This window comes from Herbaspirillum huttiense (assembly GCF_047300815.1).
Classification (GTDB): Bacteria; Pseudomonadota; Gammaproteobacteria; order Burkholderiales; family Burkholderiaceae_D; genus Herbaspirillum; species Herbaspirillum huttiense_A.
This window is the reverse complement of the sequence record NZ_CP178608.1, coordinates 3,355,964-3,413,634: the sequence shown is the minus strand read 5'-3', so window position 1 is coordinate 3,413,634 and position 57,671 is coordinate 3,355,964. Positions and strand designations below refer to the sequence as shown.

42 protein-coding genes, 4 tRNA genes and 1 pseudogene (2 of these 47 running past the window's edge) are annotated in these 57,671 nt (G+C 62.6%); 26 read left to right on the top strand and 21 right to left on the bottom strand.

Annotated elements, in window-relative coordinates:
- From hflK to ACLRDN_RS15635, 5 genes are all read left to right on the top strand, one after another.
- Positions 1–1,345: the 3' portion of an FtsH protease activity modulator HflK gene (gene hflK / locus ACLRDN_RS15655; RefSeq protein ID WP_134222768.1), read on the top strand. 14 nt of this gene lie to the left of the window's left edge; the window shows 1,345 of its 1,359 coding nt (coding positions 15–1,359); its start codon lies off the left edge, out of view; its stop codon occupies positions 1,343–1,345.
- A complete protein-coding gene (gene hflC / locus ACLRDN_RS15650; protein WP_413457039.1) occupies positions 1,345–2,238 on the top strand; it encodes a protease modulator HflC in 894 nt (297 codons plus the stop codon). Before hflK ends, hflC begins: the two co-directional genes overlap by 1 nt.
- 274 nt (positions 2,239–2,512) lie before the next feature.
- Complete coding sequence (locus tag ACLRDN_RS15645) at positions 2,513–3,673, top strand: ATP phosphoribosyltransferase regulatory subunit (RefSeq protein WP_310835763.1); 1,161 nt, start codon at positions 2,513–2,515, stop codon at positions 3,671–3,673.
- Positions 3,674–3,676: 3 nt separating this feature from the next.
- Positions 3,677–4,990, top strand: a complete 1,314-nt coding sequence (locus ACLRDN_RS15640; protein WP_088753376.1) for an adenylosuccinate synthase — start codon at positions 3,677–3,679, stop codon at positions 4,988–4,990.
- Between the two features lie 53 nt (positions 4,991–5,043).
- On the top strand, positions 5,044–5,574 hold the full coding sequence (locus ACLRDN_RS15635) for a phosphoribosyltransferase (protein WP_034332511.1): 531 nt from the start codon (positions 5,044–5,046) through the stop codon (positions 5,572–5,574).
- 96 nt (positions 5,575–5,670) lie between these two features.
- On the opposite strand, the gene ACLRDN_RS15630 is transcribed toward ACLRDN_RS15635, so the two are convergent.
- Both ACLRDN_RS15630 and ACLRDN_RS15625 read right to left on the bottom strand, forming a co-directional pair.
- Positions 5,671–6,768, bottom strand: a complete 1,098-nt coding sequence (locus tag ACLRDN_RS15630) for an SDR family oxidoreductase (RefSeq protein ID WP_413457038.1) — start codon at positions 6,766–6,768, stop codon at positions 5,671–5,673.
- A gap of 15 nt (positions 6,769–6,783) precedes the next feature.
- On the bottom strand, positions 6,784–7,965 hold the full coding sequence (locus tag ACLRDN_RS15625) for an MFS transporter (protein WP_034332515.1): 1,182 nt from the start codon (positions 7,963–7,965) through the stop codon (positions 6,784–6,786).
- Between the two features lie 134 nt (positions 7,966–8,099).
- Between ACLRDN_RS15625 and ACLRDN_RS15620 the strand changes: the two genes are divergently transcribed.
- The 3 genes from ACLRDN_RS15620 to pbpC all read left to right on the top strand — a co-directional run bounded on the left by ACLRDN_RS15620 (position 8,100) and on the right by pbpC (position 17,265).
- Positions 8,100–8,981 carry a LysR substrate-binding domain-containing protein gene (locus ACLRDN_RS15620; protein ID WP_413457037.1) on the top strand — a complete coding sequence of 294 codons (882 nt, stop codon included), beginning with the start codon at positions 8,100–8,102 and terminating at the stop codon, positions 8,979–8,981.
- Positions 8,982–9,085: 104 nt separating this feature from the next.
- A complete protein-coding gene (locus tag ACLRDN_RS15615; RefSeq protein ID WP_413457036.1) occupies positions 9,086–14,977 on the top strand; it encodes an alpha-2-macroglobulin family protein in 5,892 nt (1,963 codons plus the stop codon).
- Positions 14,977–17,265, top strand: a complete 2,289-nt coding sequence (pbpC, locus tag ACLRDN_RS15610) for a penicillin-binding protein 1C (RefSeq protein WP_413457035.1) — start codon at positions 14,977–14,979, stop codon at positions 17,263–17,265. The genes ACLRDN_RS15615 and pbpC overlap by 1 nt, the downstream gene beginning before the upstream one ends.
- Positions 17,266–17,307: 42 nt before the next feature.
- Here the strand turns inward: pbpC and ACLRDN_RS15605 are convergent, their stop codons facing one another.
- On the bottom strand, positions 17,308–18,204 hold the full coding sequence (locus tag ACLRDN_RS15605) for a LysR family transcriptional regulator (protein WP_252695147.1): 897 nt from the start codon (positions 18,202–18,204) through the stop codon (positions 17,308–17,310).
- 166 nt (positions 18,205–18,370) lie between these two features.
- On the opposite strand from ACLRDN_RS15605, the gene speB reads away from it, so the two are divergent.
- The 9 genes from speB (at position 18,371) to ACLRDN_RS15560 (ending at position 26,828) form a co-directional block, all read left to right on the top strand.
- Positions 18,371–19,321: an agmatinase gene (gene speB / locus ACLRDN_RS15600; RefSeq protein WP_209535471.1), complete on the top strand. Its 951-nt coding sequence runs from the start codon at positions 18,371–18,373 to the stop codon at positions 19,319–19,321.
- Between the two features lie 8 nt (positions 19,322–19,329).
- Positions 19,330–20,223, top strand: coding sequence for a sugar phosphate isomerase/epimerase family protein (locus ACLRDN_RS15595; protein ID WP_413457034.1), 894 nt, complete (start codon positions 19,330–19,332; stop codon positions 20,221–20,223).
- A gap of 2 nt (positions 20,224–20,225) precedes the next feature.
- Complete coding sequence (locus ACLRDN_RS15590; RefSeq protein ID WP_413457033.1) at positions 20,226–21,290, top strand: isopenicillin N synthase family dioxygenase; 1,065 nt, start codon at positions 20,226–20,228, stop codon at positions 21,288–21,290.
- A gap of 61 nt (positions 21,291–21,351) precedes the next feature.
- A complete protein-coding gene (locus tag ACLRDN_RS15585) occupies positions 21,352–22,164 on the top strand; it encodes an ABC transporter substrate-binding protein (protein WP_413457032.1) in 813 nt (270 codons plus the stop codon).
- A 30-nt stretch (positions 22,165–22,194) separates the two neighbouring features.
- Complete coding sequence (locus tag ACLRDN_RS15580; protein WP_413457031.1) at positions 22,195–23,724, top strand: amino acid ABC transporter permease/ATP-binding protein; 1,530 nt, start codon at positions 22,195–22,197, stop codon at positions 23,722–23,724.
- 1 nt (position 23,725) lies between these two features.
- On the top strand, positions 23,726–24,481 hold the full coding sequence (locus ACLRDN_RS15575) for a class II aldolase/adducin family protein (RefSeq protein ID WP_413457030.1): 756 nt from the start codon (positions 23,726–23,728) through the stop codon (positions 24,479–24,481).
- Positions 24,482–24,491: 10 nt separating this feature from the next.
- Complete coding sequence (locus ACLRDN_RS15570) at positions 24,492–25,436, top strand: 2-hydroxyacid dehydrogenase (protein WP_413457029.1); 945 nt, start codon at positions 24,492–24,494, stop codon at positions 25,434–25,436.
- Positions 25,437–25,580: 144 nt separating this feature from the next.
- Positions 25,581–26,267 (top strand): hypothetical protein, encoded by a 687-nt coding sequence (locus ACLRDN_RS15565; RefSeq protein WP_413457028.1) that lies wholly within the window; start codon positions 25,581–25,583, stop codon positions 26,265–26,267.
- Between the two features lie 210 nt (positions 26,268–26,477).
- Positions 26,478–26,828 (top strand): hypothetical protein, encoded by a 351-nt coding sequence (locus tag ACLRDN_RS15560; protein ID WP_413457027.1) that lies wholly within the window; start codon positions 26,478–26,480, stop codon positions 26,826–26,828.
- 324 nt (positions 26,829–27,152) lie between these two features.
- Here ACLRDN_RS15560 and ACLRDN_RS15555 read toward each other — a convergent pair.
- From ACLRDN_RS15555 to argH, 8 genes are all read right to left on the bottom strand, one after another.
- Positions 27,153–27,237: transfer RNA gene (locus ACLRDN_RS15555), tRNA-Leu, on the bottom strand.
- A 259-nt stretch (positions 27,238–27,496) separates the two neighbouring features.
- A tRNA-Leu gene (locus ACLRDN_RS15550) sits at positions 27,497–27,581 on the bottom strand.
- Positions 27,582–27,704: 123 nt separating this feature from the next.
- A complete protein-coding gene (locus ACLRDN_RS15545; RefSeq protein ID WP_039785417.1) occupies positions 27,705–28,436 on the bottom strand; it encodes an ABC transporter ATP-binding protein in 732 nt (243 codons plus the stop codon).
- Positions 28,433–29,194 carry an ABC transporter ATP-binding protein gene (locus tag ACLRDN_RS15540; RefSeq protein ID WP_413457026.1) on the bottom strand — a complete coding sequence of 254 codons (762 nt, stop codon included), beginning with the start codon at positions 29,192–29,194 and terminating at the stop codon, positions 28,433–28,435. The genes ACLRDN_RS15545 and ACLRDN_RS15540 overlap by 4 nt, the downstream gene beginning before the upstream one ends.
- Complete coding sequence (locus ACLRDN_RS15535; protein WP_413457025.1) at positions 29,194–30,069, bottom strand: branched-chain amino acid ABC transporter permease; 876 nt, start codon at positions 30,067–30,069, stop codon at positions 29,194–29,196. Before ACLRDN_RS15535 ends, ACLRDN_RS15540 begins: the two co-directional genes overlap by 1 nt.
- Position 30,070: 1 nt before the next feature.
- The gene (locus tag ACLRDN_RS15530) at positions 30,071–30,952 is read right to left on the bottom strand and encodes a branched-chain amino acid ABC transporter permease (protein WP_145603564.1); all 882 of its coding nucleotides are present in this window, start codon (positions 30,950–30,952) and stop codon (positions 30,071–30,073) included.
- A 109-nt stretch (positions 30,953–31,061) separates the two neighbouring features.
- Positions 31,062–32,219, bottom strand: coding sequence for an ABC transporter substrate-binding protein (locus ACLRDN_RS15525; RefSeq protein WP_034335504.1), 1,158 nt, complete (start codon positions 32,217–32,219; stop codon positions 31,062–31,064).
- 312 nt (positions 32,220–32,531) lie between these two features.
- A complete protein-coding gene (argH, locus tag ACLRDN_RS15520) occupies positions 32,532–33,926 on the bottom strand; it encodes an argininosuccinate lyase (RefSeq protein ID WP_088753398.1) in 1,395 nt (464 codons plus the stop codon).
- A 473-nt stretch (positions 33,927–34,399) separates the two neighbouring features.
- On the opposite strand from argH, the gene ACLRDN_RS15515 reads away from it, so the two are divergent.
- Positions 34,400–35,230, top strand: coding sequence for an HDOD domain-containing protein (locus ACLRDN_RS15515; protein WP_413457024.1), 831 nt, complete (start codon positions 34,400–34,402; stop codon positions 35,228–35,230).
- Positions 35,231–35,398: 168 nt separating this feature from the next.
- Here ACLRDN_RS15515 and ACLRDN_RS15510 read toward each other — a convergent pair whose 3' ends face one another.
- Together ACLRDN_RS15510 and ppc are read right to left on the bottom strand one after the other, a co-directional pair.
- Complete coding sequence (locus ACLRDN_RS15510) at positions 35,399–36,337, bottom strand: dienelactone hydrolase family protein (RefSeq protein ID WP_413457023.1); 939 nt, start codon at positions 36,335–36,337, stop codon at positions 35,399–35,401.
- Positions 36,338–36,722: 385 nt separating this feature from the next.
- Positions 36,723–39,638, bottom strand: a complete 2,916-nt coding sequence (ppc, locus tag ACLRDN_RS15505) for a phosphoenolpyruvate carboxylase (protein WP_413457022.1) — start codon at positions 39,636–39,638, stop codon at positions 36,723–36,725.
- Between the two features lie 257 nt (positions 39,639–39,895).
- Here ppc and hemC point away from each other — a divergent pair, with 257 nt between their 5' ends.
- The 5 genes from hemC (at position 39,896) to ppa (ending at position 44,909) form a co-directional block, all read left to right on the top strand.
- Complete coding sequence (hemC, locus tag ACLRDN_RS15500) at positions 39,896–40,852, top strand: hydroxymethylbilane synthase (protein ID WP_413457021.1); 957 nt, start codon at positions 39,896–39,898, stop codon at positions 40,850–40,852.
- Complete coding sequence (locus tag ACLRDN_RS15495) at positions 40,836–41,633, top strand: uroporphyrinogen-III synthase (RefSeq protein ID WP_413457020.1); 798 nt, start codon at positions 40,836–40,838, stop codon at positions 41,631–41,633. The genes hemC and ACLRDN_RS15495 overlap by 17 nt, the downstream gene beginning before the upstream one ends.
- 35 nt (positions 41,634–41,668) lie before the next feature.
- Complete coding sequence (locus ACLRDN_RS15490) at positions 41,669–42,877, top strand: uroporphyrinogen-III C-methyltransferase (RefSeq protein WP_413457019.1); 1,209 nt, start codon at positions 41,669–41,671, stop codon at positions 42,875–42,877.
- Positions 42,878–42,897: 20 nt separating this feature from the next.
- Positions 42,898–44,097, top strand: coding sequence for a heme biosynthesis protein HemY (locus ACLRDN_RS15485; protein ID WP_413457018.1), 1,200 nt, complete (start codon positions 42,898–42,900; stop codon positions 44,095–44,097).
- 278 nt (positions 44,098–44,375) lie between these two features.
- The gene (ppa, locus tag ACLRDN_RS15480) at positions 44,376–44,909 is read left to right on the top strand and encodes an inorganic diphosphatase (protein WP_006463345.1); all 534 of its coding nucleotides are present in this window, start codon (positions 44,376–44,378) and stop codon (positions 44,907–44,909) included.
- A gap of 102 nt (positions 44,910–45,011) precedes the next feature.
- Here the strand turns inward: ppa and ACLRDN_RS15475 are convergent, their stop codons facing one another.
- Positions 45,012–46,715, bottom strand: coding sequence for a peptide chain release factor 3 (locus ACLRDN_RS15475; protein WP_413457017.1), 1,704 nt, complete (start codon positions 46,713–46,715; stop codon positions 45,012–45,014).
- A gap of 244 nt (positions 46,716–46,959) precedes the next feature.
- Positions 46,960–48,537 (bottom strand): DUF3300 domain-containing protein, encoded by a 1,578-nt coding sequence (locus tag ACLRDN_RS15470; RefSeq protein ID WP_413457016.1) that lies wholly within the window; start codon positions 48,535–48,537, stop codon positions 46,960–46,962.
- A gap of 452 nt (positions 48,538–48,989) precedes the next feature.
- On the opposite strand from ACLRDN_RS15470, the gene ACLRDN_RS15465 reads away from it, so the two are divergent.
- Positions 48,990–49,448 carry a GNAT family N-acetyltransferase gene (locus tag ACLRDN_RS15465; RefSeq protein WP_413457015.1) on the top strand — a complete coding sequence of 153 codons (459 nt, stop codon included), beginning with the start codon at positions 48,990–48,992 and terminating at the stop codon, positions 49,446–49,448.
- Between the two features lie 426 nt (positions 49,449–49,874).
- Positions 49,875–51,494, top strand: coding sequence for a methyl-accepting chemotaxis protein (locus ACLRDN_RS15460; RefSeq protein WP_413457014.1), 1,620 nt, complete (start codon positions 49,875–49,877; stop codon positions 51,492–51,494).
- Positions 51,495–51,612: 118 nt separating this feature from the next.
- Here ACLRDN_RS15460 and yjjJ read toward each other — a convergent pair whose 3' ends face one another.
- A complete protein-coding gene (gene yjjJ, locus ACLRDN_RS15455) occupies positions 51,613–52,977 on the bottom strand; it encodes a type II toxin-antitoxin system HipA family toxin YjjJ (RefSeq protein WP_413457013.1) in 1,365 nt (454 codons plus the stop codon).
- A 230-nt stretch (positions 52,978–53,207) separates the two neighbouring features.
- On the opposite strand from yjjJ, the pseudogene ACLRDN_RS15450 reads away from it, so the two are divergent.
- Positions 53,208–54,827: pseudogene (locus ACLRDN_RS15450) on the top strand (methyl-accepting chemotaxis protein).
- Between the two features lie 89 nt (positions 54,828–54,916).
- Here the strand turns inward: ACLRDN_RS15450 and ACLRDN_RS15445 are convergent.
- The 5 genes from ACLRDN_RS15445 to ACLRDN_RS15425 all read right to left on the bottom strand — a co-directional run.
- Positions 54,917–55,402 (bottom strand): SgcJ/EcaC family oxidoreductase, encoded by a 486-nt coding sequence (locus tag ACLRDN_RS15445; protein ID WP_413457012.1) that lies wholly within the window; start codon positions 55,400–55,402, stop codon positions 54,917–54,919.
- Positions 55,403–55,469: 67 nt separating this feature from the next.
- Positions 55,470–56,117, bottom strand: coding sequence for an MCP four helix bundle domain-containing protein (locus tag ACLRDN_RS15440; protein ID WP_413457011.1), 648 nt, complete (start codon positions 56,115–56,117; stop codon positions 55,470–55,472).
- A gap of 273 nt (positions 56,118–56,390) precedes the next feature.
- Positions 56,391–56,467, bottom strand: a tRNA-Arg gene (locus ACLRDN_RS15435).
- A gap of 95 nt (positions 56,468–56,562) precedes the next feature.
- A tRNA-Pro gene (locus ACLRDN_RS15430) sits at positions 56,563–56,639 on the bottom strand.
- A 68-nt stretch (positions 56,640–56,707) separates the two neighbouring features.
- On the bottom strand, positions 56,708–57,671 hold the end of the coding sequence (locus ACLRDN_RS15425; RefSeq protein ID WP_413457010.1) for a molybdopterin-dependent oxidoreductase. The gene runs 1,814 nt beyond the window's last position; only the last 964 of its 2,778 coding nucleotides appear in the window; its start codon lies beyond the right edge, outside the window — the gene reads right to left on this strand; it ends in the stop codon at positions 56,708–56,710.

Below are 57,671 nucleotides of genomic sequence, written 5' to 3'. Positions count from 1 at the left end.
ATTCAGGAAAATCGGTGTCAAGTTTTCGTTGAACGACCCCCAATGGGGACGTGGTTCGCAAAACGACAACCGCGAGAATCAGAATAACGGAAGTAACGGCGACAAACGGCCCGAAAAACCGTCCGGCAACAACGACGGCCCGCCCGACCTCGACCAGCTCTGGCGCGACTTCAATCAGCGCATCGCCGGCCTCCTGGGCCGCAAGGGCGGTGGCGGTTCCGACGGCGGCAACGGTGGCGGCGGCTTCAATCGTGGCGACGTCAAGGGCGCCGGCATCGGCGTGGGCGTGATCGCCGTGATCGTGGCTTTCCTCTGGCTGGCCAGCGGCTTCTTCATCGTGCAGGAAGGCCAGACTGCCGTGGTCACCACCTTCGGCCGCTACAGCCACACCACGCTGCCAGGCTTCAACTGGCGCTGGCCGTATCCCATCCAGGGCCATGAGATCGTCAACATGTCGCAGGTCCGCACCGCCGAGATCGGCTATCGCGGCAACGTGCGCAACAAGCAGTTGAAGGAATCCCTGATGCTGACCGATGATGAAAACATCATCGACATCCAGTTTGCCGTCCAATACAAGCTCAAGAATGCCGCCGAATGGCTGTTCAACAACCGTGACCCGGATGATTCCGTGCGCCAGGTGGCCGAAACGGCCATCCGCGAAATCGTCGGCCGCAGCAAGATGGACTTCGTCCTCTACGAAGGCCGTGAAAAGGTCGCCCTCGATGTGAGCCAGCGCATGCAGCAGATCCTGGATCGCTACAAGTCCGGCGTACAGATCACCAACGTCACCATGCAGGGCGTGCAGCCGCCTGAACAGGTGCAAGCGGCCTTCGACGACGCCGTCAAGGCCGGCCAGGACCGTGAACGCCTCAAGAACGAAGGCCAGGCCTATGCCAACGACGTGATTCCGCGCGCCTCCGGTGCCGCCTCGCGCCTGCTGGAAGAAGCCGAAGCCTACCGCTCCCGCGTGACCGCCAACGCCGAAGGTGATGCCTCGCGCTTCACCCAGGTGCAGGAAGCCTATGCCAAGGCCCCGGCCGTCACCCGCGACCGTATGTACCTGGAAACCATGCAGCAGATCTTCGCCAATACCACCAAGGTCATGGTCGATGCCAAGAATGGCAGCAACCTGCTGTACCTGCCGTTGGACAAGCTGATCCAGCAAAGTGCCAGCGACGCGGCCCCGGCCAGCGGCAAGGCCCCGGCATCGTCGACCGTGCAGCCTTCGGCGGGCGCCGCGTCCACCACTTCGACTGCAGGAAACGACACTGTGTATTCTTCCGAGCTGATGCGAGATTCGAGAAACCGCGATCCCCGTGATGCGCGTGATAGGGAGGTGCGCTGATGGGCCGCCTCGTCACTTCCGTCATCGTCGCCGTCGTGGCGATCTGGCTGGCGTCGTCCACCATCTTCGTGGTCGACCAGCGTTCCTCGGCCATCGTCTTTGCCCTGGGTGAAGTCAAGCAGGTCATCAGCGAACCCGGCCTGCACTTCAAGCTGCCGCCTCCGTTCCAGAACGTGATGTACCTGGACAAGCGCATCCAGACCCTGGATACGCCGGACGCCGACCGCTTCATCACCGCCGAAAAGATGAACGTGCTGGTCGATGCCTACGTCAAGTGGCGCATCGTCGATCCTCGCCTGTACTTCGTCAGCTTCGGTGCCGACGAGCGCCGCACCCAGGACCGCCTGTCGCAGATCGTCAAAGCCGCGCTGAACGACGAAATCACCAAGCGCACCGTGCGTGAAGTGATTTCCAGCCAGCGCAACAACGTCATGGATGCGATCCAGGCCCGCGTGGCCAACGAAGCCAAGCAGATCGGCGTGGAAGTCATCGACGTGCGCCTGCGCCGTGTGGACTACGTGGACCAGATCAACAACTCGGTGTTCGAACGCATGAAGTCCGAGCGCGTGCGAGTCGCCAATGAGCTGCGCTCCACCGGTGCTGCCGAATCCGAAAAGATTCGCGCTGACGCCGATCGCCAACGCGTGGTGATCCTGGCCGAAGCCTATCGCGAATCCGAAAAGATCCGTGGTGCCGGTGACGCCAAGGCTTCCCAGATCTACGCCCAGGCCTTCGGCCAGAACCCGGACTTCTACAAGTTCTATCGCAGCCTCGAAGCCTACCGTGCCAGCTTCAAGAACCGTCATGATGTGATGGTGGTGGATCCGAGCTCGGAGTTCTTCAAGTACTTCAAGGGAGTCGGCGGCGGCAGTACCAGCGCTGCGAAGAAGTAAAAATCCGCTTATCAGGCGATAATGTGAACAGTTCTGCGCCGCCGCGCATTTCCGGCGGGCAGGGCAAACCGGATGGATGCCGCTGGTAGAGGGCATCTTTCCTTTTTTGGTCGGACACAATGTGCCGGGGTGCAATTTTCCCGGTGCGCAAGAAGAGGGGCGGCAGGCATTCCCGGACCGCCCCGATTGTTCGTCTGGGCGGCTGCGTGTCATCATCTGGCTGTCCGAACCACGCAAGTACGCAAACCGTTTTTTTCTGCTTTGACTTTTGTTTATGCCTAACTGGCTTCTTCCCGAAAACATCGCCGATGTCTTGCCCTCCGAAGCGCGCAAGATCGAGGAACTGCGCCGGCGCCTGCTCGACAATTTCCGCCTCTATGGCTACGAAATGGTCATGCCGCCGCTGCTGGAGTACCTCGAATCGCTGCTCACCGGTGCCGGCCAGGATACCGACCTGCGCACCTTCAAGCTGGTCGACCAGCTCTCCGGCCGCACCCTGGGCGTACGCGCCGACATGACCACGCAAGTGGCGCGCATCGACGCCCACCTGCTCAATCGCGCCTCGGTCACCCGCCTGTGCTATGCCGGCAGCGTCCTGCATACGCGCCCGACGGGCTTGCACGCCACCCGCGAACCGATCCAGATTGGTGCCGAGATCTATGGCCATGCCGGTATCGAAGCCGACGCCGAGATCCAGGAACTGGCCCTCAATACGCTGGCCCTGGCCGGCATGCGCACCATCCGCCTGGACCTGTGCCACGTCGGCGTGCTGCGCGCCATCATCGCCAACGATGCCGGTGCCAAGCGCGACGAAGCCCAGCTCTTTGGCCTGCTGCAGGCCAAGGATGTACCGGGCTTGAAGGAAATCACCGCCTCCTACCAGGAAGGTACCCGTACCGCCTTGCTGGCGCTGCCCAACCTGTATGGCGACATTTCCGTCATCGCGCGTGCACGCATCACCTTGCCGGCGCTGCCGGGCATCGGCCAGGCGCTCGACGAGCTGCAGGCTCTGGTGGAACTGGCGGCTGGCCACGAGGGCGCGGCTGTCACCATCGATCTGGCCGACCTGCGCGGCTATCATTACCACAGCGGCGTGATGTTCTCCGCCTATGTGCCGGGCCTGCCCAATGCGGTGGTGCGCGGCGGCCGCTACGACCATGTGGGTGAAGCCTTCGGCCGTGCGCGGCCGGCCACCGGCTTCTCCCTGGACCTGCGTGAACTGGCACGACTGATGCCGGGCGCAGAACGAAAACGCGCCATCCTCGCCCCTTGGGGCAGGGACGCCGGTCTGCGTGAGAAAATAGCGCAATTGCGGCAAGCGGGAGAGATCGTGATCCAAAGCCTTCCCGGCCACGAAAACGATCAGGACGAATTCGATTGCGATCGCGCACTCGATTTCAGCAATGGAAACTGGATTATCAAAAACTTGGGTTGAGTCATGTTACAGAACAGCAATGCAAAGAATGTCGTCGTCATCGGTACGCAATGGGGCGACGAAGGTAAGGGCAAGATCGTCGATTGGCTGACCGATCACGCCCAGGGCGTGGTGCGTTTCCAGGGCGGCCATAATGCCGGCCACACGCTGGTCATCGGCGGCAAGAAGACTGCGCTGCAACTGATTCCCTCGGGCATCATGCGCGAAGGCGTGGCTTGCTACATCGGCAACGGCGTGGTGCTGTCGGTGCCCGACCTGCTGCGCGAAATCGACAAGCTCGAAGCCGCCGGGGTGGAAGTTTGCTCGCGCCTGAAGGTGTCGGACGCCTGTCCGCTGATCCTGCCGTATCACGTGGCGCTGGACGTGGCGCGTGAAGCGGCCCGTGGCGTGGACAAGATTGGCACCACCGGCAAGGGCATCGGCCCGGCCTACGAAGACAAGGTGGCCCGTCGCGCCATCCGCGTGGCTGACCTGCTGAACGAAAAGCGCTTTGCCGAAAAGCTGCTGGCCAACCTGGATTACCACAACTTCGTCCTGACCCACTACCTGAAGACCCAGCCGGTGGACTACCAGAAGACCCTGGACGATGCCCTGGCCAACGTGCCGCGCATCAAGCCCATGGTGACCGATGTCTCCAGCGACCTGTACGCCATCCACAAGGCCGGCGGCAAGATCCTGTTCGAAGGCGCGCAAGGCAGCCTGCTGGATGTGGACCATGGCACCTATCCGTTCGTCACCTCCAGCAACTGCGTGGCCGGCAATGCCGCCGCCGGTGCGGGCGTGGGTCCGGGCATGCTGCACTACATCATGGGCATCACCAAGGCCTACACCACCCGCGTCGGTTCGGGCCCGTTCCCGGCTGAACTGCCGACGGACGCCGGCACCGGCAAGCACCTGGCGTCGGTCGGCCATGAATTCGGTACCGTGACCGGCCGTGCGCGCCGTTGCGGCTGGTTCGATGCTGCGCTGCTGAAGCGCTCGGTGCAGATCAATGGCGTCTCCGGCATGTGCCTGACCAAGCTGGACGTGCTCGATGGCCTGGAGTCGCTGAAGCTGTGCACCGGCTACAAGCTCAACGGCAAGACCGTGGACATCTTCCCGGTCGGCGCTGAAGAAGCCGCTGCCTGCGAGCCGATCTACGAAGAAATGCCCGGCTGGTCCGAGACCACCGTCGGCGCCAAGACGCTGGACGCTCTGCCGGCCAACGCCCGCGCTTACATCAAGCGCATCGAGGAACTGGTGGGCGTGCCCATCGACATGATCTCCACCGGCCCGGACCGCGAAGAGACCATCGTCCTGCGCCATCCGTTCAAGTAATTCACCACGCAATCGCCCGCAAGGGCACAAGGCACTACGAAGCAATCAACAATATGAAGATCTCTGACGACAAAGACCTCTGGGTCTCCTGGGACGACTACAACCGCCTGATCGAACGACTGGCATTGAAGGTCTACGAATCCGGCTACCAGTTCGACCAGGTGCTGTGCCTGGCGCGCGGCGGCCTGCGCCCGGGTGACGTGATGTCGCGCATTTTCGATGTCCCGCTGGCCATTCTCTCGACCAGCTCCTACCGGGAAGCTGCCGGCACCATCCGCAGCTCCCTGGACATCGCCAAGTACATCACCATCACCAAGGGAACCCTGGGTGGCCGCATCCTGCTGGTGGACGACCTGGTCGATTCCGGCGTCACCCTGCAGAAGGTGATGGTCCACCTGAAGGAACATTACCCGTCCGTCACCGAGATCAAGAGTGCCGTCCTTTGGTGGAAGGCCTGCTCGGTCGTGGAACCCGATTTCCACATCGACTACCTGCCGACCAACCCCTGGATTCACCAGCCGTTCGAAGAATATGACGGCCTGGGCCCGCATCAGCTGGCGGCCTGGATCAAGAAGGGTGCCTGATCGTTCGCTTTGGTTTGAATGAAGCTGATGTCAGACGTGAAAAGAGCTTGCCGCGGCAAGCTCTTTTTTTCGTCTGTTGATGACCGGTGCAACGCTTCAAGACCACGGAATGATCTTGCGTTCCTTAAAGGTGTCGAAGAGTTGATAGAACATCTGCTCCGTTTCCACATACTCGTGAAAGCCCAGGCGCCGGGCCTTGCTGCCGTCTCCGAACATGTCGTAGTCCCACGAGAACACGAAATCGGCAAATTCCCATGCCGACAATGAAGCATAAGGATGCTGCTTCAAGCCGTGTGCTGTGACGATCCTTTCCCACAACGGCGCCTTGTCCGCCATGACCTCGGCCAGTTTCAGCGGCAGCGGCGTGCCCACTTCCATGCCGAAATATCGCGCGATTTTCGGCCACATCTCACTCCAGCGGAACAGGTCGCCATTGCCGATGTTGAAGGCCTGGTTGGCTGCCGCCTCGGTGGTGGCGGCCCAAACGGTGCCCTTGGCCAGCAGGCGGGCATCGGTCATCTCAACCAGCTTGTCGTACGCTCCCGGTTTGCCGGGAAAGCGCAGCGGCAGCCCCAGCGCCTTGCTCATGCAGGCATACAGCGCAATGGCCAGCGCCAGGTTCATCGGGTTGCCCAGGGCAGCGCCGCCCACGACCGCCGGACGTGGTGCCGACCAGCTCCAGCAGCGGCCTGACTCGACGCGCCGCTGTTCCAGCCAGCGCTGCTGGTCGAACATGAATTCGGGCGGCATGAACTGCGCATCGCTTTCACGTGCCGGCGTCTTGAAGGGGCCAAGATGGCCGCCATACACTTTGTAGCCTTGCATCAGGCTGATATGGCACAAGCCGGGGGCATGGACCTCCACCGTCTGCACCGTGTTCTGCAGCATGGCCAGGTTGGGGGCCACCAGCTCGCTCCAACCGGGGCGATGCTGATAGGCTGCATAGAACACGTGGGTGACCTGTTCCAGCGGGGCCAGCTGGCGTTTGGCATCGCTGGCGTCGAGCAGATCCACCGAAACGTGGCGCAGCCGCTCCTCTTTGCGGTGCTCGCCACCCCTGCGCGACAAGCCGATCACCTCCCACTGCGGCAGGGACAGCAGGTGCGCGATCAGCTGGCTGCCGATCACGCCGTGGGCTCCCACTACCAGGGCGGTTTGGCGCTGCGGCCGGGAGGTGCTGGAGGTCTGGGTCATGGCGGGCTCCGTCAATCAGATGGGGGTAGTCCGTTCGGTACGGGCCAGGGCGGCCGGTCGTGCATCCATCTTCCAGCTCACCAGGGCCACGGCGATCCCTGCCAGCGGCAGCAGCGCCGCCACGTAAGGCACTGCATGCAGGCCTGGGCCATGATCGATGGTCACGCCACCCAGCCAGGCTCCCGCCGCATTGCCCAGGTTGAAGGCCGCGATATTGGCCGAGGAGGCCAGGTTGGGCGCACCGGTCGCCTTTTCCAGCACGCGCATCTGCAGTGGCGGCACGGTGGCGAAGGCGGCCATGCCCATCAAGCCGACGCCGATGATGGCGGCGATCTTGTTTTCATTGGTGAGCCCGAACAGCACCAGCACCACGGCCAGCAGCACCAGGCTGCCCAGCAGGGTGGCCATGAGCTTGCGGTCAGCCAGCTTGCCGCCAGCCAGGTTGCCGATCACCAGTCCCAGGCCGAACAACAGCAGGATGGGCGAGACCGCCGAGGCCGGGAAACCGCTGATGTCGGTCAGGATCGGGGCGATGTAGGTGAAGGCCGCGAATACGCCGCCAAAGCCCAGCACCGTCATCAACAGGCCCAGCATGACTTGGGGGCGCATCAGCACGCGCACTTCCTTGCCGAAGTCGGCTTCTTCACCGCCTTGCGAGCGCGGCACCAGCACGGCGGTCGCAGCCAGCGCGATCACGCCGATGACGGTGACGGCCCAGAAGGTGGCGCGCCAGCCGTAACTCTGACCCAGCCAGGTGCCGAAGGGCACGCCCAGCACGTTGGCCACCGTCAGGCCGGTAAACATCAGGGCGATGGCCGAGGCCTGCTTTTCCTTGGGGACCAGGCTGGTGGCGACCACCGAACCGACACCGAAGAAGGCGCCATGGGCGAAGGAGGCCACCACGCGCCCGATCATCAGCGTGGCATAGCCCGGCGCGATGGCACAGGCCAGGTTGCCGATGACGAAGACCACCATCAAGGCGATCAGCAAGGTCTTGCGCGGCAGGCGTCCGGTGGTGGCCGTCACCAGCGGGGCGCCCACGAACACGCCCAGCGCATAACCGGTCACCAGCAGGCCGGCCGAGGAGAGGCTCACGCCCAGGTTGGTCGCCACCTCTGGCAGCAGACCCATGATGACGAACTCGGTAGTCCCGATGGCGAATGCGCTGATGGTCAGCGCCCAAAGTGCAATTGGCATGGCAATCCTTGATATGTGAGGGGTTCAGGCCGGCCGGTCCGGGATGGATTGCCAGCGATGTGAAGGATTGTGCGCGCAGTCTTTGTTGAGAAAAATGCCGTTACAATCAAAGAATATTTGATCCGGAGTCAACAATGAGCATTCAATCCGAGGAATTGCGCACCTTCGTTGCCGTGGTGGAGGCGGGCACGCTCTCGGCGGCCGCCGAGGTACTGGAGCAGACTACGTCCGGGGTGAGCCGGGCGTTGTCGCGGCTGGAAGAGAAGCTGGGCGCGAGCCTCTTGACCCGTACCACGCGCCGCATGGATCTCACCGAAGAGGGCGAGGCTTTCCTGGAGCAGGCGCGCGCCATCCTGGCCGCCATGGAGCAGGCCGAAGACACGGTGCGCATGCGCACCCGCAAGCCGGTCGGCAAGCTGCGTGTGGATGCGGCCGTGCCTTTCATGCTGCATTGTATTGTTCCGCATGTAGGGGCTTTCCGCGCGGCCTATCCGGACATCGAACTGGAGCTGACCACCAATGACCGCTTCATCGACCTGGTGGAGCAGCGCGCCGACATCGCCATCCGCATCGGCGAGTTGCAGGACTCCACCCTGCATGCGCGGCCCCTGAGTTCGGCGCGCCTGAACATCGTGGCCAGTCCCGATTACCTGGCCTGCCACGGCGCGCCGGAATCGGTGGAAGCTCTGGAACAACATCAGCTGATCGGCTTTTCCCAGCCGGACAGCCTCAATCACTGGCCGCTGCGCCACACCGCTGGAGACCGCTACCAGGTGCGTCCGGCGATTCGCGCCTCCAGCGGTGAAACCCTGCGCCATCTGGCCTTGCAGGGGCAGGGCATCGCCTGCCTGTCCGACTTCATGACCGGGTCCGACCTGGCGGCAGGCCGGCTGGTGCGGGTGCTGGATCATTACGATAGCGGCTTCCGCCAGAAGATTTCGGCCGTGTATTACCACAACACCCAGCTGTCCCGGCGCATCAGCTGTTTCCTCGATTTTTTGCAATGCAAGCTGTAAATCGGAAACGTTTTGCCGTTATTCCAGTCTGAGCGCCAGCACTGCCGCAAGGGGGAAGGATCCTGTGGCTGTCATCACGAGAAGATTGATCCGGAGAGAACAAGATGAAGCAAACGGAAAACGGCATGGCCACAGGCCGTCCATCGATCGCGGCGATCTGCCGCGCACCGCTGCAAGGGCTGCTGCTGGCCGGCGCGGCCTTGCTCAGCCTGGGCACGGCCACGGCGCTTACCGCACCGGCTGCGCATGCGGCCAATGCCAGCGTGCTGTCCTTTTCGCCGCAGGGCGAAGTGCAGCGCATCCGCCAGGTGCGGGCGCGCTTCTCGGAATCGATGGTCAAGTTCGGCGACCCCAAGGCAGCCTCGCCCTTCGATGCCGATTGCGCCGTCAGCGGCACGGCGCGCTGGGCCGATGACAAGAACTGGGTCTACGACTTTGAACGCGACCTGCCGCCCGGTACCCGCTGCAGTTTCAATTTGCGCGCCGATGCGCGTTCCGTCGCCGGCAATACGGTCGGCGGCAAGACCCGCTTCCAGTTCAGCACCGGCGGCCCGGCGGTGAGCCGGGTCGAACCCTACAGCGGCGCACAGATTGCGGAAGACCAGGCCTTCATCCTGTTCCAGAACGGGCCGGCCACCGAGGCCACGGTACGCGAACACCTGTATTGCGAAGCCGAAGGCATCAATGAACGCATCCCCACCAAGGCCGTTGGCGAAGCGGATCGCAAGGCCTTGCTGCAGCAGTTCGCCAAGGGCGCGGACCCGGCGTCGGTGACCATCGTGCAGTGCCAGCAGCGCCTGCCCAATGAGGCGCACGTCAAGCTGGTGTGGGATCGCGGCATTGCCGCTGCCAATGCGTCTTCCATCGTGACCTCCAAGCCGCAGGTCTTCAATTTCCAGGTGCGCAGCGAATTCGCCGCCAGCCTGTCGTGCCAGCGCGAGAACGCCAATGCGGCCTGTTCGCCGATCCTGCCGGTTACCTTGTCGTTCTCGGCTCCGGTGCCGCGCAAGCTGGCCGAGCAGGTGGTGATGAACGCCACCACCGGCAAGATCAAGCCCACCCTGGAAGGAGACAAGGATGAAGCTGTGCGCGAGCTGCGCTTCAAGCCGCCGTTCCCGGAGAAATCCGACTTCACCATCAGCCTGCCTTCCGGCTTCAAGGATGAAGACGGGCGCAGCCTGGCCAATGCGGGTGCGTTCCCGCTGAAATCGGCGCTGGCGGATTTCCCGCCGCTGGCCAAATTCCCGGCCGCCCCCTTTGGCATCATCGAGCTCAACGCTGAGCCCACGCTGCCGGTCACGCTGCGCCGGGTGGAAGCCGGGCTGCTGGTGCGCGGCAAGGATGGCCGCGCCATGCCCGGCCAGGTCGCCGACCTGAAGGTCGATGGCGACAAGGCCGTCATCGCCTGGCTCACGCGCCTGAACAAATATCACGAAAAATGGGGCGATCCGAAGAAGGTGGATACGCGCAGCGTCAGCCTGCTGGCCAAGGAACCCGGTGCGAAGAAACTCGATCTGCCGGCGCAGAAGGACGCCAAGGAGGGCGAATGGCCCTTTGAAGTGATCGGCATTCCCCTGAAGGATCCGGGCTTCTACGTGGTCGAACTGGAATCCCAGAAGCTGGGCGCATCGCTTCTAGGGAAGCCGCAGCCGATGTATGTGCGCACCAGCGCGCTGGTGACCAACCTGTCGGTGCACGTCAAATTGGGCCGCGCCAATGGCGCAGTCTGGGTGACCCGGCTGGATGATGCCAAACCGGTCGCCGATGCCGAGATCCGCGTCTCCAACTGCGACGGCACCCAGCTCTGGCAGGGCAAGACCAACGCCAGCGGTGTGGCCATAATGCCGGTGCTGGAAGATGCCTGCGTCAACCGCGGCTACAGCGCGGAGAACGCCGACAAGATCAGCGGCCTCTTCGTGAGCGCGCGCAAGACTGATGAGAAGGGCCGTCAGGACATGGCCTTTGCGCTGACCTCGTGGAACGAGGGGATCGAATCCTGGCGTTTCAATTTGCCCACCGACACGGACAAGTCGGCTACCACGCGCGCCACCACCATCTTTGACCGCACGCTGTTCCGTGCCGGCGAGACGGTCTCGATGAAGCACGTGATCCGCACCGAGACCATGCAGGGCTTCGGCCTCATGCGCAAGGAAGACCTGCCTACGCGGGTGCGCATCAGCCATCTCGGTAGCGGCCAGCAATACCAGTTCGCGCTGAACTGGCGCGGCAACAAGAGCGCCGAGACCAGCTTCACCCTGCCCAAGGAAGCCAAGCTGGGCAGCTACGAGGTCGTGCTCGACCAGGGTACGGTCGATCCCGCTGCCAGCAGCAATGCCAATGGCCAGTCCGATGACGGCGAAAACGAAGCGGGATACGGCCGTGGCACCTATGTCACGGGTAGCTTCCGCGTGGAGGAATTCCGCCTGCCCCTGATGCAGGGACGCATCACGCCACCCAAGGGCGCGCAAGTGGCCATCAAGGAAATGTCGCTGGATTTGCAACTGAACTACATCAATGGCGGCGCCGCCGCCAACCAGGCGGTGCAGGTGTCGTCCTTGCTGCGGTCACGTTTTGTCAACATTGCGGGTTACGACGGTTTCTCCTTCGATGCTCCGCGTAATGACGAGGACAGCAATGCCGACGACCAGAAGATCGTCGCCGACAAACTCGCCGTCACGCTCGACAAGAACGGCGCCGGCCGCGCCGTCATCGGCAAGCTGCCCGCGCTGCAGCTCCCGCAGGAACTGCTCACCGAGATGACCTACAGCGATCCCAATGGCGAAGTGCAGACCATCTCCAACGTCACGCCCTTGTGGCCGTCGGCGGTGGTGGTGGGCCTGCGCACCGGCAACTGGGTTTCGGTGAAGAAGAAGCTCACGCTCACCGCCGTCACCCTCAATACCGCAGGCCAGCCGCAAGCCGGCGTGCCAGTGGAAATCCGTGGCCTGGCGCGCAAGACCAATTCGCACCGCAAGCGCATGGTTGGCGGCTTCTACGCTTATGAAAACGACGAGAGCAAGCAGGATCTCGGCAAGCTCTGCTCCGGCAAGAGCGACCAGCACGGCATGTTCAGCTGCGATACCGAATTGTCCGAAGCGGGCAATGTGGAATTGATCGCCAGCGCCAAGGATGGCAATGGCAATGCGGCTGCCGCCCGTTCCTCGGTGTGGGTCACCGGACGCGGCGAAGTCTGGTTCGATGGCGAGAACCAGGACCGCATCGACATCCTGCCCGAGAAAAAGAATTATCAACCCGGCGAGACCGCCAACTTCCAGGTCCGCATGCCGTTCCGCTACGCTACCGCGCTGGTCGCGGTGGAGCGTGAAGGCGTGATCGATACGCGCGTGGTGCAGCTGTCCGGCCAGGACCCCACCATCAGCGTGCCGATGAAGGCCGAGTATGGTCCCAACGTGTATGTGTCGGTGTTGGCCGTGCGCGGCCGCATGCGCGAGGTGCCGTGGTATTCCTTCTTCATCTGGGGCTGGAAGGAACCGATCAACTGGTGGCATGAATTCCGCGAATACCAGGGACCGGGCCCCATCGTCGATCTCTCCAAGCCGGCCTGGAAATTCGGCATCGCCGAAGTCAATGTGGGTGACGCTGGCCATCGTCTGCAAGTGGCTGTCAGTACCGACAAGCCGGCTTATCCCATCCGTGCCACGGCCAAGGTGCAAGTGCAAGTGAAACTGCCCAACGGCAAGCCCGCCGCCGGTGGTGAATTCGCCCTGGCCGCCGTCGATGAAGCACTGCTGGAACTGCAACCCAATGGCAGCTGGGATGTGCTGCGCGCCATGCTGCAACGGCGCAGCTATGGGGTGGAGACCTCGACGGCGCAGATGCAGGTGGTCGGCAAGCGCCACTACGGCAAGAAGGCCACGCCTGCTGGCGGGGGCGGTGGCCGTGCGCCCACGCGTGAATTGTTCGATACCTTGCTGGTATGGAAGCCCAATGTCACCCTGGATGCCGAGGGCAGGGCACAGCTGGATGTGCCGCTCAATGATGCGCTGACTTCCTTCCGCATCGTCGCCATTGCGGAGAATGGCATCAGCGATTTCGGCACCGGCAGCATCAGCATCCGTTCCACGCAGGATGTGCAGGTCATCTCCGGCCTGCCGCCACTGGTGCGCGAGGGCGACAACTTCAACGGCAGCGTCACCGTACGCAACACCACCACGCACGATATGACGATCAAAGTCGCTGCCCGTGCGCAAGGCAGCACCACAGCGGGCGCGCTGACACTGCCTGAACGCGAGGTGAAGATTGCTGCCGGACAGTCGGCCGAGGTCATGTGGCCGGTGCAGACGCCGGAAGGCATCAGCCAGCTGGCCTGGGAAATCAGCGCCCAGGAGCAGGGCGGCCAGAAAGCGCGAGATGCGATGAAGTTCACCCAGCGCGTCGTCCCGGCCGTGCCGGTCACGGTGCAGCAGGCCACGCTGTTCCAGCTCGACAAGAGTGCCGCCATCAACGTCGCACGACCCGCCGACGGCCTGCCGGGACGCGGCGGCCTGGCGCTCTCGCTCAAGCCCAGCCTGGCCGGTGGCAGCGATGCGCTCACGCGTTACTTTGTCAACTATCCTTTCGCCTGCCTGGAGCAGAAGACATCCAAGGCCATCGGCCTGCGCGATGAAGCGGCATGGCAGAAGATCGTGGCCGACCTGCCGACCTATCTGGATGGCGACGGCCTGGCGTATTACTTCCCGCCCAGCGACAGTGGCGCGCGCCGCGGCAGCGACACGCTGACGGCCTATCTGCTGGCGGCCACCAACGAAGCCGGCTATGCCATCCCGCAAGCCAGCCGCGACAAGATGCTGGATGGCCTCGCGGCCTTCGTGGAGGGCAAGGTGATGCGCGATTTCTGGTCGCCGCAGAAGGACCTGGACGTGCGCAAGCTGGCCGCCCTCGAAGCGCTGTCCCGCTACAACCGCGTGCAGCCCGCGATGCTGGGCTCGATCCAGATCAATCCCAATGCCTGGCCGACCTCGGGCCTGCTGGACTGGATCGGCATCCTGCAGCGTGTGAGTGCCATCCCCGAGCGCGACAAGAAGCTGGAGCAAGCCGACCAGATCCTGCGCGCCCGCCTGAACTTCCAGGGTACGCGCATGGGCTTCTCAAATGAAGAGGGTGACTACTGGTGGTGGCTCATGAGCAGCGCCGATGCCAATGCCAACCGCCTGATCCTGCTGGAGCTGAACAACCCGGCCTGGCGCGAGGACCTGCCGCGTCTGATCGCAGGTGCCATCGGCCGCCAGCAGCGCGGTCACTGGAGCACCACCACGGCCAACGTCTGGGGCAGCCTGGCGCTGGAGAAATTCGCTCGAAAGTTTGAATCCGAACCTGTTACCGGCACCACCCGTGCCACGCTGGAGCAGAACGGCACCAGCACCGGCACCCAGAGCCTGGCCTGGAGCGGTGCCGCCAACGGCGGCAAGCTGCAGCTGCCCTGGCCGGAAGGCAGTGCGCAGGGTGGCAGCGTGCGCCTGGCGCAAGAGGGCAACGGCAAGCCCTGGGTGACATTGCAGAGCCTGGCAGCGATCCCCTTGAAGCAGCCTTTTGCTGCTGGCTATCGCATCACCCGCAAGGTCGAGGCCATCGAGCAGAAGCAGGCCGGTGTATATACACGCGGCGACGTGCTGCGCGTGACGCTGGACATCGACGCGCAAGCCGAGATGACCTGGGTCGTGGTCAGCGATCCGGTGCCGGGCGGTGCGACCCTGCTGGGTTCCGGCCTGGGCCGCGACTCGGCCATTGCGCAGGGCAAGCAGGAGGCCCCGCGTGACCGTGGCATGGGCTGGCTGGCCTATGAAGAGCGCAGCTTCGAAGCCTATCGCGCGTATTACGAGGCCATGCCCAAGGGCCGCACCAGCATCAGCTACACGGTGCGCCTGAACAATGCGGGTGAATTCAACCTGCCGCCCACACGCGTGGAAGCGATGTATGCGCCGGAAATGTTCGGTGAAGTCCCCAATGGCAAGCTGGTCGTGAAGGCGGCGCAGTGATGCGCATGGCCGCATGCACCCTCCGGCCCGGCGCGCTGGTTTCGATCAGCGCGCTGGTACTGGCTCTGCTGATGCCCACGGCAGCCAGTGCCGTACCGTCGTTCAGCGAAGTGCAGCGCGACTTCCTGCCATCGGAAGCCAGCCTGCTGGACCGCAATGGCGAGCTGTTGCAGCGCATGCGCGTAAACATGGACGAGCGCAAATTGTCCTGGGTCAAAGTGGAAGACGTATCCCCGGCGCTGCGGCATGCCCTGGTCGCTTCCGAGGACCGGCGCTTCTACCAGCACGGTGGCATCGACTGGAGCGCTGTGGCAGCCTCGGCCTGGGGCAATTTGTGGAATACGAAGACACGCGGCGCCTCCACCATCACGATGCAACTGGCGGGTTTGATCTATGACGATCTGCGCCGCAAGTCCGGTGCGCGTTCGCTCACGCAGAAAGTGTCGCAGGCGTGGATTGCACAATCGCTGGAGCGCAACTGGCGCAAGGACCAGATCCTGGAAGCCTATCTCAACCTGGTGGCCTTCCGGGGTGAGCTGGTGGGCGTACATGCCCTGTCGCGCGTGATGTTCGGCAAGCATCCGAGCGGACTCGACCAGGGCGAGGCGGCCATCGCGGTCGCGTTGATCCGTGCGCCCAATGCGACGCCACGCCGCGTGGCCGAACGTGCCTGCGCCATCCTCAAGGAAGAGGGGGCAGGCGAGCAGTGCAGCGGCATGGATGGCCGCACCGAGCTGGCGTTGGCGCGCGTGTCGGCCAAGCGAGATTTGCCGGGGACGAGTGATTCACCGCAGCTTGCGCCGCATCTGGCCCGCAAGCTGTTGAATGCCCCCGGACAGCAACTGCGCTCCACGCTGGATGCGCCCTTGCAGCGCTTTGCCACGCAAGCCCTGCGTCATCAACTGGCCGGACTGGCCGAGCGCAACATCGAGGATGGTGCCGTCATCGTCATCGACAATGCCACCGGCGACGTAATGGCCTGGGTCGGTTCCAGCGGCCCGCTGTCGGCAGCCGCCAATGTGGATGGGGTGGTGGCGCAGCGGCAGGCGGGCTCGACGCTCAAGCCTTTCCTCTACGAACTGGCCATCGAAAAGAAATGGCTGACGGCCGCGTCCCTGCTGGATGATTCTCCGGTCAACCTGGCCACCTCGGCCGGGCTCTACATTCCGCAGAACTACGACAAGCAATACAAGGGACTGGTGAGCCTGCGCACGTCGCTGGGTTCCTCGCTCAATATCCCTGCCGTGCGCACGCTGGTGATGGTCACGCCCGAGCGCTTCTTCCGTCGCTTGCAGGCGCTGGGTTTCAACCTGCGCGAGAGCGGTGATTACTACGGCTACAGCCTCGCGCTGGGCAGCGCCGACGTCACGCTGGCCAACCTGGCCAATGCCTATCGCGTACTGGCCAACCAGGGACGCCATACACCTTTGCGTACGCGGCTCGATGAAGCGCGCACGCCAGCGCGCGCCACGCAGGTGATGGACGCCGATGCGGCCTACATCGTCGGCGACATCCTCTCCGACCGCAGTGCGCGCGCGCGGACCTTCGGCCTGGAGAATGCGCTGTCCACCCGCATCTGGACGGCGGTCAAGACCGGCACTTCCAAGGACATGCGCGACAACTGGTGTGTCGGTTATTCCTCGCGTTATACCGTAGGGGTATGGGTCGGAAACGCTTCTGGCGCGCCGATGTGGGACGTGTCCGGCGTGACCGGTGCGGCACCGGTGTGGCAGGAAGTCATGCAATATCTCCATGAACGTGGCCGCAACGGCGCACGCGAAGCGGGCAATGGACCACCCGCCAAACCGGCTGGTGTGCAAGCGCAGATGATCCGTTACGAGCAGGATGTGGAAGCGGCGCGCACCGAATATTTTTTACCGGGCACCGCCCAGGCGGAGATCCGCCTGGCGCATGCGCGCGATATTCGTCCGGCCATCACTTACCCCACCACAGGCATGCTCGCTGCGCTGGACCCCGATATCCCGCCGGCGCGCCAGCGCATCCGCTTCCGCGCCCAGGGCGCGCCTGCCGGCAGCCGCTGGGTGCTGGATGGGAAGATGATGCCGCTGGAGGTCATGCAGGCGGGCAGGGTACAGGCGCAGAAGGTGGCGGCCAACTTCACGGCCGCTGGGGAAGAAGCCCTGGACTTCGACTGGATGCCCTGGCCCGGCAAGCATGTGCTGGTGCTGCAGGACAAGCAGGGCAAGGCGCTCGATAGCGTGCGCTTCGAGGTCCGGGGTGCGGTAGTGCGCAATGAACCCAAGACAGGAGGGACGGCGCGCAAATAAAGCGCACGGCGGCACCCTGCACAGATTGCAGCAGGCGCAGTTCTAGCGCTTGCTGCCGCGCTTGCCGGTCTGCAGCAGTTCGCGCATCGCCTGCAAAGGCAGTTCGCGGCTGCGGCCCCGGCGCAGCACCAGGGAAAACTGCGACTGGTAGCCAAACTCGGAAGGCAGCAAGACTTTCAATCGTCCCTGCTCGACCCATGACTGCGCATAGTGCTCCGGCAGATAGCCGATGTAGCGGCCCGAGAGGATCAGGATCAACTGCGCTTCCATGCTTTCCACCGTGGCCACGCTGCGCTTGAAACCGTGCCGGCTCAGCTCGGTCTGGCTCCAGTAACTGCGGCTGACCACGCTCATTTCCGAGACGGCCGAGGCGCGCAGGTTGCGCTGCTGGAAGCAGGGGTGCCGGTCGCTGCAATACAGCCATTGCTGCTCGCGGTAGAGCGGCTGATAGACCAGGCCGTTGGCCTTGGCGGGGAAGAAGCCCACCGCGATGTCGAGGTCATTGTCCAGCAAGCCCTTCTGCAGTTCGTAGGGGCTGCGGATGAGCAGGTTCAGGTGCATGCCCGGAAACTTGCTGGAAAAGACGCCGATGGCCTCCGCCATCGGCAGGGAGGGATCGGTCACCGTCGTGTCGAGCACCCCTATCGTCAGCGTGCCGCCCAGTTCGCCCTTGAGCGACTGGGTATAGCGTTCGAAACTGTCCACCTCCCCCAGCACACGCAGCGTTTCCGAGAGCAGCAGTTCACCCTTGTCCGTGAGCGCGAAGCCACCCCGGCCACGCCGGCAGACGGTAAAACCGACATCGCTTTCCAGCTGGGCCATGTAGGTGCTGATGGCCGAGGTCGTCAGGTTCAGCTCCTGCTGGGCCCGGGCGAATCCCTGGTGACGGACCACTGCGGCGAATATGCGCAGCAACTTGAAATCGATGCCTGGGGTCATGGATAAATCGTCTTTGCGTGGAGGAGGGCGCGCGTTCAGTGCCCGCAATAAGTTTCAAATTCTAACAACTTATTATTTGATTACAGCTATCTTTTGATAACTATCGGCCATTGTATATTCGCTTCGTCGCAGCCTGCTGTTGCTGCCAGAACAAGGGTGATACGCAATGTCCAAAGTCTTCCACCAGCCCCAAAGCGGCAACGACATGCCGCGCTTTGCCGGCCGTTCGACCATGATGCGCCTGCCTGCGATGGACAGTGCCGAGGGACTGGATGCGGCCTTCATCGGCGTGCCGCTCGATATCGGCACCTCCCTGCGCGCCGGGACCCGCTTCGGTCCGCGCCAGATCCGTGCGGAATCGGTGATGATCCGCCCCTACAACATGGCCACCGGTGCCGCGCCCTTCGATTCCCTGTCGGTGGCCGACATCGGCGACGTCGCCATCAATACCTACAACCTGCTCGAATCGGTCCGCGTCATCGAAGAAGCGTATGACGGCCTGTTGGCGCATCCCGTCATTCCGCTTACGCTGGGCGGCGACCACACCATCACCTTGCCTATCCTGCGCGCCATTGCACGCAAGCACGGCCCGGTGGGCCTGGTGCACGTCGATGCCCATACCGACACCAACGACGACATGTTTGGCGAGAAGATCGCCCACGGCACCACCTTCCGCCGCGCCGTGGAAGAGGGCTTGCTCGATTGCAAGCGGGTGGTGCAGATCGGCCAGCGCGCGCAAGGCTACGCCAGCGGCGATTTCCAATGGGGCGTGGACCAGGGTTTCCGCCTGGTACAGGCCGAGCAATGCTGGCATCGCTCGCTGGCGCCGCTGATGGAAGAAGTACGCGCCCAGATCGGCGCCGGTCCGGTCTACCTGAGCTTCGACATCGACGGCATCGACCCGGCCTGGGCACCCGGCACCGGTACCCCCGAAGTGGGCGGGCTGACTTCCATCCAGGCCCTGGAAATCGTACGTGGCTGCCGTGGCATGAACCTTGTTGGCTGTGATCTGGTGGAGGTCTCGCCTCCCTATGACGTGAGCGGCAATACCTCGCAGCTGGGCGCGAACCTGCTCTACGAAATGCTGTGTGTGCTGCCCGGCGTGACCTACCGCTGAGGCCCGCCATGGAGCTGAAGATCTTTCGCAGCGGCTGGGGCATGCAGGAACCCTGGAGCCGCTGCGTGGCCGAACTGCGCGAGGCCGGCTGCACTGGCCTGGAAGCCCGCCTGCCGATGGCGCTGCAGGAGCGGCGCGCATTGCGCGATCGCCTGCAGGCCGAGGCGCTGGATTACATCGCCATCGTCTTCAGCGGAGTGGACGTCGTTCCGCGCCAGGCCGACCGGCCGGAAGTGCATTTGCAGCACCTGGCGCGCGCCTTCGACGCGGCGGCGGAACTGCAGCCCCGTTTCGTGAACCTGCTGGCCGGCAACGACCGCTGGCCCCTGGCGGAACAAGTCGATTTCCTGGGACGGGCGCAGGACTTGGCCGATGATGCGGGCGTGTCCTGCAGCTTCGAGACCCATCGCGCCAGTTCGCTCTACAGTCCCTGGATCACGCTGGACATCGTGCGCCAGCTGCCCCGGCTGCGCTACACCGCCGACATCAGCCACTGGGTCGTGGTCTGCGAGCGCTTGCTGGATGACCCGTTGGATGACCTTACGCCATTCCTTGAGCGTGTACACCATGTGCAGGCGCGCGTGGGCTATGCGCAGGGGCCGCAGGTCCCCGATCCGGCTGCACCCGAATACGCGCCCGAGCTGGCGTTTCACCAGCGCATCTGGGAGACGGTCTGGTCCTTCCAGCACGCCAGCGGCTATGCCATCAGCACGCTCACGCCGGAGTTCGGTCCGGACGGCTATCTGCATCTGCTGCCCTATACCCGCAGCCCCGTGGCTGACCTGTGGCAGCTCAATCGTTGGATGGCGCAGCAGGAGCGCGCGCATTTTGCACGCTGGTCACAACAGCACGGCATCGGTTTTTCGTCATCAACGCAGTCGCCTTCTACCGCAGGAGTTTGAACATGCACACCGGACAGCGCAATTTCACGGCCTTGCCCGTGATCGATATCAGCGGCCTCTATGGTGACGAGCCGGCACAGCGCCAGGCGGTTGCCGACCAGCTGGGAGCGGCGGCGCGCGAGGTCGGATTTTTCTACATTACCGGCCACGGGATCGATCCGCAGCTGATCGCCGGCCTGCGCGAGGCCAGCCGCGCGCTGTTCGCGCAGCCGATGCCATGGAAGATGCGCTATTACATCGGCGACGCCTGGGGCCACAAGGGTTATGTGCCTGAGGGCGAAGAGGTCTATTCCAAGGGCCGGCCCGATCACAAGGAAGCCTTCGACATCGGTTTCGAGGTGCCCGATGATCATCCGCTGGTGCTGGCCGGCACGCCCCTGATCGGCAACAACAAATGGCCCGAGCTGCCGGGTTTCAAGGCGGCCGTGTCCCGCTATTACGAGGCGGTGTTCGCGCTTGGCCGCACCTTGTTCCGTGGCTTTGCGCTGGCACTGGGCCAGCCCGAGGATGCCTTCGAGTCCCTGGTGACCTGTCCGCCCTCGAAGCTGCGGCTGATTCATTATCCGGTCGACCTGGAAGCGGTCGATGCGCCCGGCATCGGTGCCCACACGGATTACGAATGCTTCACCCTGCTGCTGGCCGATCAGCCCGGCCTGGAAGTGATGAACGACCAGGGCGCCTGGATCGACGCGCCACCCTGTTCGGTGGCCGGCGAGGAAGCTTTCGTCATCAATATCGGCGACATGCTCGAAGTGATGACCGCGGGCGCCTTTCCCGCCACTTCGCACCGCGTGCGCAAGGTGCAGCAGGAACGCTATTCCTTCCCGCTGTTCTTCGCCTGCGACTATCACACGCGTATCCGGCCCTTGCCGCAGTTTGCCAGCGGCTCTGACGGCGCTACCAGTTACGGCGAACTGTCCATCGGCGAGCACATGTATTCGCAGGCCCAGCAGACCTATACCTACCTCAAACGCAAGGTGGAAGCGGGCGAGTTGGCGATGTCGGCAGAGGCATTGAAGCCCGGCAGTTTTGGTTATGCCCGGCCCAGGACGCCGGCCGGCAGTTGAGTTCTCGTCCTTTTTTCCATTTTTCTTTTCTCCAGCCCGCTCACAGAAGGAGTCCCGCGCCATGACCCATCCCCTCCGCCGCATTTCGTTCAAGCGCAACCTGCTCACGCTGGCCCTGTCAGCCATGCTGCCGGTGGCAGCGTTCGCACAGACCCTGGTTCCCGGCCAGCTCAAGGTCGGCATGGAAATCACCTATCCACCCTTCGAATCCTGGCAAGGCGACAAGGTCGTCGGTTTCGATCCGGACATGGCCGAGATGCTCGGCCGGGAATTGAAGCTCAAGCCCTCCTTTGTCGACACCAAGTTTCCCAGCCTGATCCTGGGTCTGGGCGGCGGCCAGTTCGATGCCGTCATTTCCGGCATGTACATCACGCCCGAGCGCACTGCCCAGGCCGATGCCATTGCCTACGGCAAGACCGGCGCGGCCATCATGGTGGCCAAGGATGGTGGCGTGACGCCCAAGACCGAAAACGACCTGTGCGGCCTCAAGGTCGGCCTGCAGGCCGGCACCAGCTGGGTCAACGCCTTGAAAAAACTCTCGGCCGAATACTGTGTGCCCCAGGGCAAGCCGGCCGTGGCCGTGAGCGAATTCCCGACCGCGCCGGAAGCCTCGCAGGCCCTGCTGTCGAAGAACATCCAGGCCCAGATGGAAATCGCCGGTGCCGCCAAGATGCTGGCCGAGCGCAGCAAGGGCCGTATCGTCATCAGTTCGCCGGCACTCGTGTATCCGCAGACGCTGGGCATCTACGTCAAGAAGGGCAATACCGCCCTGTACCAGGCCTTGCAGAAAGCGCTGGCAGCAGGCCATGCCAGCGGTGAGTACGCAGCCCTCCTCAAGAAATACGATCTTGAGCCCGTGGCGGTAGCCAAGTAACGTCGACCTTGAACCACCGGGAGCTCTCGCATGGCATTGGATTGGTCGTATTTCTGGTCCCTTTTTTCAATGGGGATCTTCTGGCGCGCGTGTCTCACGGTGGTCGAACTGGGTTCGCTGGTGTGGGGGCTGGGCATGGTGCTGGGCTTCTTGCTGGCCTGCGCTCGCACCTCCGGCACGCGCTGGATCAACTGGGCCGCGGGGCTGTATATCTGGCTGTTCCGCAGCCTGCCGCTGCTGGTCGTGGTGGTGGTGGTCTTCAACCTGCCGCAAATCTTTCCGCTGACCCGCGCCGTCGTCGGCGATCCTTTCTTTGCCGGGCTGGTGGCCATGGTGCTGACCGAGGCCGCCTACATGGCCGAGATCCACCGCAGCGGCCTGCAGTCGGTCGCCCGCGGACAGCGCGAAGCCGGGCGGGCGCTGGCGTTGAGCCGCTTTGGCACGATGCGGCTGATCGTCATGCCGCAGGCCTTCCGCATTGCCTTGCCGACCCTCATCAACGAATACGTCACCATCATCAAGCTCACGTCGCTGGTGTCGGTGATCTCCTTGCCGGAGTTGCTGATGACGGGCCTGCGCCTGTATTCGCAGAATTTCCTGGTGATGGAAACCTTGCTTGGCGTGGCCGTGTATTACGTGCTGCTGGTGACTCTCTTCAGCACGCTATTGGGCTGGCTGGAGCGGCGCCTGGATTTGCAAAAGCGCCATCCCGCAACCCTCAGTGAGGGCCAGTGCAGCGCCTTGAGCAGCCATCTCGGCAAACCGCCTGTCGCACCGGCAATGCCCCAGGCGGCGGGGCAGCCGAGTGCACTGGAGCTGATCGGCATCCATAAAGCCTATGGTGCGCATGAGGTGCTCAAGGGCGTGAACCTGAGCGTGAGGGCGGGCGAGGTGGTGTCCATCATCGGTCCTTCGGGCTCCGGCAAGACGTCGCTGATCCGCACCATCAATGCGCTGGAGAAGATCGACCAGGGTGAAATCATCCTCTTCGGTGAAGGCTATATCAGCGCCAACGCCTCTCTCGAGTCCAGCCTGGTGCGCAATGGCATCGGCCGCATTGGCATGGTGTTCCAAGGCTTCAACCTGTTTCCGCACCTGAGCGTACTGGACAACGTGCTGCTGGCACCGCGCTACCACCGCCAGCCGGGCGAGCCGGCGCTGCGCCAGACCCGGGCCCTGCAATTGCTCTACAAGGTGGGCCTGCTGGCGCACCAGCACAAATACCCGCACCAGCTTTCCGGCGGGCAGCAGCAACGGGTGGCCATTGCCCGCGCGCTGGCCATGTCGCCTGACGTGATGCTGTTTGACGAACCGACCTCGGCACTGGACCCTGAACTGGTCGGCGAGGTCTTGAAGGTGATCCAGGAATTGGCACAGGAGGGCATGACGATGGTGATCGTCACCCACGAGATGGACTTTGCGCTGACCATCTCCGACCGCGTGCTGTTCATGGAAAACGGCCGCGTGCAGCTGGATGCTTCGCCCCGGCAGATCCGGGACGCCACCGCAACCGACGCCGCGACCCTGCGCGTGCGCCGCTTCATGGGATTGGATGCCTGAGATGACCACGACCCCCGATGAACTGATCCTGCGCCGCGACCTGGCGGCCGCTTACCGGCTGGCTGCGCTGTTCGGCTGGGATGACACGCTCTACACGCATTTTTCGGTGCGGCTGCCGCGTGCGGACAACGCGGCCCCCGAGGAGGACCGTTTCCTCATCAATCCTTTCGGGCTGATGTTCGATGAAGTGCGTGCCAGCGACCTGCTGGTGGTGGACCTGCAAGGCCGCGTGGTATCGGGCAAGGCCGACTACAACGTCGCCGGTTTCACCATCCACAGTGCCGTGCACATGGCGCGCGAGGATGCCCACTGCGTGCTGCATACCCACACGCTGCCCGGCATGGCCGTGGCGGCCTGCGAGCAGGGGCTGCTGCAGCTCAACCAGATCAGTACCGAGTTCCACCAGCGGGTCGGCGTGCATGCCTATGACGGCGTGGCCTTCGACCTGGATGAACGCACGCGCATTCAACAATCGCTGGGCAACAACATCGCCTTGCTGTTGCGCCATCATGGCCTCCTCTCGGTGGGAGCCACGGTGGCCGATGCGTTCGCGATCATGTTCTACCTCAATCGTGCGTGCGAGATCCAGATGGCGGCTGCGCAAATGGCGACAGTCGCCGGACCGGTTACCGAGATTGCGGCGCACTTGAGCCAGCACGCCTGCGAGCAGTTGCAAAGCGTCGAGCATGAGCGCCAGATCCTGTGGCAAGCCTGGCTGCGGCGCCTGGACCGACTCGATCCTTCTTACCGCGACTGAGGGCCACGCCATGCCGACCTTGTTGATTTGCAGCGCGACCGATGACCTCAGTGACCTGCACGCGGTGTTTCGTGAAGAGGCCGCGCGCCGCATGCCGGAGCTGCAAGTGCGGCTGTGGCCGGACCTGCCTGATCCGGGCGATGTGGAGGCTGTTGCGGGCTGGTATCCGCCGGCCGGGGTCATCGAGCGCTTGCCCAATCTGCGTTTGATGTCTTCGATTGCTGCCGGAGTCGATCATGTGCTCGATGCCGCGCGGGCTCATCCTGAGGTACCGCTGTGCCGTATCGTCGATCCCGCACTGGCCGCAGGCATGGCTGAATATGTGCTGTGGGCCGTGCTGTATTACCACCGTGCGCTGGACCAGGCGCTGCAGCAGCAAGTGCAGCGCGTGTGGAAGATTCCGTCGCAAAAGCCTGCGTACCAGACCCATGTCGGCCTCATGGGGCTGGGTGCGCTGGGCAGCCATTTGGCCGGGGTGTTGCATGGTCAGGGTTTTACGGTCAGTGGCTGGTCACGTTCGGCACATCACATCGAGGGCGTGAGGACCTATGCCGGTGACGATGCGCTTCATGCATTCCTGCAGGCACCCGATATCGTGGTCTGCCTCTTGCCGCTGACCGATGCTACCCACAAGCTGCTGGGGCGCGACGTATTTGCGGCGATGAAGCCGGGAGCAACGCTGGTACATTGCGGCCGGGGAGAGCATCTGGTGGAGGAGGACCTGCTGGAAGCACTGGATCGGCAGCATTTGCGCGGGGCCGTGCTGGATGTCTTTGCGCAGGAGCCATTGCCCGCATCCAACGCGCTGTGGTCACACCCGCGCGTGGTGGTTACGCCGCATATGGCGTCGAGTGCGCAGCCTTCGGTCATCGTTGGGCAGATTTTGGATAACTTGCAGCGGCTGCGCCGTGGAGAGGCTGCGTTGCATGAGGTTGATCGGAGCCGGGGATATTAGAAGAGGAGGGCGGTGCTGACATGGAATTGCGTATTTTGCTGGCGGACCTGTTTGGCTAGATAATACAGAGGCTACCGTACACTTTTGCCAGACAGCCAGCGTCGAGTGCGTCTGAACCGCTGCTTGAATTGCAGGGATATACAGATGAAATTTACGAATTGGATTAAAAGTAAACCACACTTGATTTCAGGGATGCATGATCGCGGCTATACATTACGTGAGTCCGATGATGAAAATCATTGTATTTTCTATCCGGAGATCAGGCTAAAAATTTTTCCAAAAATAACGCTTTCGCAATGGGATGAGCGCACTTTTCGAAGCGCAATAATTTTATGCTCACGAGATGTGGCTGAAGAATTTCGTGAAAAAGATTTGTGGCTTGATGAGATGCCAGGTTGGGAAGGGAATTCGATTGGCGTATTGTCCGTGGAGCTGCTATGGCTGCGTTGGAACAACAACCCGGACTTGATGCAAAACTACCGCGATGACTATCGGAAATCATTTGAATCTGGATGCATGAGATTTTTTGAAGACCTGGATACATTCGGAATTCCATTCATTTCTTCGCTATCGAGGCCTGATCCATTGGCGAATGCCCTCGAAAATATTGATGAATATCCGGCTAACATAACGCAGGGGGGAAAGCCGAGATCGGCTGATCCATTTATCTATTCGGCTATTTTGTCCATGCGCAATGGTGAAATCGCTCAGGCGAAAGAGGCCCTGAAAAAAGGTGAGCTGAAATATGCATGTGTTAATCCCGATATCGAATGGCAGCACAGACGATCCTTAAATTACAAAGAGAGAATGCGTCGAATTTTGCGAGCGTAAGGAAATAGGCTGTGCTGCTCGATTGGCAGCGACATGGCCTTCATTCGAAAATGCGGCATGACGCGTATTTTCCGTGCTGGAATTTAAAGCTCCCTCGGGAGCAGATCTTGAGAAGACGTTCCTCAGGCGCAGAAAATATAGCTGAAACGGAATATTGCCCGGCTAGCATCGTGCAGATACAGCTACCCGGATTTCCAGGAATGCGAACACATGAACATGTTTGATCAACGACTTATCACTCTGATTCGTCAGCTCATTTCATGGCTAGTCGCGGGTGATTACGAAGCGGCTCAGCGCCGTTCACGCGGTATTCGCCTTTCCGCCGACCTGATGCGTGATGCTGTCTTGAGATACGGCCGGACGTTGGTTATTCCGCCCGACACGGCATTCGCCAGTATTGATGCGATTGAAGTCAGGAATGCCGCTAGCCCAACCTGGTCTGTTCGCTTTGATCTTTGGACTGCTGAGGAGGGCCGGTCAGACCTCTCGTTGGAATGCACGTTAATCAACCGCGGTGCAGGGCGTATTGATTTGGAGATTGATAATTTGCACTCGCTTTGAGCTTGATCCTGCCGCGAGACACAAGACGAGATGGAGTTAGCCGTCGAGTAACTGGTGCAGGCCGGGCGCGTAGTATCCCTGGCATTTGACTGAGATTTGAGCGTGCCAGGGCGTTCGCCCCAAAACGCAAAAGGCCGGTTGATTTTCATCAACCGGCCTTTTTTGTTTTGGTGCGCACGGAGGACCTCGGTCACGTCCCGCGATCCCGTCCGGCCTTGCAAGGCCGGACTTTCTCGTCCCTCCCGCAAAGCGCGCAGGCGCTTTGCTCGTGTGCCCCAAAACGCAAAAGGCCGGTTGATTTTCATCAACCGACCTTTTTTGTTTTGGTGCCCACGGAGGGACTCGAACCCCCACACCTCGCGGCACATGGACCTGAACCATGCGCGTCTACCAATTCCGCCACGTGGGCCTTCTGCAAATGCGTTCAAACTGCATTGCTTGAAAGAGGCTGCATTCTAAGGGCAAACTTTTAAGTTGTCACCTGTTTTCTAAAGTTTTTTATTCCTTAAAAACTAAATAAAAAATGGCTACACAAGAATGAGGCGGGCTACTAAAAACTAACAATTTGAAGAGATGGCTTTCAAAGAAAACCATCAACAAGCAAAACTATTTTCCAACTCAACAAACGCAAAAGGCTGGTCGATTTTCATCGACCAGCCTTTTATGTTTGGTGCCCACGGAGGGACTCGAACCCCCACACCTCGCGGCACATGGACCTGAACCATGCGCGTCTACCAATTCCGCCACGTGGGCCTTCTGCACTCAGCGGTGACTTGCTGTGCTTGAAAGAGGCTGCATATTAAGGCCTATCAGCTCGATGGTCAACACCTAATTGAAAAATTTTTTATTATTTTTCGTCGGTGCTTGCCATCCCCATCAACCGCCCAGATAAGCCTCCACCACCTTGGGATTGCCCAGCAGATTCGCACCACTATCCTCCAGCACGATCTTGCCCGTCTCCAGCACATAGCCCCGTTGCGCAATGCGCAGCGCCTGGCGCACGTTCTGTTCCACCAGCAGCACCGTCATGCCGGTCTTGTTGATCTCCTGCACGATGCGGAAGATTTCCTGGATGATCAACGGGGCCAGCCCCATCGACGGTTCATCCAGCAACAGAACCTTGGGCTTGGCCATCAGCGCACGGCCAATGGCCAGCATCTGCTGCTCACCACCCGAGAGATTGCCCGCCAGTCCGGCCGCACGGTTCTTCAATACCGGGAAGAGGGAATACACCCACTCCAGGTCACGCGCCACGCCTTCCTTGTCCTTGCGCGTATAAGCGCCCAGGGCCAGGTTCTCTTCCACGGTCAGTGTGGTCAGCGTCGCACGGCCTTCGGCCACCTGCACCACGCCGGATTCGACGATGCGGTGCGGCGACATCTGCAGCAGATCCTGCCCGTTGAGCAGCACACGGCCACGCTGCGCCTTCACCAGGCCGGAAATGGCCAGCAGCGACGTGCTCTTGCCGGCGCCATTGGCACCGACCAGCGCCGTGATCTCGCCTTCGTTCAGGGACAGGCTGATGCCCTTGACTGCTTCAATGTGGCCATAGGCCACCGCGAGGTCCTCGACCTGCAGAATGGGTTGCTTGTTGCCGCTGGCGCTCATGCTTCTTCCTTGCCGAGATAGGCCTCGATCACTTCCTGGTTGTTCTTGATCTGGTCCGGGGTACCCTCGGCGATGATCTTGCCGAAGTTCAGCACCGCAATGCGCTCGCACAGGCCCATGACGAAACGCATGTCATGCTCGATCATGAAGATGGTGAAACCGCGCGCCTTGATGTTGACGATCTCGCTCATCAGCTCGGTCTTCTCGGCCGGGTTCATGCCGGCCACCGGCTCGTCCAGCAACAGCAGCTTGGGCTTGGTCGCCAGCGCACGCGCGAACTCCAGCTTGCGCTGCTCGCCATAGGAGAGACTGTCGGCCAGCATGTGCGCCTTGTGATCCAGGCGCACCCAGGACAGCAGTTCCAGCGCACGTTCACGGGCTTCCTGCTCGGCACGGCGGAAGCCGCCGAGGTTCAAGAGCATGCTGGCCACACCATAGTTCAGGTGCTCGTGCATGCCGACCACCACGTTCTCCAGCAGCGTCATTTCCTTGAACACGCGGATGTTCTGGAAGGTGCGGGCAATGCCGCGTTCGGTGATCTTGTGCGGGGCGACGGCACCGATGTCGTCGTCATTGAAGCGGATGCTGCCGGAGGAGGCGCGCAGCAGGCCCGTGATGAGGTTGAAGACCGTGGTCTTGCCGGCGCCGTTGGGGCCGATCAGGCCGAAGATCTCGCCTTCCTTGACGTTGAAGTTCACACCCTGCAGCACTTGCAGGCCGCCGAAGTTCTTGCTGATGTCGTTCAGTTGTAAAAGCATTACTTCACCTTCTTCTCAGCGTTGCGGTGTAGGAAGGCGCGGATGCGGCGCGGGTCCCAGATGCCCTTGGGCAGGTACAGGACCACCAAGATCAGGATCAGGCCATTGATGGCCAGGCGGAAGTCCTTGAAATGACGCAGCACTTCCGGCAGCAGCGAAAGAATCGTCGAGCCGATCATCGGACCGATCAGGTTGCTGGTGCCACCGAAGACGGCCATGGTCAGGATGTCGACCGCGTTCTCGAAGCCGTAATTGTTGGGGCCGATGGTGAAGGTGAAGTGCGCGTTGAGGCCACCAGCGACACCCGCAATGGCAGCACCGATGACGAAGGCCAGCAGCTTGTAGCCGGCCACGTTCACGCCCATCAGGCGCGCTGCGACTTCATCTTCCTTGATGGCCTCGAAGGCGCGCCCGGTCTTGGAGCGGCGCAGGCGGGCCAGCGCATAGATCGTCACGCCCAGCAGCAGCACGATGTGCCACCACTCGGTGATCGGCGGCACGCCGTTCAGGCCCATCGGGCCGCCGGTGATCTCCAGGTTGAGGACGATCACGCGGACCACTTCGCCAAAGCCCAGCGTGGCCATGGCCAGGTAGACGCCCGAGAGGCGCAGCGTCGGGATGCCGATCACCAGCGCCACCAGCGAGGGCAGTACGCCGCCTGCCGCCAGGGCGATAGGGAAGGGCATGTCGAACTGCATCGTCAACAACGATGCGGTGTAAGCACCGATGCCCATGAAGGCCGCATTGGCCAGCGACAGCAGGCCGCAGGACAGGGTGACGTAGATCGAGAGTGCCAGCATGGCGTTGACGCCGATGCTGAAAATGACTGTGTTGTAGGTGGCCCAGAAGCCATCCCACCATTCCATGAAGCCCATCTTATGCCTTCCTTTCCAGCACTTTGCCAAACATGCCGGAGGGTTTTACCAGCAGGATCAGGAACAGGAGGCCAAACGCCACCGCATCGCGGAAGTCGCTGGAGATATAGGCCACCGTCAGCACCTCGGCAAAGCCGAGGAAGAGGCCGCCGATCATGGCGCCACGGATATCGCCCATGCCGCCCAGGATGATGACGGCGATGCCCTTGTGCAGCATCGGCTGTCCCATGAAGGGCGAGATCGCATTGAAGGACACGCCCACCAGCACGCCGGCCGCGCCACCCAGGGCCGCTGCAGCGAAGGAGGTCAGCAGGAACAGGCCTTCGACGTTGATCCCCAGCAGGTAAGCCGCCTTGGGCGACTCGGCGATGGCGCGCAGCGCACGGCCGAGCTGGGTCTTGCGCATCACGCCCAGCAGCACCACCATCAGCACGAAGGCGATCACGATGATCGCCACCTGCACGGCGGTGATGTGCAGGTTGCCCAGGCTCACGCTGTCTTCAGGGATGGTGCCCTGGGGGAAGCGCTTGTTCTCGGCGCCGAAGAGGCCCTGCGAAATGTTGGTGATCATGATGGCCACGCCAATGGTGGCGATCATCGGGATCAGGTGAGGTGCATTGCGGCGGCGCAAAGGTTTGAGGACCAGCACGTCGATGATGAGGCCGAGGGTGCCGGTGGCCACCATGGCCAGCAGCAGCGCGACCCACAGGGGGAGGGCCATCTGCTCCACCAGCAGCAGGGCGGCATAGCTGCCCAGCATGAAGATGGCGCCGTGCGAAAGATTGATCACGCCCAAGACGCCAAAGACCAGCGTGAATCCGAGCGCGAAGAGCGCGTACACGCTGCCCAGCGAAAGGGCATTGATGAGCTGTTGTTCTAACATGGGAACCTGCAATAGGTGAGGTGACGCCGGGCGCCGCGTGGCGCCCGATGACTTGCGAACGGTCGCCGCCGGTGGACCGGCAGCGACCGTCTTGACAGCCTTGGGCTGCTTACTTCAGCAGGACGAACTTGCCGCCCTTGGCGATGTTGACGATGGCTTCCTGGTCCGCATCGAAGCCGACCTGCTTGCCTGCCACCGCCGGTGCTGCACGGAAGGCGAACTTGCCGGTGGCGCCATCGATCTTGACTGCCGGCAGCGCAGCGCGCACGGCGTCACGGTCCTTGGCCAGGTTGCCGGAGAGCTTCACGCTCTTGATCGCATCGGCCATGATGTACATGGCGTCATAGGCTTGCGCGGCGAACTGGTCAGGGTCGGAACCGAACTTGGCCTTGTAGGCAGCAATGAATGCCTTGTTGGCCGGGGTCTGGTTCTCGGCCGACCAGGGGCTGCCCATCAGGGTGTTGTCGCCGGCATCCTTGGCGATCTCGAACAGCTTGGGCGAGTTCAGGCCGTTGCCGCCGATGAAGGGCTGCTTCATGCCCAGCGCGCGGGTTTGCAGGATGATGTTGGCGGCTTCTTCCGCCAGGCAGGAGCAGACGATGGCGTCCGGGTTGCCGGCCTTGATCTTGGTCAGCTGGGCCTTGAAGTCGACGTCGCCCTTGGCATAGGCCTCGGTGGTGGTGACGGGTATCTTCTGCTGTTCCAGGGTGGCCTTGAAGACGTCATAGCCGGACTTGGTGAAGGCGTCGTCGTTACCGTAGATCACGGCGACCTTCTTGATGCCGAAGTGCTTCACGGCCGCTTTGACGGTGACGGGCAGCACGTCGGCTTCCATCACGGAATTGCGGAAGGTGAAGGGGCCCATGGCAGTGATGCCGTCAGCGGTATTGCTGGTGCCGAACACCACGACCTTGGCGGCGTTGGCGATCGGGTCGGCAGCGAAGGCCGAGTTCGACAGGGTGGGGCCGAAGACGGCCAGTACCTTGTCCTGGAAGATCAGCTTCTTGAAGACGTTGATGGCTTCTTCCTTCTTGCCTTGTTCGTCTTCGATCACCAGGGCCAGCTTGTCGCCGTTGACGCCGCCCTTGGCATTGATTTCTTCGGAAGCCAGCGTGAAGCCGTTCTTGATGGCCACGCCATATTTGGCAGCCGGGCCGGTCAGGGCTTCGGCTACGCCCAGCTTGATGTCGGCGGCCAGGGCGGCCGAGGACAGGGTGGCACCGATCAGCAGGGCCGGAATGGTCTTGAGCATGGTATTGAATTGCATCGAGTTCTCTCCTCAGTTAGATATTGTAGAAATCGTCCGCATCACGGAGCGCCGTGCGCAACAGCGCGGCGCGACGTCATGTGGCGATTCCTTCATCGAGGATGATGCAAAAGACGCCCGGGATGGCCGGGACTTGTGCTCCATCCTCTGAAGACCGTTGTGTGGTCTCTTTCGATACAGCCGCCACAGCATACCCGAAAAGGCAGGCTGCGCCAGCAATTACAACCCGCTGCAACGCGCCCGGGTAGGGCGCGCCACAGCGGCATGCGAATGTCGTCCGGCCAGCGGACGAGGGGTGGTGCGAGATGGTGCTTAGTTCAGTTCCTTGCGCAGTTGCGCAATGGCCGCACGCACCTGGTTGGGTGCGGTGCCGCCGATGTGGTCACGTGCGGCCACCGAGCCTTCGAGCGTCAACACGGCAAACACGTCTTCGCCGATCAGCTCGGAGAAGGCGCGCAGGTCGGCCAGCGACAGGTCGGCCAGGTCGCAACCCTTGTCCACGCAGGTACGCACGGCGTGCGCCACGGCTTCGTGGGCGTCGCGGAAGGGCAGGCCCTTCTTGACCAGGTAGTCGGCCAGGTCGGTCGCCGTGGCGTAGCCCTGCAGGGCGGCCGCGCGCATGGCTTCGGGCTTGACGCTGATGCCGCGCGCCATGTCGGCGAAGATGCGCAGGGTATCGGTGAGCGTGTCGACGGTGTCGAACAGCGGTTCCTTGTCTTCCTGGTTGTCCTTGTTGTAGGCCAGGGGCTGGCCCTTCATCAGGGTCAGCAGGGCGATCAGGTGGCCGTTGACGCGGCCGGTCTTGCCGCGCGCCAGTTCGGGTACGTCCGGGTTCTTCTTCTGCGGCATGATCGACGAGCCGGTGCAGAAGCGGTCGGCGATGTCGATGAAGCCCACGCGCGGGCTCATCCAGATCACCAGCTCTTCGGACATGCGCGAGATATGCGTCATCACCAGCGCAGCGGCGGCGCAGAATTCGATGGCGAAGTCACGGTCCGAGACGGCGTCCAGCGAATTGCGGCACACATCGTCGAAGCCCAGGGTCTTGGCTACGCGCAGGCGGTCGATCGGGAAGGTGGTGCCGGCCAGGGCGGCTGCGCCCAGCGGCAGGCGGTTGATGCGCTTGCGGGCGTCGATCATGCGTTCGGCATCGCGGCCGAACATCTCGACATACGCCAGCACGTGGTGGCCGAAGGTGATCGGCTGCGCCACCTGCATGTGGGTGAAGCCCGGCAGGATGGTGTCGGCGTGCTGCTCGGCCAGGTCCAGCAGGGCCAGGCGCAACTCGCGCAGCAGGCCGATGATGTCGTCGACCGCACCGCGCATGTAGAGGCGGATGTCGGTGGCCACCTGGTCGTTACGCGAACGGCCGGTGTGCAGGCGCTTGCCGGCGTCGCCGACCAGTTCGGTCAGGCGCTTTTCGATGTTCAGGTGGACGTCTTCCAGGTCCAGCAGCCATTCGAACTGGCCGGACTCGATTTCACCCTTGATCTGGGCCATGCCGCGTTGGATCTCGGCGTAATCGGCCGCGCTGATGATGCCCTGGTGGGCCAGCATCTCGGCATGCGCCAGCGAGCCCTGGATGTCGACCTGGGCCATGCGGTTGTCGAAGAACACCGATGCGGTATAGCGCTTGACGAGATCGGAGACGGGTTCAGAAAAGCGAGCCGACCAGGCTTCGCCCTTTTTAGCAAATTGGTCTGTCATATAGGGAATTCCGGAGAATGGGCGATTATAGCAAGCACAACTGCGCCAAGCCACGGCCATGCAGCCGGAAATGCTGCGGCACGCGGATTTTTCGCATTTCAGCGCGCCCCTGTCGCACGCTTTTTTCATCCGTTCCCAGCGGGTGGTGAATTGAAGCTTTTATCGGCGTGAAATCCTGTGAAGTTTCCTGTTGGCATCATTATTGCTTGTTGTTTTTGCGCAAGCTCTCCTGCGACGGCAAAAAGCCATGGGCTACTGACAATTGCTGACGCTATACTCGAGGTGCGATGACTGATCCGGGAGAAATTCTGCAGGTTTCCGGAGAAGATAAGGGCTGCCAGTCACGGCGCAGCCAGGATGATGCCGACACCGGTCGGTGTCGTGGGGGCATCGTCCGGCTGCACCATGCCACGGGGGTGGTCCTGTCAAGCGCTCAAGCGAGATGTGTGGGGGTCGTCTTACAGGAGAGAAGCATGAATTTGGAAGCACTGTTTCAGCAGCAAACTGCCTTGCCGAGCATTCCCAAGGTGGTGCAGGAAGTCATCGAAAGTTTCAACAATGAATCGGTCTCGATTGAAGAGATCGCCAAGAAGCTGGCCGCAGATCAGGTCTTGAGCGCCAAGATCCTGCGCCTGGCCAATTCATCCTATTACCACGTCTCGCGCACCATCGGCACCGTCGATGATGCGGTGCTGATGCTGGGGTTCATGACGGTGCGCACTCTCGTGGTCAGCACCGGCATGGCGGGCAGTTTCAAGAAGCTGCCCGGTGTGGACCTGAAGCTGTTCTGGCGCTACAGCCTCGATACGGCCATCGTCGCCAAGTGGCTGGCCAAGCTGAAGCAGGTCAAGCTCAATTCCGATTTCGCCTTCACGGTGGGCCTGATGCACGCCATCGGTCAGCTGGTGATGCATGCCGGCATGCCCGAACAGGCGCTGGAGGTGGACAAGGTGGCAGGCCCGCTGGATGCGCGCCGCCTGGACGTGGAGCGCCAGTCCTTCGGTTACGACTTTGCCGACGTCGGTGCGGAGCTGGCGCGCCGCTGGCGTTTCCCGGACGAGTTCGCCAAGGTCATCAAGGCCTTCCCGCAGCCGCTCAAGGGCGAGTTCGATCCCTTCGCCGCCGTCGTCCACCTGGCCGCCTGGCGCGCCCGCGCCGAGGAAAACAAGTACTCGGCCGACGAGCTGGAATCGACCTTCCCGGCAGAAGTGGCCGCCAAGCTGGGGCTGGGCCTGTCCACCTTCACCGAGGACATGCCGCCGCTGGCCGAACTGGGCGAGGGCATGCAGGACCTGATCTCCTGATCGGGCCGGCCGGAGGGCGCCAAAGGACGGTGGTTTCCGGCCGGTGTGAAAGAAAAGGACGGTAAAAACGACAATGCCGGCTCCCGCAAGGGGCCGGCATTGTCGTTTGGTGAAGAGGCTTGCAAAAATCCGGGAGGCGCCTGGCCGGCCCGGATCCTGGGTGCCTGCTCAGTAATTGAGCTTGGCGTCCAGGAAGTTGAGCATGGACCGATACGCCTGGCTGCGCGCATCCGGGTTGCCCCCGCTGGTGACGCCTTCGCCGCGCTTGCCCACCCCGGCCACATCCATGCGCACGTGCACCGGCAGGCCGGGTGCGTCGAAGTCGTGATAGGTATCGGGATAGAGGCGCAGGGCGATCTCGGTGTCGCTGCCCTTCATCTTTTGCTCGATGGCTTCGCAGGCCTGGGGCGGGGTCCAGTCATCGTTCTCGCCCATGAGGATCAAGAGCGGTGCGGCCGGTTTGAAGGGCTCGGTGGTCTTGGCGTAGGGGCGGCAATCCGGATAGAAGGCCACGGCCGCACGCGGCTGGATCTTGCGCACGGCCACGTCGGTCTCGGCCAGGTTCATCGAGGCCAGCAGGGTGGAGGCACCATGCGACCAGCCCAGCAGGGCGATGCGCTTCACATCCACGTCCGGCTGCGAGGTCACCCAGTGCAGGGCGGCCTGCACGTCGAAACGGCGGTTCATGGCGCTGACTTCGCGCTGGGCCACGGTGTCCTGGCAGGTGGAACGGCGGCCGCGCGGGGTGAAGCTGTCCGGGAACAGCACGTTGTAGCCGGCATCGCTGAGCACGCGCGCCATCGCCAGGTGGCGCGGCGTGAATTCACCCTTGCCATCCTTGACCATGCTGTACAAGCCACCGCAGCCATGCAGGGCGATCACGGTCGGCGCCGGGCCCTTGGTGGTGAGCGACTTGCGTGCCTTGATCCACACGCCATAGAGCGCGGTGGCCTTGCCCCCCTTGCTGTCCACGCTGGTGAGCGACACGCGGCTTGCTTCCAGCGGCGCCGACGATGCCGGAGCCGGCGCGGCCTGCGCCCAGGAATGGATCACGGCCAGCGATGCTGCGATGCAGAACGCTGCCAGCGGTTTTCTCCAAAGTCGCATGATGTTTGTTTCCCCGTATTGATGCCCGGCCGCTGCATCCTGACCATTCCCGCCCCTGGGGAAGATGGTCGCTGAAGCAATAAGCTTCAAGGATTGCAACAACACTGTGTATTTGAATTCTTCAGCTTATATTTTACAAAAGTGAAGCGTCTGGCGGCAGGGAAGAATCAATTTTGCGGTGCAAAAACATGATTCATCACAAGCGCGCGCCCGCACCTGTGCGCCGCCCGCAACAGCTTGTTGCTTCGTCAAATGTCATATCAGCCATCTGTTATCGGCATGCAAACGCTGAACTTGAGACGGGGCGTCTCCTGGCCGTAATCCAAACAAAAAGGGCTGCCCGCATCGGCGGGCAGCCCTCTTGCTGGCATGACGACAGCCTTGCTCAGCCGGTATTGCGCAAGCCGGCAGCCACGCCGTTGATGGTGAGGTGGATGCCGCGCTGTACGCGTTCTTCCGGCGTGCGCTTGGCGGCGGCCGTGGCGCGGTGGCGCTTGATCAGCTCGACCTGCAGGTGGTTCAGCGGATCGAGATAGGCGAAGCGGTTCTTGATCGAGCGCGCCAGCAGCGGGTTGCCTGACAGGCGCTCCTTGGTGCCGGTGATGGCCGAGAGCACGCTGGCGGTGCGCTCATGCTCGCCGGTAATGCGCCCGAAGATGGTGGTGCGTAGCTTGCGGTCCGCCACCAGTCCGGCATAGCGCGAGGCCACGGCGAGGTCGGTCTTGGAGAGCACCATGTCCATGTTCGACAGCAGGGCCGCGAAGAATGGCCATTCCTTGCACATGGCGCGCAGGGTGGCCAGGCGCTTTGCGCTTTCCTTGGCATTGCCGGCTTCTTCCAGCCAGCCCGAGACGGCGCTGCCGAAGCCATACCAGCCCGGCAAGAGCAGGCGGCACTGGCCCCAGGAGAAGCCCCAGGGAATGGCGCGCAGATCTTCGATGCGCTGGGTTGCCTTGCGCGAGGCCGGGCGCGAACCGATGTTCAGTTGCGCGATCTCGGCAATGGGCGTGGCGGCGAAGAAGTAATCGGTGAAGCCCGGGGTCTCGTAGACCAGGTTGCGATAAGCGCGGTAGGCACGCTCGGACAGTTCTTCCATGACGCGCTCGAATTCGGCCAGCTTCCTGGCTTCCTTGCCATCGGTGGCAGCAGGCATCAGGCTCGCTTCCAGGGTGGCGGCGACCAGCAGCTCCAGGTTGCGGCGGCCGATTTCCGGATTGGAGAACTTGGAGGCGATGATTTCACCCTGCTCGGTCAGGCGGATCTGGCCGTTGACCGTGCCCGGCGGCTGCGCCAGGATGGCCTGGTAGCTGGGGCCGCCGCCACGGCCGACGGTGCCGCCACGGCCGTGGAAGAGGCGCAGCTTCACGCCGGCTTCATTGAACAGTTCCACCAGCTGGTTTTCGGCCTTGTAGAGCTCCCAGTTGGAGGTGAGGAAGCCGCCGTCCTTGTTGGAATCTGAATAGCCCAGCATCACTTCCTGCAGCTTGCCGTGCTTGGCGATGAGTCCCTTGACCTGCGGCAGGGTCAGCCAGCCGCGCATGATCTCGGCCGCACAGCGCAAGTCGGGGATGGTCTCGAAGAGCGGAATGACCATCAGCTCCAGCTCGTGCAGCTGGTTGCCTTCGATGTGCAGCAGACCCGTTTCCTTCTGCAGCAGCAAGACTTCCAGCAGGTCGGAGAGGGTTTCGGTATGCGAGATGATGTAGTTGCGGATGGCGCGTTCGCCATAGCGGCGGCGGATTTCACGCGCCGCGCGCAGAATGGTCAGCTCGGAATTGGTTTCATCGGCGTACTGCAGGTAGGGCGAATACAGCAGGCGCGGCCGGGACAGTTCACCCAGCAGCAGGGCGATCTTGCGTTCTTCGGTCAGGCCCGCATAGTCGGCCTCGACCTGGGCCTTGGCAAAGAGCTCGGCCAATACACGCTCGTGCACGTCCGAGCTTTGGCGCATGTCCAGCGTGGCCAGGTGGAAGCCGAAGATTTCCACGGCACGCTTCAATCCGGCCAGGCGCGGCTTGACCAGCGCGGCCCCGTGATTGGCCTGCAGCGAGGCCACCAGCACCTCCAGTTCAGCCACGCATTCGGCCGGGCTGGCGTAGGGGGCGGCCGCACCGATTTCCTGACGCAGGATGTTGACCACGCCCAGCGAACGGGCCGTGGCGGCCAGGCGCGCATAGATCCCGATGAGGGCACGGCGGTAGGGTTCGTCGGCGCGGTGCTCGGAGTGGTCCGGCGAGGCATCGGCCAGGGCCAGCAGTTCCGGGCTGGCCGTGACCATCAGGGTGGAGATGGACATCTCGGCCCCCAGCGTGTGCACTTCGTCGAGGTAGTAATCGAAGATGGTGGTGGACTGGCGCTTCAAGGCATGCTGCATGGTGGCGGCATTGACGTTGGGGTTGCCGTCGCGGTCGCCGCCGATCCAGCTGCCCATCTGCAGGTAGGGCGGCAGCTCCACGGCGCGGGTCTTGGCGCGCGAGGGGAACTGGCTGTCGATCTCGGCTTCGATGTCGTCATACAGCGCAGGCAGCTCGCGCAGGAAGGTGATGCGGTAGTAGGAGAGGGCGTTCTCGATCTCGTCGGCCACCGTCAGCTTGGTATAGCGCAGCATGCGCGTCTGCCACAGCGTGGCGATGCGCGCGCGCAGCAGTTCGGTGTTGTGGCGCAGTTCGCGCGGGGTCAGCGGCAGGTCCCGTTCGGCCACCAGCCGGGCAATCTCGCGCTCGGCGTCCAGGATGGACTTGCGCTGCACTTCGGTCGGGTGGGCGGTCAGCACCGGAGACACCAGGGCTTCCTTCAGGAAGCTGCGCACCTGCGCGCCCGAGACGCCGGCATCATCCAGGCGCGACAGCGCATAGGCCACGCTGCCGGGCTGGGCTTCGGAGCCGGCCAGCAGGTGCGCGCGGCGGCGGCGGTTGTGGTGCTGGTCTTCGGCGATGTTGGCCAGGTGCGAGAAATAGGAAAACGCGCGCACCACCGAATTGGTCTGGTCGCGGGTCAGTTTCTTCAACAGCTTGTCCAGCTCGGCACCGGCCTTGGCATCGGATTCGCGGCGAAAACGCACGGCGGTCTGGCGGATGGTTTCCACCACCTCGAAGACTTCGTCGCCCTCCTGTTCGCGCACGACTTCGCCCAGAAGACGTCCGAGCAGGCGGATGTCTTCCTTCAGGGGCGCATCCTTGTCGGTGCCGCGCACGGGTTTGGTGACGGTCTTGCTGGCCGGGCTGCGCTTGGCGGCAGCGGTGGCGCGGGGAGTGGAGGGAGTGGAACGGGCACTGCGTGGTGTTGGATTTTTAGTCGCCATGATCAACGGTTGCTGCGGTTTTCGGAGGAGAAAGTCGTGCTTGTGGATCGGATTGCCGTGGGTGTGCGTGCTAGAATTTGGCTCGTTTGTTTGCCTCGTTTTTGTGTGCGTCTCGCTTCTGGTCGCTGTGATCGATGTGCGTTGCTGCTTGCCCCCGATCGCTTTTTTTAATCGTATTGTTCAGTCTGGATGCGCCGGTCTCCTGCTTTCCCTGTCTCCTCGGCCGCGGGTGCCACGACTGAATCGGAAAGCCCGTCTTGAAAGAATTTCCTCCTTCCAACATCGTCATCGTCTCGCGTGAAAGCCGCCTTGCCATGTGGCAGGCCGAGTACGTGCGGAACCGTCTGGCGGCATTATATCCGCAGTGCAGCATCAATATCCTCGGAACCACCACCCGTGGCGACCAGATTCTTGATCGTGCGCTCTCCAAGGTCGGCGGCAAGGGCCTGTTCGTCAAGGAACTGGAAGTAGCCATGGCCGAAGGCCGCGCCGACCTCGCCGTGCACTGCTTGAAGGACATGCCGATGGACCTGCCCGAAGGCTTCGAGCTGGCCGCCATCCTGGAACGCGAAGACCCGCGCGACGCCTTTGTCTCCAACGACTATGCCTCGCTCGATGCGCTGCCTGATGGCGCCATCGTCGGCACCAGCAGCCTGCGCCGCCAGGCCATGATCGCCGCGCGCTATCCGCAACTGGTGGTCAAGCCGCTGCGCGGCAATCTCGATACCCGCCTGGCCAAGCTGGATCGTGGCGACTACGCCGCCATCATCCTGGCCGTGGCCGGCCTGAACCGCCTGGGCCTGAAGGCGCGCATCCGCTCCTTCCTCGATCCCGAACAAAGCCTGCCCTCGCCCGGCCAGGGCACGCTGGCCATCGAGATCCCCGAAGGCCGTGACGACATCAAACGCCTGCTGGCCCCCTTGCACGACGAGCCGGCAGCCGTGGTCTCGGCGGCCGAGCGTTCGGTCTCGCGCATCTTTGGTGCCAGCTGCCAGATCCCGCTGGCGGCCTACGCCACGCTGGACGGTGATCGTCTGCACCTGCGCGCCATGATCGCCACCCCCGATGGTGCACAAGCCGCTGCCGCTGAAGCCGAAGGCTCGCCGGATGCGCCCGAGGCGCTCGGTGCGCAAGTGGCCGACCTGCTCAAGTCGCGCGGCGCCGATGCCATTCTGGCGGCCTGCAAGGCCCAGGCTGATGCCGCTTCGGCCTGAGACCGCTTCAATGCCGCCGGTGGTCGTGACCCGGCCACTGCAACAGGCCGGCGCCTTTGCCGTGCGCGTGCAGCAGCTGGGCCGGCGTGCCGTGGTGTTTCCGCTGCTGGCCATCGGCCCGGTGGAAGATGACAGTGAACTCAAGGCCACGCTGGCGCGCCTGCAGGACTTTGCGCTGGTGGTCTTCGTCAGCCCCAATGCCATCGATGCGGCCTTTGCCCATCTGCAGCAATGGCCGCGCGAGGTGCCGATCGGCATCGTGGGGGAGGGCAGCAGGGTGGCCTTGTGCGGGCATGGCGTCGATGCGGGCAACGCCACCCTCTACGGCCCGCAGCGCGCTGACAAGATGGATTCCGAGGAATTGTTCAAATCCCTTCCTTTGGAACAATTGCGCGGCAGGCGCGCTCTGATCGTGCGCGGCCAGGCCGGCCGCGATTTCCTCAGTGAAGCTTTGCAACAACAGGGCGTGGAGGTCGAATTGCTCACCGCCTACCGCCGCCTGGCCCCCGAACTGAACGCGCAAAGCCGCCTGCAACTGCTGGATTTGCTGGATGGTGGCGCCGACTGGGTCATCACCAGTTCCGAGGCCTTGCGCAATTTGCTTCACTTGGCAAGACTAGCCGGGGGCGAGGAACGTGTGGTAAAACTGCAACGACAACGCATCGTCGTCTCTCACCACAGGATCGCCGAGACCGCGCGGGAGCAGGGTTTCGTGCAGGTGGTCCTGACCGGCTCGGGAGATGAACGCCTGCTTGCCGCCCTTGTTCCACCCGCTCCCTGAGTGGCCGCGTAATTTGCCGCGTTACAATCCAGCCCATGAACGAACAGCAACCCACTCCCCAATTGCCGGAGCCTCAACCGCAAGCCAGCCACGGCGCTGGTGCTGCGGCCCCGCAGGCGTCCTATACCTTCACTCCCCCGGATGGCACGGCCGTGCTGCGCCGCCGCCAGCGGGCGCAGACCATCGTGCTGCTGCTGGTCATCGCCGGCCTGGGCGCACAGTGGTGGGTCTCGCACACCGAACTGCGCGACCTGCGCAGCGAAGTCGCGCAGCGCCTGCAGAGTGGCGACAACAGCAGCAATGAACTGAAGGGTGTGCTCAAGGCCGTGCAGGAGAGCACCAAGGAACTGCAATCCAAGGTCAGCGTGCTCGACAGCAAGCAGGCCGAGTCCCAGAGCCAGCAACTGGCGCTGGAACAGATGTACCAGGACCTCAACAAGAACCGCGACGACTGGGCTCTCTCCGAAATCGAGGAAGTCCTCTCCACCGCCGACCAGCAGCTGGAGCTGGCCGGCAACGTGCAAGGCGCGCTGATCGCCCTGCAGAATGCGGACAAGAGCCTGTCGCGCTCGGACAAGACGCAGTTCATCGCCATTCGCCGCGCCATCGCGCGTGACATCGAACGCTTGAAGGCCCTGCCGACGGTGGACATCGCCGGCATCGCCGTGCGCCTGGACAGCGCCATCGGCCAGGTCGACAACCTGCCGCTGCTGGTCGATGAGCGTCCGGTGGAATCCGCCAGCGAGCCCAAGCCGCAACCGGTGAAAACCGCTGCCGCCGAGAAGCCCGCCGCCAAGGGCGAGGCCAGCCGTGCCAAGACCAAGGCTGAAGCCGCACCTGCCGAAGCCTCGGCCTGGTCGCAATGGCTGGCCGGTGCCCGCGAAACCTGGCAGAGCATGAGTACCGAGATGTGGTCCGAGCTGCGCCAGCTGGTGCGCATCCGCGAAGTGCAGACCCCCGAAGCCATCCTGCTGTCGCCGGGCCAGGCTTATTTCGTGCGTGAGAACCTCAAGCTGCGTTTGTTGAATGCACGCCTGGCGCTGCTGTCGCGCAACGAGTTCGCTTTCCGCAATGACCTGTCCTCGGCCCAGGACACCATCGCCAAGTATTTTGATACGCGCGCCAAGCAGGTCCAGACCACGCAGGCGCTGTTGAAGCAGGTGCAGGGCAGCAATGTCTCCATCCAGTTGCCCACCCTGGCCGAGAGCCTGAACGCGGTGCGCAACTACAAGGCCCGTCCGTGAGCCGCTGACGGGAACCTGATATGAAAATACTGCTCTGGCTTCTGACCCTGTTTGCCTCCGCCATCGGCCTGGCCGTGCTGGCGCGCTTCAATCCCGGCAACGTGGTGCTGTTCTATCCGCCGTACCGCATCGACCTGTCGCTGAACTTCTTCATCTTCGCCGTGCTGGCGGTGTTCCTGGCCATCTACGTGGTCATCCGCGCCATCCGCCTCACGCAAAAGCTGCCCGGCCGCGTGATCGCCTATCGCCGTGCCAAGCGCGAGAATGAAAGCAACAAGGCCCTGCGCGATGCCCTGAAGGCATACTTTGAAGGCCGCTTCGGCCAGGCCGAGAAGTCCGCCACGCGCGCCTCCGACCTGCCCGACAACGCCGGCGTGGCGGCCCTGATTGCGGCCCGTGCCGCGCACCGCATGCGCCAGGGCGACCGCCGCGACATCTGGCTGGCCAGCACCGAAGTCGATCCGACCCTGAAGGCCGCGCGCCTGATGACGGCGCTGGAACTGCAAGTGGACGAACACCACTTCAAGCAGGCCCTGGAAACGGTGGAAGAGTTGAACGCCAATGGCACCCGCCACATCCAGGCCCTGCAATGGGCATTGAAGGCCAACCAGCAAGCCAAGAACTGGCCTGAAGTGCTGCGCCTGGTGCAGACCCTGGACAAGCGCAATGCCCTGCATCCTGCCTTGTCGAACCGCCTGCGCGAGATGTCCTACGATGCCTTGCTGTCGGACCGCGCACACGATGCCGAATCGATTCGCCTGTTGTGGAACGGCGTGCCCGGCGTGGACAAGCTGAAACCCTACATCGCCGCGCGTGCCGCCCACGCCTTCTCCAGCCGTGGCCTGCATGACGAAGCGCGCAGCCTGCTGGAACGTGCGCTGGCCGCGGACTGGGATATCCGCCTCTTGCGCGCCTATCGTGAATCGACAGCCGAGGCCGGCTCGCCGGCCTTGCTGTCGCAGATCGAGCATTGCGAATCCTGGTTGTCGAAGAATCCGACCGATGCCGAACTGGCCCTGACCCTGGGCATGTTCTGCCTGCGCCAGAAGCTCTGGGGCAAGGCCCAGCGCCATCTGGAGCAAGCCCTGTCGGATGCCATCGAACCCCGCACCGTGCGCGAATCGCACCTGGCCCTGGCCCAACTCCACGAGGCGCTGGACCAGCCCGACCAGGCGGCCGGCCACTACAAGCAATGCGCCCTGGCCACGGCCATCCGCTGAACTTGTTGCGCCACTGAATGACCAAGGCGGAAGCGGCGCAAGCCCTTCCGCCTTTTTCATGAAGGCTGCCGGGCCCTGTCATGTTGGCGTAAGTTGCACCGGCCAAGATGCCGGTCTGAGCCTGAATGCCGCTATAATTGCCGCTTTCCGGTGTTTGGCAGGCCTGAATTGAGCATTAAGCCCAGTTTAATGCTCATTGCATCGAGCATTAAACAAGGATGCCCTTGGCGCTGCCGGCCCGAAAACCGCTTTTCGTTTCTTTCCCTAGTGAGAATCCCATGAGCCTGAACAACGTCCCCGCTGGCCGCGACCTGCCCAATGACTTCAACGTGATCATCGAAATCCCGATGAACGCCGATCCGATCAAGTACGAAGTGGACAAGGACACCGGCGCCATCTTCGTCGACCGTTTCATGGGCACCGCCATGCACTATCCGTGCAACTACGGCTACATCCCCCAGACCCTGTCGCAAGACGGCGACCCGGTCGACGTGCTGGTGATCACCCCGTTCCCGCTGATCCCGGGCGTGGTGGTGCGCTGCCGTCCCATCGGCGTGCTGAAGATGGCCGATGAATCGGGCATCGACGCCAAGCTGCTGGCCGTGCCGGTCGACAAGATCCTGCCGATCTACACCCACTGGCAAAAGCCGGAAGACTTGAACGAACTGCGCCTGAACCAGATCAAGCACTTCTTCGAACACTACAAGGACCTGGAAAAGGGCAAGTGGGTCAAGGTCGAAGGCTGGGAAGGCCCGGACGCCGCCCGCGCTGAAATCCTGGCCGGTGTGGAAGCGTTCAAGAACGCCAAGTAATTCCCCGTCAGCAAGACATAAAAAATCGCCCGACAGGTTTGCGCCTGTCGGGCGATTTTTTTCGTGACCGGCGCGTGGCCGGTCAATCTGTTCAACGCCGGGTCAGTCCAGCTTGGCAGCGTGTTCGCGGGTGGCGTGGAAGGTGATCTCCGGCCAGCGTTCCCGGGTCAGGCGCAGGTTCACGCCGGAGCTGGCCAGGTAAGCCAGGTTGCCGGCCGCATCGATGGCCAGGTTGGCCCCGGCCGAGGACTTCTCGAAGTCGGCCAGTTTCTTCTTGTCATCGCAGCTGATCCAGCGCGCGCTGCTGATGCTGGTGCCTTCAAAGACTGCATCCACGCCATATTCATTCAACAGGCGGCTGGCCACCACTTCGAACTGCAGCACGCCCACCGCGCCCAGGATGAGGTCGCTGCCGGTGACGGGTTTGAAGACCTGCACCGCACCTTCTTCGCCCAGCTGCTGCAGGCCCTTGTGCAACTGCTTGATCTTGAGCGGATTGCGGATGCGCGCCACGCGGAAGAAGTCCGGTGCGAAGTAGGGAATGCCGGTGAACTGCAGCATCTCGCCTTCGGAGAAGCTGTCGCCGATCTGCATGTTGCCGTGGTTGGGCAGTCCGATGATGTCGCCGGCATAGGCTTCTTCCACCTGTTCGCGGCTGGAGGCCATGAAGGTCACCACCGAGGATACCTTGATGTCGCGGTTCAGGCGCAGGTGCTTCAACTTCATGCCGCGTTCGAAGCGGCCCGAGCACACGCGCAGGAAGGCGATGCGGTCGCGGTGCGCCGGGTCCATGTTGGCCTGGATCTTGAAGACGAAACCGGAGAAGGGCTCTTCGGTCGGCTTGACCTCACGCACGGTGGCGTCGCGGCCGCCCGGACCCGGCGCCCAGTCCAGCAGCGCGTCGAGGATCTCGCGCACGCCGAAGTTGTTGATGGCCGAACCGAAGAAGACCGGCGTCTGCACACCAGCCAGGAAGTCTTCCAGGTTGAAGGGGTGGGAGGCGCCATGCACCAGTTCCACTTCCATTTTGAGCTGTTCGATTTCCAGCGGGAACATCTCGGCCAGCTTGGGGTTGTCGATGCCCTTGATGATTTCCACGTTGCCGTTGGCGCGTTCTTCACCGGCCTTGAAGAGCATGATCTCATCGCGCAGCAGGTGATACACGCCGCGGAAATTCTTGCCCATGCCGATCGGCCAGGTCACCGGTGCGCACTGAATCTTCAGCACCGACTCCAGCTCATCGAGCAACTCCAGCGAATCGCGGGTCTCGCGGTCCAGCTTGTTCATGAAGGTGATGATGGGCGTATTGCGCATGCGGCAGACGTTCAACAGCTTGATGGTCTGTTCTTCCACGCCCTTGGCGGCATCGATCACCATCAGCGCCGAGTCCACGGCGGTGAGCACGCGATAGGTATCTTCCGAGAAGTCCTGGTGGCCCGGGGTGTCGAGCAGGTTGACCACGTGGTCGCGGTACTCGAACTGCATCACCGAGCTGGCCACGGAAATGCCGCGCTGCTTTTCGATTTCCATCCAGTCCGAGGTCGCGTGGCGGCCGCTCTTGCGCGCCTTCACGGTACCGGCCAACTGGATGGCGCCCGAGAACAGCAGCAGCTTTTCGGTCAGCGTGGTTTTACCGGCGTCGGGGTGGGAGATGATGCCGAAGGTGCGGCGGCGCTTGACTTCGCGCGCGATCAGGTCGGAGGAGACCTTGGTGGCGGCGCCGGACGTACTGGCGGCGTTATCTGCATCAGCGGCCTCAGGGGCGGCGCCGGCGACTTCGGGGAGTTCGTTGCTGGGTTCTTGCATGGCGGATCGGTCGGGGTGGGAGCCGGGCGGAACGCGGCCCCTGGCGCGGCTGGACGATCCAACCCGCATGGCCTTGGGCTGCGCGCACTGTTCCTTTGACAAGGAGGCGCCGCACGCCCTGTTCCGACAGCTCTGGAAAACCCGAGATTATAACTGAAGCAGCCCGCTTGCCCGCATGTTTGCTGGTGGGCAACGTGCGAGCGGCGGGCCGTTCAGGCGACGACCGGGCAGGGCGGCTGCAGGATCAGGAGCGTTCGTCGCGGCGATCCTCGCGCCGCTGATGGGCTTCGCGCTGCTGGGCTGGCTGCTGGCGCGCCTGCTGCTCGCGCTGCGCTGCCTGATGCTGCTCCTGTTGCTGGCGGGCCTGCTCTATCTGGCGATGCTGCTGGTCACGTTGCTGGTTCATCATCTGCTGCTGGCGTTGCTGCTCCTGCTGTTGATGCTGGCGCATCTGCTGCTCACGCTGTTGCTGCTGCAATTGCTGTTGCTGCATCTGCTGCTGGCGTTGTTGCTGCTGCTCCACCTGTTGCTGGCGCTGCTGCCACTGGCGTTCCTGGGCCTGCTGCTGCTGGCGCTGTTCCTGGGCTTGCTGGTCGCGCTGTTGCTGCTGCCCGCGGATCATTTGCTCGCGTTGACGCTGCTGGTCATTGGCCTGCTGTTCACGCTGGCGTTGCTGGTCGATGGCCTGGCGCTGGCGCAATTGATCCTGCTGTGCCACCCGCTGCTGGACGTTGTCGGCCACCGGCAGCGGACGCGCCAGATTCGCGGGGAAGGGCTGCCCCGCTTGCGGTTGCGGGCCATGTCCATTCCACTGTGGTGCGTGCTGTGCTTGAACCACGTTCTGTGGCTGGGGCCCGGCCAGTGGACGCTGCCCCGGCGGCGGGGCCAGCGCAGGGGCTGGTTGCTGCGCAGTGCGGCCACCGGCGTAACGCGGGTCGTGATGCCACACCACCGGCCGCTGGTTCATGCTCACGTTGCGGTTCACGTTGACGTTGTTGTTGACGTAGCGGTTGTTGATGACGTTGGTGTTGTTGATGGTGTTCACGTTGGTCACATTGGTGACATTGTTGATGCGCGTCTGCGTCACCATCACCTGGCGCTGGCGCCAGTCGGGGCGCGCATCGCCAAAGACCGCACTCATGACACCGATCCCCACGCCAAAGCTGATGCTGGCCGAGAAGCCCGGCTCATAGCTGGGCGGGCGATAGCGCGGCGGCGGCGCCCACACCACCGGCGGGGCCGACGGCCACCACCAGCTGCCATACACCACGGTCGGGTTGTAATACGGCACGTAGACCACCTGCGGATTGACCGGCACGATCTCGATGACTTCATCTTGCACCACCACGCGCTGCTGCGGGCTCGATTCGAGCGTGCCGGCGATGCGGGCGCGTTCGCGCAGGTTCTGTACCGTGTCCATTACCGAGGGCTGCTGGGCGAGGAAGGCCTGTCCCAGTTGCTGGGTCCAGTCCAGGCGATCATTGAGCATGGCCAGCACCGAGGGGAACTGCACCAGCGCCTTCACGCTCGGGTCCCACGGCATGGTGGCCACGGCGCGGGCCAGGCCGTCGCCCTGCAGGCCGGGCCGGGCTTCGACGAAGCGCTGGGCCTGCACCACTTCGAGCGGATAGGTCGAGGCCATCAGCACCTGGGCCAGCAGCGAATCGGGATACAGCGCCACCGGGGCCAGCATCTGGTCCAGTTGCTGCTGGGTATAGATGGGCGCGGGCGGCGGCGCATAAGCGGTCTGCGCCTGCGCGGGCAGGCCTGAGACCAGCGAAAAGACCAGGCAGGTGGCCCAGGCCAGGGATGTCTTGTTCATGTCGTTCTCCTTGCCGGATGGCGTGCGGCGGAAGGAGGCAACAGGCCGTCAATCGCTTCCGGGGCACAAGGTGAAGCCATGCTCTGCCAACTTGAGTGCGCAAGGTGTAACGGAAGTGCAAGCAATGTTTCAGCACCGGTGCGATGGCGAGCCGGCCTTGCCCGACGGAAAGCCTTGCGCAAGGCGGGGGCTGCTGTGGCATCATGAACGGCCACGGCACGAATCTCATCTACGGAATTGATGAATCGCACGGTGCTCATCCATTGTGCAGATCAATCATTCATTAGCTTCACCCGCATCGCAGCGGCCCGCCACGATGGGTTGCCACGCTTTGCGACGGGGGAGGAGAAACGTTCTAAACTGTTTTCTCAGCATTCGCGCAGGGCCGCAGGCCTGCAGCAAGTACCAAGGCAAACTTTTTACGACAACAAGCCATCAAGCAAGGAACGACCATGAGCCATCACCTGATCTGGCGGCGCGATGATTTTCTCATCGACACCGATCCCGACCGGCTGGACATCCCCCTCATCCACGACGTACTGACCCATTCGAGCTGGTCGCCCGGTATCGACCTCAACACCGTGCGCACGGCGCTGGCCAACAGCCTCTGCTTTGGCCTCTATCGCGGCAAGCAGCAGATCGGCTTTGCCCGCGTGGTGACCGACCACGCCACCTTCGGCTACCTGTGCGACGTCTTCGTGGTCGGCGACCTGCGCGGCCAGGGCCTGGGCCGCTGGATGATCGAATCGGTCAACCAGCATCCCACGCTGCAGAAACTGCGCCGCGTCATGCTGACCACGTCCACCGCACCGTGGCTGTATGCCAGCTGCGGTTTCGAGGCCATCAATCGCGGTGACTTCGTCTGGCATATCTCGCGTCCGGATATCTACAAGCAGGCCGCGCAGCAGTAAATTGTTTCCTCCCGGATCAGCGGAGCGCAGGCGTGCCTCCGCTGGCTTTCCTGATGCGTCCTGGCTGGCGTGATCAGGAAACTTAGTTTTTCAGCGCTCTCGCCGCCTTGGATTGCTCCCGGATAACGCATGCGGATTCTCGTTGCATGCGATTCCACGAGCGCGCCAGACTCCTCCTCCCGTTCTCCTTCCTAAGTATTTTTCTTTCCAGCGCCGCCTGAGACGGGCTTGCACGGTGCTGGCAACTTAGTTTTGATGAAGACTTGATCCAGTTCCTGTCGCAATGACGCAAAGATGATCCGCATCAAGAAGCGGCCAGATGTGAAGTTTGATCATTTTTTGCAGACTTATAATTTTGGCACTTCTTCACTTCAGTCCTCCGCCTCGCCGCGCCACATCATCTTCGCGAGCGCACGACTCCTGACCATGACCATTGCCAACAAACTCCGTCTGCTCCTGCTTGCCGTCGTCCTCGGCTTGGCCAGCCTTACTGGCCTGAGCGTCTATCACAGCAACCGTATCGCCGATGCCGCCAGCTATTCTGCGGTCAACACCGTGCCCAGCCTGCTGACGCTGGGCGAGGCGGGCGAGGCCATCTTCCGCATCCGCGTGGGCATCTGGCGCTATGCGGCGGCGACCGATCCGGCCGTGCGCGCCAAGCTGGAAAAGTCCATGAACACGAACCGCGACAAGGTCATCGCCGCGTTCGACCGTTACGAGAAGGAAGATCTCTCCGACGCGACCGACCGCCAGTTGCTGCAGGCCGACCGTGATGCCTTCGCCGATTATGAGAAAAGCCGCCAGGCCGTCGTCGCCCTGGGGGCCGCAGGCAAGACCGAGGAGGCCCTGCTCGCCGTCGAACACCAGGTGGTCCCGCCCGGCGACAAGCTCATCGGCGCCCTGGCTGCGCATCGCCAGTACAACGCCCAGCTCGGCCAGCAAGGTGTGCAGACGGCCCAGGCCAGCCTGCGCTCGGCGGTCCTCCAGGCGGTGCTGATGAGCCTGGCGGTGTGCGCGGTGGTGGCCGTGGTCAGCCTGCTGATTTCGCGCACCATTTCCACGTCACTGGGTGAGGCCATCATGACGGCCCGCGCCATTGCCACGGGCGACCTGAGCAAGCGCATCCGCCGCCGCGCCAATGATGAAGTGGGGCAGTTGATGCAGGCCATCCAGCAGATGACCGACAGCCTGGTGCGCATCGTGAGCGATGTGCGCAGCAGTGCCGGCACCATCGCCACGGCGACGGCCGAGATCGCCGCCGGCAACCTGGACTTGTCGGCCCGTACCGAATCCCAGGCCGGCTCCATCGAAGAGACCGCCTCGGCGATGGAGCAACTGACCGCCACCGTGCGCCAGAATGCGGACAACGCCCAGCAGGCCAATGTGCTGGCGACCTCCGCCTCCAGCGTCGCCACCGAGGGTGGGCAGGCGGTGCAGCAGGTGGTGCGGACAATGGAAGAGATCAATGCGTCGTCGCTGAAGATCGTGGACATCATCAGCGTGATCGACGGCATCGCTTTCCAGACCAACATCCTGGCCTTGAATGCGGCCGTCGAAGCGGCGCGGGCGGGCGAGCAGGGACGCGGCTTTGCGGTGGTCGCTTCGGAGGTGCGTTCACTGGCCCAGCGCTCGGCTGCGGCGGCGCGCGAGATCAAGGAACTGATCGATGACTCGGTCGGCAAGGTGGAGAGCGGCAGCCGCCTGGTAGCGCATGCGGGCGAGACCATGGAGCAGGTGGTTCGGAGTGTGCGCCGCGTGAGCGACATCGTCGCCGACATCACGGCTGCCAGCGCCGAGCAGAGTGATGGCATCGTGCAGGTCAACCAGGCCATCGGCCTGATGGATCAGGCCACGCAGCAGAATGCGGCGCTGGTGGAGCAGGCGGCTGCGGCCTCGCAGTCGATGCGGGAGCAGGCAGCGGGTTTGTCGGCGGCCGTGGCGGTGTTCAAGCTGTCGCATGAGGTGCAGATGCTTGGAGAATCTGGAGCGGACCGTAGTCGTGCGAGCAAGTCGTTACCTGGCGAGTTGCTGGCGTTGCCTCGCTGATCAGGCAAATGAAAAGAGAAATGGGGTCGACCGAAGACCAAATCTGATGATGGCATCCTGGAGAATCAGGATGCACACTATTCTCCAACGCATCTCGCAGATTGAATGTGATCAGGCCCTAGGACGCGAAATCATCCAGCCGTGCAATGCGGGATCCAGCCACGTCAATGCGAGACACCAACTTGGCCAGACAATCTGAGAAGCCAGCACTGAAGGCATCGGAATTTCGCATTCTGTCAACAAAGTCCCTCGCCATTGGCAACGCCGTTTGCCACGCTGCGTTCGAGACATCATTGTTGATGTTCAAGGTGAGTTCGCGCACGGGCAAACCACCTCCCGAGGTCGGCGCAAAGGCCATGCAGGTCATGTCGTACGCCGGGGCAATTTGATAAGGAAGCCCGTGCTCGGCCATGAACGACAAATTCCCTCCATGCATGTCGGTGTTCGCGATCAGCGTTCCGAACGCCCAGAGCACTTCCGTTTGTGCGACCGCTTGGTGTTCTACGACGCCTTCCCGAGCCAGCGCACGTACTACCTGAGGCCAGCTACCTGCGCTGCCGACGAACTCAGCATCCAGTGCTTGCAGTGAGAACAGTGCCCGACGGCCAAAAGGCCCCACTCGATCGAACCGGCGCACTTCCAAAAAGCGTTGAGTTCCGTGATCAAGCACAGCCGAACGCGCCGCAGCGATCCCATGATCGTGCAAGACTTCCAGGGCAAGATGCTCCGCCAGAAGCAAATCTCGCCAGCGCTCGCTGATCAGTGTCTCGGTAAGTGCCGTGAACTTGACAATGACATGCGCAGGACCAGCATCACACTCGGCGTAGGTCGTGAACTTGGGTTGTTCCCCGCCAGCCGACGAACCGTAATGCTCACCACGCGCTGCAGCGGCGGCCAATTCAGCATAGGTCTGCGCCTTCCCCTGCTGCGAGACGGGTTGCGGATCCGGGGCGTTGACGAAATGGTCGCGCGCAGCCTCACCCAGCAAAAGATTGCCCGGCAGGTCTTCACCTTGCAGCAGCAAAGCGCGCATGACATGGCTGTCGTTCCAGTCGGTCAATCGCGCAGGCAGGCCGAGCTGAGCCCCATGTTGCAAGTTATAGGCACGTCCCAAGTAGCCCTGCGGTCGCATGTCAAAGAGCCACCATGGCAGGCCATCGGTATGCAAATTCACCCCGTTCAATGGCACCATCACGAAACCTTCGGGGTGTACTGGAATGAGCGTACCGAGCTCTCGCAGCTGTCCACCGGCCGATACCTGATGGACAGAGGCTTCCAAATCTTGGCGCGTAGTATCGCGCAATGCATATTGAATAGATCGGGCAGCGCCAAATGGAAGCAAATCACCACCCAATGTCCGCAGGGCTCTCGACAAGGTGGGTTGACTGACACCAAGCTCAGTCATCAATTCACGGGCTGTTCGCACCCCTCGCCTCAGATGGACGCGGGCGCGATCTCCAAGCTCAGCAGCAGCGTTTGCCATAATGAATGAATAGATAATTGAATAGATAGATGGTAGCACAAAGAGCGCAGCCCTGTGCCGCGTCAGGCTTTGTCAGCGCAAGCGTCTGTGCTTGACGCCCGTCTTCTGCCGACGGTCAGCAGTGGTCATGAGATGTGAGCGTTGGTGATCCTCAGTTGGGCTAAGGTTCCTGCAGCCCGGTCGGGCAAGCATTCTGCAGTGACCCACTCATGCGCCAAGGAGAGCCGAACATGACCATTGCCAAGAAGCTGTACCTTCTCATCCTCGCCGTCATCCTGGGCCTGTGCGCCCTGGCGGCGTTGAGCATTTACCAGAGCCACCGGGTGTCGGCAGCCGCCGGCTATTCGACGCACAATACGGTGCCCAGCATCCTCGCGCTGGATGAAGCGATCGAGGCGGTGTACGCCATACGTCTGAACGTGGCGCGCTACTTCATCGAGCCCGCGACCCGTGACAAGGTCTTTCCTGCCCTTGCGGCGTCGCATGAAAAGGTGCAGGCCGCCTTCCTCAGGTTCGAAAAAGAATGCATCTCCGACGCGACAGACGCAAAGATGCTGGAGCAGGACCGTGCGGCCTTTGCCGATTATGAGAAGGCACGGCACCAGACCCTGGCCCTGGTCGAGACCGGGCAGCCGTCCGACCTGCAGCGGGCGAGGGAAGAGCTGCTGGTGCCCGCCGGCAACCGGTTGATGAAAGCCCTGATCGAGCACAAGCAGTACAACGCCCAACTGGGCCGCCAGGGCATGGAGAATGCCGCTTCCATCCTGGAGTCGTCCATCGTCATCACCGTCGTCGTGAGCCTTCTGATCGGCGCGCTGGTGGTGGGCTTGAGCCTGCTGCTGGTGCGTCTGATCGTATCGTCCCTGCGGCACGCCACGCACGTGGCCGATGCCATCTCCCGCTACGACCTGACCAGCAAGATCGAGCACGCCGCGCGTGACGAAATCGGTCACCTGATGCAAGCACTGGGTCGCATGAACGACAGCCTGCGCAAGATCATGGGCGGTGTGGGCGACAGCACCGGCACGATTCAGGTGGCCGCACGTGAAATCGCCACCGGCAATCTGGACCTGTCATCCCGCACCGAATCGCAGGCGGGCTCGCTCGAAGAGACGGCCACCGCCATGGAACAACTGACCGCCACCGTGCGCCAGAATGCGGAGAACGCGCGCCAGGCCAGCGAACTGGCGGTCTCGGCCTCGGCCGTGGCGGCCCAGGGTGGCAAGGTGGTCGATGAAGTGGTGCTGACCATGGAGGCCATCAATGCCTCCTCGCTGAAGATCGTGGACATCATCAGCGTGATCGACGGCATCGCGTTCCAGACCAATATCCTGGCCTTGAATGCGGCGGTGGAGGCGGCCCGTGCAGGCGAGCAGGGGCGCGGCTTTGCGGTGGTCGCTTCGGAGGTGCGTTCGCTGGCCCAGCGGTCGGCCACGGCGGCCAAGGAGATCAAGGAACTGATCCAGGATTCGGTCGACAAGATCAGTGCCGGTGGCCGCCTGGTCACCGAGGCGGGCAGCACGATGGCGCAAGTGGTGCAGAGCGTGGGACGGGTCACCGACATCGTCAGCGAGATCAGTGAAGCCAGCACTGAATAGAGCCAGGGCTTGGAGCAGATTAACCAGGCCATCGGCGCCATGGATGACGTCACGCAACAGAATGCGGCGCTGGTGGAGCAGGCGGCTGCGGCCTCGCAATCGCTGCAGGAGCAGGCGGTGCAGCTGGCGGGCGCGGTGCAGGTCTTCAAGCTGGATCGTGAACGGGAGCTGGCCATTGACCTGGTGTCCGGGGAGACGATCCCGGAGCGGGCTGCCGATCTGCTGCTGGTGGGCGGGCGGGTGCAGGCTTGAGAACAAGAGGGACGCTTGGCGGCGTCCCTCTTTTTTCGTTTTTCTTTTTCTTCAATGCGACGGTAATACCGTCCTGAATCGCAGCGTTCTCACTTCTCCGGCATGCCTGACGAGTGATGGCTGGTAATCAGCCATTCCCTGCCATTCCATTCATAGGTAAAGCTGTAACGGGCATGCACGACCTGGCCGGTAGTACCGAAGGTGAAGCTGTAGAGGCCGGCATCGATGGCGGTGTTGCAGCCTATCCAGAGCCAGCGCTGGTCGATCTTGCCGACGGGCTTGTTGTGGAGGAAGTGTTCGAAATAATCGATGCGCTCTTCGTTGGTAAACCGGGGCTTGTTGGACACGGTGGGCAAGAGCAGGGAGCGCGGTGCGTAGTTTTCGGCGACGGCTTCGGGATCGAGTGTTTGCAGTGACGCATTCCAGCGGTCGAAGAGGGCGGCGATTTCTTTGCCTGTGGTTGATTTGCAGACCATGCCGTTGCCGGGGCCGGCGTAGGGCAGGTCTGGTGGCGTGCTGGAGGCGCAGCCAGCCAGGATGAGTGCCGAGGCTGATACGTAAAGGACTGTTTTCATTTTTTTCCCCTTGTTGTTGATGTGTGCAGGTGTTACGCAGAAAGCCGGGTGTCTCCCCCGGTTGTTCCTATCTTCTTCCGGAATGATTGGCTGGCCGCGACAGCAGGAAATACAGTATCAATCCGACCAGCAGCGCGATGAGTACGCAGATCGTGAGGGCGGTGATGGTCGCCTGGTTCTTGGTGCTCGTGGCGCTCTGTGCAGCGGCCTTGCCCAGCGTCTGGTTGTATTGTTTTTGTTTGGTCAGCGCCGACATCATCGCTTCGACGATCGCCTGATCGGCCACCATGGCATGGCGCGCCGCTGCGGGATCGGTCTGGGCCAGCGTCATCACTTTGGTGAGAGCGGCGTCATAGGTGGCGATATGCTGCCGAAGGTCCTTCAGCATGGCGGCGTCGGTGGCGTCGGAGACATCCTCTTTTTCGTAGGTGTCCAGGGCCTTGGCAATGTTGGCGGAGGATTCGGTGAGAATTTTCTCGGCTTCCTGGCGATGGGCGGGATTGGGGTTGGCCAGGTATTTCCAGATGACAATCCGTTTGGAGTAAACCGCCTCGATGACGCTGTCCAGTTCCAAAATGCTTGGAACCGTATTGGCACTGGCGTAGCTGGCTGCAGAATCGACCCGTTCGATATGGTAGGTCTCGATGCCGGCCAGCAGCAAGACGCCAGCAATCGCGATGGCCGCCATTGCGTACAGTTTTTTCACGAACGTCATCCGGGCATCCTCGTGCTGTCGATCTTCATTCGATGGTAAGCGAGCGGGGCCATGCGCATTTGCTGGAATAGAGCCTTCAAATGCCGCGTTTCTGGTGGTCACGGCTTGGAAGTGATGAATTTGCTACTGCCGGTTTGCGCTGGATCAAAGAACGTTTGTGCTGACGAATTCGAAGGGAAGGAAGGAAAACGGAGAGTGGCTGAAGATGCGAGCCCTGCCATCGGAGCGCATCAAGAAAGCTGTTTTGAAGAAGGCAAGAAAAAGAAGCAAGACTGGCCTGCCCTGAGGGACTCGAACCCCCGACCTATGGCTTAGAAGGCCATTGCTCTATCCAGTTGAGCTAAGGGCAGTTCGGCGTGGCTGGCGGTGATGCTGCGCCGATGCGCTACCGCCAACGATCCAGAAAAAGAAAACGGGCTGTCACAGACAGCCCGTTTTTGATGAGTGGTCGGAGTACAAGGATTCGAACCTTGGACCCCCTGGTCCCAAACCAGGTGCGCTACCGGGCTGCGCTACACTCCGAGAAGCGAGATAATAGCAGCATCTCTTTCAAATGGTCAACAAGGATTGCAAATTCCTCCAGGAAGACCTCAAACCGCCGTCTCCCGCTCCCGTGCTTCAGCCTCGCCCTGCACCCGGATCTCCACCATCAGCTTCTTGATCTCCGGCACGCACGATCCACAATTGCCGCCCGCCTTCACACACGCCGTCACCTGGCTGACCTCCGTCAATCCCTGCGCACGGATCGCATTGCAGATGGTGTTGCGCCCCACACCAAAACACGAACACACCGTCGGCCCTGCATCAGCACCTTTCTCAATCGGCTGACCGACGAGCAGGCCCACGCGGTCGGCTTCCTCCAGCTTCTCCTTGGCAAACAATCCCGCCAGCCACGAGCGCGAGGGCAGGTCAGGGCGCGCCGACATGAACAGGCACATGTCGATGCGATCATCGACCACGTGCACCGCGCGATAGCTGCCATCGCTCAGGTCTTCATACTCCAGCCAGTCCGCATCATCGGCCTGCACGCCCAAGAGCGTCCTTGCCCATGCGGTGTGGTCGCTGATGTGATTGCGGCCGGCCAGTTCATAACGCACAAACTCGCGGCCCTGCACGCGTGTCCAGTGGGTGATGTCGTCCAGCTCCAGCGCATGGCGCGTAAGGATGAAGCCATGCCAGCCCACGCGGAATTCTTCGATCGCCACCGGCGTGTGCTTGAACTCCGGTTCGCCCGAGACCGGATCGACCACCGGATTGACCACTGCCCCCACGCGCGCGTCGGAAGCGGATTGCCCGTTCCAGTGAATCGGCACGAACACATTGCCGCGCGGGATGCCGCCACCATGCTGCACGCGCGCCACTATCGCGCCCCAGCGGCTGCTGATGCGGGCCAGGCCGCCTTCGCGCACGCCATACAGCAGCGCATCCTGCGGGTGCAGGTCGATGAAGGATTCCGGAATATGGCTGGCCAGTGTGGCCGACTTGCCGGTGCGCGTCATGGTGTGCCAGTGATCGCGCACGCGGCCGGTGTTGAGGATCAGCGGGTAGTCCTCG

Excerpts from the sequence above, each read along its gene's own strand:
- ACLRDN_RS15545 (WP_039785417.1), bottom strand. The coding sequence starts at position 28,436 with ATGAGCGCCAGCGGCAACAAGCAACCCATTCTGCAGGTCGAGGACCTC.
- ACLRDN_RS15485 (WP_413457018.1), top strand. The coding sequence starts at position 42,898 with ATGAAAATACTGCTCTGGCTTCTGACCCTGTTTGCCTCCGCCATCGGC.
- ACLRDN_RS15525 (WP_034335504.1), bottom strand. The coding sequence starts at position 32,219 with ATGCAATTCAATACCATGCTCAAGACCATTCCGGCCCTGCTGATCGGT.
- argH (WP_088753398.1), bottom strand. The coding sequence starts at position 33,926 with ATGACAGACCAATTTGCTAAAAAGGGCGAAGCCTGGTCGGCTCGCTTT.
- ACLRDN_RS15595 (WP_413457034.1), top strand. The coding sequence starts at position 19,330 with ATGGAGCTGAAGATCTTTCGCAGCGGCTGGGGCATGCAGGAACCCTGG.
- ACLRDN_RS15470 (WP_413457016.1), bottom strand. The coding sequence starts at position 48,537 with ATGAACAAGACATCCCTGGCCTGGGCCACCTGCCTGGTCTTTTCGCTG.
- ACLRDN_RS15560 (WP_413457027.1), top strand. The coding sequence starts at position 26,478 with ATGAACATGTTTGATCAACGACTTATCACTCTGATTCGTCAGCTCATT.
- ppa (WP_006463345.1), top strand. The coding sequence starts at position 44,376 with ATGAGCCTGAACAACGTCCCCGCTGGCCGCGACCTGCCCAATGACTTC.
- ACLRDN_RS15510 (WP_413457023.1), bottom strand. The coding sequence starts at position 36,337 with ATGCGACTTTGGAGAAAACCGCTGGCAGCGTTCTGCATCGCAGCATCG.
- ACLRDN_RS15535 (WP_413457025.1), bottom strand. The coding sequence starts at position 30,069 with ATGGGCTTCATGGAATGGTGGGATGGCTTCTGGGCCACCTACAACACA.
- hflC (WP_413457039.1), top strand. The coding sequence starts at position 1,345 with ATGGGCCGCCTCGTCACTTCCGTCATCGTCGCCGTCGTGGCGATCTGG.
- ACLRDN_RS15615 (WP_413457036.1), top strand. The coding sequence starts at position 9,086 with ATGAAGCAAACGGAAAACGGCATGGCCACAGGCCGTCCATCGATCGCG.
- ACLRDN_RS15625 (WP_034332515.1), bottom strand. The coding sequence starts at position 7,965 with ATGCCAATTGCACTTTGGGCGCTGACCATCAGCGCATTCGCCATCGGG.
- ACLRDN_RS15530 (WP_145603564.1), bottom strand. The coding sequence starts at position 30,952 with ATGTTAGAACAACAGCTCATCAATGCCCTTTCGCTGGGCAGCGTGTAC.
- ACLRDN_RS15590 (WP_413457033.1), top strand. The coding sequence starts at position 20,226 with ATGCACACCGGACAGCGCAATTTCACGGCCTTGCCCGTGATCGATATC.
- ACLRDN_RS15490 (WP_413457019.1), top strand. The coding sequence starts at position 41,669 with ATGAACGAACAGCAACCCACTCCCCAATTGCCGGAGCCTCAACCGCAA.
- ACLRDN_RS15460 (WP_413457014.1), top strand. The coding sequence starts at position 49,875 with ATGACCATTGCCAACAAACTCCGTCTGCTCCTGCTTGCCGTCGTCCTC.
- ACLRDN_RS15440 (WP_413457011.1), bottom strand. The coding sequence starts at position 56,117 with ATGACGTTCGTGAAAAAACTGTACGCAATGGCGGCCATCGCGATTGCT.
- pbpC (WP_413457035.1), top strand. The coding sequence starts at position 14,977 with ATGCGCATGGCCGCATGCACCCTCCGGCCCGGCGCGCTGGTTTCGATC.
- ACLRDN_RS15605 (WP_252695147.1), bottom strand. The coding sequence starts at position 18,204 with ATGACCCCAGGCATCGATTTCAAGTTGCTGCGCATATTCGCCGCAGTG.
- ACLRDN_RS15515 (WP_413457024.1), top strand. The coding sequence starts at position 34,400 with ATGAATTTGGAAGCACTGTTTCAGCAGCAAACTGCCTTGCCGAGCATT.
- ACLRDN_RS15635 (WP_034332511.1), top strand. The coding sequence starts at position 5,044 with ATGAAGATCTCTGACGACAAAGACCTCTGGGTCTCCTGGGACGACTAC.
- ppc (WP_413457022.1), bottom strand. The coding sequence starts at position 39,638 with ATGGCGACTAAAAATCCAACACCACGCAGTGCCCGTTCCACTCCCTCC.
- ACLRDN_RS15620 (WP_413457037.1), top strand. The coding sequence starts at position 8,100 with ATGAGCATTCAATCCGAGGAATTGCGCACCTTCGTTGCCGTGGTGGAG.
- ACLRDN_RS15575 (WP_413457030.1), top strand. The coding sequence starts at position 23,726 with ATGACCACGACCCCCGATGAACTGATCCTGCGCCGCGACCTGGCGGCC.
- ACLRDN_RS15630 (WP_413457038.1), bottom strand. The coding sequence starts at position 6,768 with ATGACCCAGACCTCCAGCACCTCCCGGCCGCAGCGCCAAACCGCCCTG.
- ACLRDN_RS15465 (WP_413457015.1), top strand. The coding sequence starts at position 48,990 with ATGAGCCATCACCTGATCTGGCGGCGCGATGATTTTCTCATCGACACC.
- ACLRDN_RS15565 (WP_413457028.1), top strand. The coding sequence starts at position 25,581 with ATGAAATTTACGAATTGGATTAAAAGTAAACCACACTTGATTTCAGGG.
- speB (WP_209535471.1), top strand. The coding sequence starts at position 18,371 with ATGTCCAAAGTCTTCCACCAGCCCCAAAGCGGCAACGACATGCCGCGC.
- ACLRDN_RS15540 (WP_413457026.1), bottom strand. The coding sequence starts at position 29,194 with ATGCTTTTACAACTGAACGACATCAGCAAGAACTTCGGCGGCCTGCAA.
- ACLRDN_RS15570 (WP_413457029.1), top strand. The coding sequence starts at position 24,492 with ATGCCGACCTTGTTGATTTGCAGCGCGACCGATGACCTCAGTGACCTG.
- ACLRDN_RS15580 (WP_413457031.1), top strand. The coding sequence starts at position 22,195 with ATGGCATTGGATTGGTCGTATTTCTGGTCCCTTTTTTCAATGGGGATC.
- ACLRDN_RS15475 (WP_413457017.1), bottom strand. The coding sequence starts at position 46,715 with ATGCAAGAACCCAGCAACGAACTCCCCGAAGTCGCCGGCGCCGCCCCT.
- ACLRDN_RS15585 (WP_413457032.1), top strand. The coding sequence starts at position 21,352 with ATGACCCATCCCCTCCGCCGCATTTCGTTCAAGCGCAACCTGCTCACG.
- ACLRDN_RS15445 (WP_413457012.1), bottom strand. The coding sequence starts at position 55,402 with ATGAAAACAGTCCTTTACGTATCAGCCTCGGCACTCATCCTGGCTGGC.
- ACLRDN_RS15495 (WP_413457020.1), top strand. The coding sequence starts at position 40,836 with ATGCCGCTTCGGCCTGAGACCGCTTCAATGCCGCCGGTGGTCGTGACC.
- ACLRDN_RS15645 (WP_310835763.1), top strand. The coding sequence starts at position 2,513 with ATGCCTAACTGGCTTCTTCCCGAAAACATCGCCGATGTCTTGCCCTCC.
- yjjJ (WP_413457013.1), bottom strand. The coding sequence starts at position 52,977 with ATGGCAAACGCTGCTGCTGAGCTTGGAGATCGCGCCCGCGTCCATCTG.
- ACLRDN_RS15640 (WP_088753376.1), top strand. The coding sequence starts at position 3,677 with ATGTTACAGAACAGCAATGCAAAGAATGTCGTCGTCATCGGTACGCAA.